The 53,052-nt window shown below is 61.9% G+C and carries 45 protein-coding genes (1 of these 45 running past the window's edge); 24 read left to right on the top strand and 21 right to left on the bottom strand.

Going from position 1 to position 53,052, the window contains the following annotated elements; genetic code table 11:
* Positions 1-152: 152 nt before the first annotated feature.
* Entirely contained in the window at positions 153-1,040 is an 888-nt protein-coding gene (locus tag PCLY_RS03560; RefSeq protein ID WP_061237863.1) for a LysR family transcriptional regulator, read from the top strand.
* Positions 1,041-1,217: 177 nt separating this feature from the next.
* On the opposite strand, the gene PCLY_RS03555 is transcribed toward PCLY_RS03560, so the two are convergent.
* The 5 genes from PCLY_RS03555 to PCLY_RS03535 form a co-directional block, all read right to left on the bottom strand.
* The gene (locus PCLY_RS03555) at positions 1,218-2,771 is read right to left on the bottom strand and encodes a sigma-54-dependent transcriptional regulator (protein ID WP_061237861.1); all 1,554 of its coding nucleotides are present in this window, start codon (positions 2,769-2,771) and stop codon (positions 1,218-1,220) included.
* Positions 2,772-2,908: 137 nt separating this feature from the next.
* Complete coding sequence (locus PCLY_RS03550) at positions 2,909-5,986, bottom strand: efflux RND transporter permease subunit (protein ID WP_061237859.1); 3,078 nt, start codon at positions 5,984-5,986, stop codon at positions 2,909-2,911.
* Complete coding sequence (locus PCLY_RS03545; protein ID WP_082768007.1) at positions 5,983-7,068, bottom strand: efflux RND transporter periplasmic adaptor subunit; 1,086 nt, start codon at positions 7,066-7,068, stop codon at positions 5,983-5,985. Before PCLY_RS03545 ends, PCLY_RS03550 begins: the two co-directional genes overlap by 4 nt.
* Positions 7,065-8,189, bottom strand: a complete 1,125-nt coding sequence (locus PCLY_RS03540) for an efflux RND transporter periplasmic adaptor subunit (protein ID WP_082768006.1) — start codon at positions 8,187-8,189, stop codon at positions 7,065-7,067. The genes PCLY_RS03545 and PCLY_RS03540 overlap by 4 nt, the downstream gene beginning before the upstream one ends.
* Before the next feature lie 22 nt (positions 8,190-8,211).
* Positions 8,212-9,072, bottom strand: a complete 861-nt coding sequence (locus PCLY_RS03535; RefSeq protein ID WP_061237855.1) for an alpha/beta fold hydrolase — start codon at positions 9,070-9,072, stop codon at positions 8,212-8,214.
* A gap of 1,056 nt (positions 9,073-10,128) precedes the next feature.
* Here PCLY_RS03535 and phhA point away from each other — a divergent pair.
* The 6 genes from phhA (at position 10,129) to ggpS (ending at position 18,092) form a co-directional block, all read left to right on the top strand.
* Complete coding sequence (phhA, locus tag PCLY_RS03530) at positions 10,129-11,031, top strand: phenylalanine 4-monooxygenase (protein ID WP_331711345.1); 903 nt, start codon at positions 10,129-10,131, stop codon at positions 11,029-11,031.
* A gap of 154 nt (positions 11,032-11,185) precedes the next feature.
* Positions 11,186-11,539 (top strand): 4a-hydroxytetrahydrobiopterin dehydratase, encoded by a 354-nt coding sequence (locus tag PCLY_RS03525; protein ID WP_024308976.1) that lies wholly within the window; start codon positions 11,186-11,188, stop codon positions 11,537-11,539.
* On the top strand, positions 11,536-12,735 hold the full coding sequence (locus tag PCLY_RS03520) for an amino acid aminotransferase (RefSeq protein WP_061237853.1): 1,200 nt from the start codon (positions 11,536-11,538) through the stop codon (positions 12,733-12,735). Before PCLY_RS03525 ends, PCLY_RS03520 begins: the two co-directional genes overlap by 4 nt.
* A gap of 85 nt (positions 12,736-12,820) precedes the next feature.
* Complete coding sequence (locus tag PCLY_RS03515; RefSeq protein WP_061237852.1) at positions 12,821-14,164, top strand: DUF2254 domain-containing protein; 1,344 nt, start codon at positions 12,821-12,823, stop codon at positions 14,162-14,164.
* Positions 14,165-14,309: 145 nt separating this feature from the next.
* Entirely contained in the window at positions 14,310-15,560 is a 1,251-nt protein-coding gene (locus PCLY_RS03510) for an MFS transporter (protein WP_061237851.1), read from the top strand.
* 273 nt (positions 15,561-15,833) lie between these two features.
* The gene (ggpS, locus tag PCLY_RS03505; RefSeq protein ID WP_061237850.1) at positions 15,834-18,092 is read left to right on the top strand and encodes a glucosylglycerol-phosphate synthase; all 2,259 of its coding nucleotides are present in this window, start codon (positions 15,834-15,836) and stop codon (positions 18,090-18,092) included.
* Positions 18,093-18,240: 148 nt separating this feature from the next.
* Here the strand turns inward: ggpS and PCLY_RS03500 are convergent, their stop codons facing one another.
* The 7 genes from PCLY_RS03500 to zwf all read right to left on the bottom strand — a co-directional run bounded on the left by PCLY_RS03500 (position 18,241) and on the right by zwf (position 24,839).
* Positions 18,241-18,660 (bottom strand): VOC family protein, encoded by a 420-nt coding sequence (locus tag PCLY_RS03500; RefSeq protein ID WP_061237849.1) that lies wholly within the window; start codon positions 18,658-18,660, stop codon positions 18,241-18,243.
* Between the two features lie 2 nt (positions 18,661-18,662).
* A complete protein-coding gene (locus PCLY_RS03495; RefSeq protein WP_061237848.1) occupies positions 18,663-19,097 on the bottom strand; it encodes a YciI family protein in 435 nt (144 codons plus the stop codon).
* Positions 19,098-19,250: 153 nt separating this feature from the next.
* Positions 19,251-19,784, bottom strand: coding sequence for an REP-associated tyrosine transposase (locus PCLY_RS03490; RefSeq protein WP_061237847.1), 534 nt, complete (start codon positions 19,782-19,784; stop codon positions 19,251-19,253).
* A 122-nt stretch (positions 19,785-19,906) separates the two neighbouring features.
* Positions 19,907-21,829, bottom strand: coding sequence for a methyl-accepting chemotaxis protein (locus PCLY_RS03485; RefSeq protein ID WP_061237846.1), 1,923 nt, complete (start codon positions 21,827-21,829; stop codon positions 19,907-19,909).
* A gap of 167 nt (positions 21,830-21,996) precedes the next feature.
* Positions 21,997-22,668 carry a bifunctional 4-hydroxy-2-oxoglutarate aldolase/2-dehydro-3-deoxy-phosphogluconate aldolase gene (locus PCLY_RS03480; protein WP_061237845.1) on the bottom strand — a complete coding sequence of 224 codons (672 nt, stop codon included), beginning with the start codon at positions 22,666-22,668 and terminating at the stop codon, positions 21,997-21,999.
* Position 22,669: 1 nt separating this feature from the next.
* Positions 22,670-23,383: a 6-phosphogluconolactonase gene (pgl, locus tag PCLY_RS03475; RefSeq protein WP_061237844.1), complete on the bottom strand. Its 714-nt coding sequence runs from the start codon at positions 23,381-23,383 to the stop codon at positions 22,670-22,672.
* Positions 23,370-24,839, bottom strand: coding sequence for a glucose-6-phosphate dehydrogenase (gene zwf, locus PCLY_RS03470; protein WP_061237843.1), 1,470 nt, complete (start codon positions 24,837-24,839; stop codon positions 23,370-23,372). Before zwf ends, pgl begins: the two co-directional genes overlap by 14 nt.
* A 202-nt stretch (positions 24,840-25,041) precedes the next feature.
* Here zwf and PCLY_RS03465 point away from each other — a divergent pair, with 202 nt between their 5' ends.
* From PCLY_RS03465 to sugE, 3 genes are all read left to right on the top strand, one after another.
* Positions 25,042-25,911 (top strand): MurR/RpiR family transcriptional regulator, encoded by an 870-nt coding sequence (locus PCLY_RS03465; RefSeq protein ID WP_037000233.1) that lies wholly within the window; start codon positions 25,042-25,044, stop codon positions 25,909-25,911.
* Between the two features lie 202 nt (positions 25,912-26,113).
* Positions 26,114-27,061 carry a bile acid:sodium symporter family protein gene (locus PCLY_RS03460; protein WP_061237842.1) on the top strand — a complete coding sequence of 316 codons (948 nt, stop codon included), beginning with the start codon at positions 26,114-26,116 and terminating at the stop codon, positions 27,059-27,061.
* A gap of 141 nt (positions 27,062-27,202) precedes the next feature.
* The gene (gene sugE / locus PCLY_RS03455) at positions 27,203-27,517 is read left to right on the top strand and encodes a quaternary ammonium compound efflux SMR transporter SugE (protein WP_061237841.1); all 315 of its coding nucleotides are present in this window, start codon (positions 27,203-27,205) and stop codon (positions 27,515-27,517) included.
* A 123-nt stretch (positions 27,518-27,640) separates the two neighbouring features.
* Here the strand turns inward: sugE and PCLY_RS03450 are convergent, their stop codons facing one another.
* A complete protein-coding gene (locus PCLY_RS03450; protein WP_061237840.1) occupies positions 27,641-29,515 on the bottom strand; it encodes an MFS transporter in 1,875 nt (624 codons plus the stop codon).
* A gap of 411 nt (positions 29,516-29,926) precedes the next feature.
* On the opposite strand from PCLY_RS03450, the gene PCLY_RS03445 reads away from it, so the two are divergent.
* Positions 29,927-30,631 (top strand): 4'-phosphopantetheinyl transferase family protein, encoded by a 705-nt coding sequence (locus PCLY_RS03445; RefSeq protein ID WP_061237839.1) that lies wholly within the window; start codon positions 29,927-29,929, stop codon positions 30,629-30,631.
* A 254-nt stretch (positions 30,632-30,885) separates the two neighbouring features.
* Here the strand turns inward: PCLY_RS03445 and PCLY_RS03440 are convergent, their stop codons facing one another.
* Positions 30,886-32,493: an ATP-binding protein gene (locus tag PCLY_RS03440; protein ID WP_061237838.1), complete on the bottom strand. Its 1,608-nt coding sequence runs from the start codon at positions 32,491-32,493 to the stop codon at positions 30,886-30,888.
* A 10-nt stretch (positions 32,494-32,503) separates the two neighbouring features.
* Positions 32,504-33,259, bottom strand: coding sequence for a response regulator (locus PCLY_RS03435; protein WP_061237837.1), 756 nt, complete (start codon positions 33,257-33,259; stop codon positions 32,504-32,506).
* A gap of 763 nt (positions 33,260-34,022) precedes the next feature.
* Between PCLY_RS03435 and PCLY_RS03430 the strand changes: the two genes are divergently transcribed.
* From PCLY_RS03430 to PCLY_RS03415, 5 genes are all read left to right on the top strand, one after another.
* The gene (locus tag PCLY_RS03430) at positions 34,023-36,932 is read left to right on the top strand and encodes a ribonucleoside-diphosphate reductase subunit alpha (protein WP_061237836.1); all 2,910 of its coding nucleotides are present in this window, start codon (positions 34,023-34,025) and stop codon (positions 36,930-36,932) included.
* 435 nt (positions 36,933-37,367) lie between these two features.
* A complete protein-coding gene (locus PCLY_RS03425; protein WP_037000242.1) occupies positions 37,368-38,618 on the top strand; it encodes a ribonucleotide-diphosphate reductase subunit beta in 1,251 nt (416 codons plus the stop codon).
* 102 nt (positions 38,619-38,720) lie between these two features.
* On the top strand, positions 38,721-39,863 hold the full coding sequence (locus PCLY_RS24310; RefSeq protein WP_082768005.1) for a GGDEF domain-containing protein: 1,143 nt from the start codon (positions 38,721-38,723) through the stop codon (positions 39,861-39,863).
* Between the two features lie 181 nt (positions 39,864-40,044).
* Positions 40,045-40,569, top strand: a complete 525-nt coding sequence (locus PCLY_RS03420) for a hypothetical protein (RefSeq protein WP_061237835.1) — start codon at positions 40,045-40,047, stop codon at positions 40,567-40,569.
* A gap of 908 nt (positions 40,570-41,477) precedes the next feature.
* Positions 41,478-41,939, top strand: a complete 462-nt coding sequence (locus tag PCLY_RS03415; protein WP_061237834.1) for a BRO-N domain-containing protein — start codon at positions 41,478-41,480, stop codon at positions 41,937-41,939.
* 456 nt (positions 41,940-42,395) lie between these two features.
* Here the strand turns inward: PCLY_RS03415 and PCLY_RS03410 are convergent, their stop codons facing one another.
* Both PCLY_RS03410 and PCLY_RS03405 read right to left on the bottom strand, forming a co-directional pair.
* Positions 42,396-42,875, bottom strand: a complete 480-nt coding sequence (locus tag PCLY_RS03410; protein WP_082768004.1) for an RDD family protein — start codon at positions 42,873-42,875, stop codon at positions 42,396-42,398.
* 208 nt (positions 42,876-43,083) lie between these two features.
* A complete protein-coding gene (locus PCLY_RS03405; RefSeq protein ID WP_061237832.1) occupies positions 43,084-43,437 on the bottom strand; it encodes a hypothetical protein in 354 nt (117 codons plus the stop codon).
* A 551-nt stretch (positions 43,438-43,988) separates the two neighbouring features.
* On the opposite strand from PCLY_RS03405, the gene PCLY_RS03400 reads away from it, so the two are divergent.
* Complete coding sequence (locus PCLY_RS03400; protein WP_156458551.1) at positions 43,989-44,735, top strand: substrate-binding periplasmic protein; 747 nt, start codon at positions 43,989-43,991, stop codon at positions 44,733-44,735.
* A 49-nt stretch (positions 44,736-44,784) separates the two neighbouring features.
* On the opposite strand, the gene PCLY_RS24300 is transcribed toward PCLY_RS03400, so the two are convergent.
* Together PCLY_RS24300 and PCLY_RS03395 are read right to left on the bottom strand one after the other, a co-directional pair.
* Positions 44,785-44,973 (bottom strand): DUF1289 domain-containing protein, encoded by a 189-nt coding sequence (locus tag PCLY_RS24300; RefSeq protein WP_082768003.1) that lies wholly within the window; start codon positions 44,971-44,973, stop codon positions 44,785-44,787.
* Positions 44,957-45,280, bottom strand: coding sequence for a hypothetical protein (locus PCLY_RS03395; protein ID WP_061237831.1), 324 nt, complete (start codon positions 45,278-45,280; stop codon positions 44,957-44,959). The genes PCLY_RS24300 and PCLY_RS03395 overlap by 17 nt, the downstream gene beginning before the upstream one ends.
* Before the next feature lie 248 nt (positions 45,281-45,528).
* Between PCLY_RS03395 and PCLY_RS03390 the strand changes: the two genes are divergently transcribed.
* A complete protein-coding gene (locus PCLY_RS03390) occupies positions 45,529-46,338 on the top strand; it encodes a hypothetical protein (RefSeq protein ID WP_156458550.1) in 810 nt (269 codons plus the stop codon).
* Between the two features lie 78 nt (positions 46,339-46,416).
* Positions 46,417-47,112, top strand: a complete 696-nt coding sequence (locus tag PCLY_RS03385) for a GNAT family N-acetyltransferase (RefSeq protein ID WP_061237829.1) — start codon at positions 46,417-46,419, stop codon at positions 47,110-47,112.
* 61 nt (positions 47,113-47,173) lie between these two features.
* Here the strand turns inward: PCLY_RS03385 and PCLY_RS03380 are convergent, their stop codons facing one another.
* Entirely contained in the window at positions 47,174-47,545 is a 372-nt protein-coding gene (locus PCLY_RS03380; RefSeq protein WP_061237828.1) for a VOC family protein, read from the bottom strand.
* Positions 47,546-47,614: 69 nt separating this feature from the next.
* Here PCLY_RS03380 and PCLY_RS03375 point away from each other — a divergent pair, with 69 nt between their 5' ends.
* The 4 genes from PCLY_RS03375 to PCLY_RS03360 all read left to right on the top strand — a co-directional run bounded on the left by PCLY_RS03375 (position 47,615) and on the right by PCLY_RS03360 (position 51,538).
* Positions 47,615-48,322: a helix-turn-helix transcriptional regulator gene (locus PCLY_RS03375; RefSeq protein ID WP_061237827.1), complete on the top strand. Its 708-nt coding sequence runs from the start codon at positions 47,615-47,617 to the stop codon at positions 48,320-48,322.
* 155 nt (positions 48,323-48,477) lie between these two features.
* Complete coding sequence (locus PCLY_RS03370) at positions 48,478-49,335, top strand: DMT family transporter (RefSeq protein WP_061237826.1); 858 nt, start codon at positions 48,478-48,480, stop codon at positions 49,333-49,335.
* A gap of 256 nt (positions 49,336-49,591) precedes the next feature.
* Positions 49,592-51,004, top strand: coding sequence for an FAD-binding oxidoreductase (locus tag PCLY_RS03365; RefSeq protein WP_061237825.1), 1,413 nt, complete (start codon positions 49,592-49,594; stop codon positions 51,002-51,004).
* A gap of 57 nt (positions 51,005-51,061) precedes the next feature.
* Entirely contained in the window at positions 51,062-51,538 is a 477-nt protein-coding gene (locus PCLY_RS03360) for a hypothetical protein (protein WP_061237824.1), read from the top strand.
* 61 nt (positions 51,539-51,599) lie between these two features.
* On the opposite strand, the gene PCLY_RS03355 is transcribed toward PCLY_RS03360, so the two are convergent.
* Positions 51,600-52,499 (bottom strand): LysR substrate-binding domain-containing protein, encoded by a 900-nt coding sequence (locus PCLY_RS03355; protein ID WP_061237823.1) that lies wholly within the window; start codon positions 52,497-52,499, stop codon positions 51,600-51,602.
* A gap of 119 nt (positions 52,500-52,618) precedes the next feature.
* Between PCLY_RS03355 and PCLY_RS03350 the strand changes: the two genes are divergently transcribed.
* On the top strand, positions 52,619-53,052 hold the 5' portion of the coding sequence (locus PCLY_RS03350) for an FMN-dependent NADH-azoreductase (protein WP_061237822.1). 268 nt of this gene lie beyond the right edge of the window; only the first 434 of its 702 coding nucleotides appear in the window; its start codon is at positions 52,619-52,621; its stop codon lies beyond the right edge, outside the window.

Below are 53,052 nucleotides of genomic sequence, written 5' to 3'. Positions count from 1 at the left end.
CCGACCGCGTTCAGAGAATCCGCATTTATTTAAACCAGCGTTCGGGTAAGCTGAACGCCATATTTCTATGTGGGAGGGGCTTTAGCCGCGATGTTTTCCGGGGAAGCCAGGGCGTCGCGGCTAAAGCCCCTCCCACAGAAGCAGAGGAACCCATGCATTTCGATCTGCCCGACTTGCGCCTATTCATCCATATCGCCGAGTCGCCCAGCCTGACCCAGGGCGCGCGCAAGGCGTTCCTTTCCCCGGCTGCCGCCAGCGCACGGATCAAGGCGCTGGAAAGCCAGCTTGGCAGCCGCCTGCTGTACCGCGACAGCCGTGGCGTCGAGCTGACCCCCGCCGGCCAGCGCCTGCTGCAGCACGCGCGGCTGATCATGCGCCAGGTGGATTACCTGAAGAGCGAGTTCACCGAATACGGCACCGACGCCGCCGGACACATCCGCATCTTCGCCAACACCACGGCGGTGACCGAATTCCTCCCTGAAGTGCTGGCCGGTTTTCTCGCCGAACGCCCTGGCGTTACCGTCGACCTGCAGGAACGGCTGAGCCGCGACATCGTCCGCGGCGTGCTCGATGGCGCGGCGGATCTGGGCATCATCGCCGGCCCGGTGCAGGCGCCCGGCCTGCAGGTGCTGCACTTCAGCACCGACCGCCTGGTACTGGCCGTTCCGCTGGGCCATGCCCTGGCGCAGCGACACTCGGTGAGCCTCGCCGACACCCTCGCCTACCAGCACATCGGCCTGCACGAGGGCAGTACCCTGCTGAGCTTCTTGCGCGAGCAGGTGGAACAGCTCGGCGGCAACCTGGCGCTGCGCATTCAGGTATCGAGCTTCGAGGCGATCTGCCGGATGATCGAAGGCGGCGTCGGCATCGGCATCATCCCCGAATCAGCCGCACGCCGGCACAGCCGCACCATGCAGTTGGCGATCCTGCAACTGGACGAAACCTGGGCGCTGCGCGAACGCAGCATGCTGGTGCGTGAGCTGGATGCGCTACCGGGCAGCGTGCGCGCGCTGATCGAGCGACTGAACCAGGGTGTGTAGCGCCAGACGAATTCTCGGGCAAAAAAAGGGCGACCAATTTGGTCGCCCGCCCATTCAAGGCATTCCCCAAGAGGAATGCGGAAACGCTTGCACCCAAATCACGCAGGATGATCGGGACGGCTTCAGTGTCGCCGCAGGTGCCTGCCCTGCCTATTGCACCAAGGTCGTAGGCCGCGGCTATTCCTTGCCCAGGCCATGCTGGCGCAACTTGTTGGCGATGGTGGTGTGCGAAACCCCGAGCCGCTTGCCCAGCTGACGGCTACTGGGGTGCTCGTGATACAGGCGCTCCAGCACCGCCTTCTCGAAACGGCCGAGAATATCGTCGAGGTTGCCCTCCACCGAAAACTCGCCCAAAGGCTGCGGCGCACCGTAGTCCGGCAGGCGGATATGCTCGGCCTTCACCATCCCGCCATCGCACAGCGAGACGGCCTGGAACAGCACGTTCTCCAGCTGCCGCACGTTGCCCGGCCAGTGGTAGTGGGCCATGCGTTCGAAGGCCTGCGGCGCCAGCCTGGGCAGGCTGCAGCCGATCTGCCGACTGGCGGAATCGAGAAAGTGCTCGACCAGAGGCGCCAGGCCATCGAGACATTCGCGAAGCGGCGGAATATGCAGACTGAGCACGTTGAGGCGGTGGTAGAGATCCTGGCGAAACTCGCCACGGGCGCAGAGTTCGGACAGGTCGACCTGGGTCGCGCAGATCACCCGCACATCCAGGTACACCTCCTCGTCGCTGCCCACACGGCGGAAACAGCCGTCCTGCAGAAAGCGCAGCAACTTGGCTTGCAGACGCGGGCTCATCTCGCCGACGCCATCGAGGAACAAGGTGCCGCCAGCCGTCAGCTCCAGCAGACCGAGCTTGCCTTCCGGGCGTGCACCTTCGAAGGCGCCGGCGCCGTAACCGAACAGCTCGGTCTCGGCCATCGACTCGGGCAAACCGGCACAGTTGAGCGCCATGAACGGCGACTGCCCGCGCGGGCTGGCCAGGTGGCAGGCACGCGCCAGCAACTCCTTGCCGGTGCCGGTCTCGCCTTCGATCAACAGTGGCGCATCCAGTGGCGCCATACGCCGCGCCTCACGCACCACGGCCGCCATCACTTTCGAGCTCTGGAAGATCGAGTCGAAGCCTCGCAGTTCCTGCTTGCGCACGTGATAGATGCGCTCGCCAACACGGTCGGCACGGTGCAGGGTCAGCACCGCACCGGCCAGCGCTTCACTCTCGTCGTGCTCACTTTGCAAGGGTGCGATATCGGCGAGGAACACATCGCCCTTGATCTGCACCCGCAGGCCATTGATGCGGGCCTTGTTGGCGCGCACCAGCTCGGGCAGGTCGAAGTCCTCGGCGTAACGCGACAGCGCAATGCCCGGCACTTCGTCCACGCGCACGCCGAGCAACTGCGCGGCGCTACGGTTGGCAGCGACGATGGAGCCGCCCATATCGATCGACAGCACCGGAAAGTCCAACGCGCCGAGCAGGGCGTTGAGTTCCAGGTGGCGCCGCTCGCTGGGCATCAGGCCGACGCGCTTGATGCCGAAAACGCCGGGAATGTCCTCGAACTTCGGCCGCAGCGACTGGAACTGCAGATTGATCAGGTTCGGGCAGTGCAGGTAGATGGCATTGCCCTGTTCGCCCCCCACTTCACCGCGGGCGACATTGATGCCGTAGTCGACCAGCAGGTTGAGCATGTCACGCAAGATGCCGACACGGTTCTGACAATGCACCTTAATACGCATGGCAGGCCTCCTGCTGATATCTCGCAAGCACGGCACGGGAAGTCACTCGTAAATCAACAACTCTCAATGGTCTTTTATCCTTGTGTGAGAGAGTGTCACGCCCGCAGGCGCAACACCCATGACCATTTTGTGCACGCTCATGCGTCATTGGTTGCAGGCACCTCATCGACCGTTCCACCCTGCCCCGCGTCATCTGCATGACAGAGCAGATAAAGGGCAGGCAGGAATATCAGCGTCAACACCGTGGCCACGGCAATGCCACCGATCATCGCGTAAGCCATCGGCCCCCAGAACGCCTCGCGGGCAATCGGGATCATCGCCAGACCGGATGCCGCAGCGGTCAGCAGGATCGGCCGGCAGCGATGTTCGGTGGCATGCACCACAGCAGCCTGCAACGCGAACCCCTGCTGACGGAAAGACTCCACCTGGCTGACCAGGATCACCGAGTTACGCACGATGATACCGATCAACGCCAGCACTCCGAGAATGGCGACGAACCCCAGCGGCGAGCCGGTCACCAACAGGGCTCCCACCACGCCGATCAGTCCCAGGGGCGCCACGCTCAGCACCAGCAAGACCTGTTTCACGCTCTGCAACTGAATCATCAACAGGGTCACCATAAGAAACAGCATCCAGGGCACCACACGCAGGATGGGTTGCTGCGAACGCGCACTGGCCTCGACCGCGCCGCCCACCGCCACCTTGTAGCCCACCGGCAACTGCGCGGCGAAATCATCGAGCGCCGGCTGCAAACCGGCGACCAGCGCATCGGGCTGCAGGGCGCCGACGATGTTCGCTTTCAGGGTGATGGTCGGCAAGCGGTCACGGCGCCATACCAGGGGCTGCTCCTGCTCATAACCGATACTAGCGAATGCCAGCAGCGGAATCGATTCACCTGTACGAGCAGAAGGTATCTGCAAGCTACCGATCAGCTCCGGTGACTGCCGTTCGGCAGCCTGCGCCCGCGCCACCACGTCGACCAGATGAATGCCATCGCGGATCTGCGTGATGCTCGAGCCGGACACCACGCTGTGCAGGATCTGTGCAGTGTCCTGGGAGGAAAGACCGAACTGTCGCGCCTTGTCCTGCTCGATGTCGATGCGCAGCACCTTGGCGGGTTCGTTCCAGTCGTACACCACCTGGCCGATGTGCGGATGGGCATCGACGATCGCCGCCAGGCGCATGGCCTGAGCCCTTACCTGCTGGATATCCGGGCCACTGACCCGGTACTGGATCGGCCAGCCCACCGGCGGCCCCATGTTCAGCGGCTGCACGTTGAAACCGATGCCGACGAAGTCCTGGTGCAGGCGTTCGCGCAAGCGCGCGAGCAGGCGATCACGCGCCGCGCCACCCTGGCTGACGATGACCACCTGACCATAGAAGGGGTTGCTCAGCTGTTGATCCAGCGGCAGGTAGAAGCGCACGGCACCCTTGCCAACGTAGGAGCTCCAGCGCAGCACGTCCGGGTCGTCGCGCAGCGCCTGCTCGAAGCGATCCATCACCGCGCGCGTGGCGTTGATCGAACCCTGCTGCGGCAGGTGGAAGTCCACCAGGATCTCCGGTCGATCCGAGTCGGGGAAGAATTGCCGCTGCAGCAGCGGGGTCGCCGCCAACGACAGGGCGAAGGCCAGCAGAGTCAGGCCCACCGTCCAGTTGCGATGACGCAGCGCCAGTGCCAACCAGGCGGAAAACAGTCGCTGCCAGCGGCTGCTGCCGTGTGTCTGAGTCGGGCGCCGCAGCAGGTAGACACCCAGCAAGGGCGCGAACACCACCGCCACCAGCCAGGACAGCAACAACGCCACGGCAATCACCGCGAACATGGTGAACACATACTCCCCGGCGGAACTGGAGTTGAGGCCGATGGGCACGAAACCGGCCACCGTCACCAGGGTGCCAGTGAGCATGGGAAAGGCCGTCGAGGTGTAGGCATGCGTCGCTGCCTTGGGCAGGGAATCTCCCAGCTCGATGCGCTTGATCATCATCTCCACGGTGATCATGGCGTCATCCACCAGCAGCCCCAGGGCGATGATCAAGGCGCCGAGGGAAATGCGCTGCAAGGTGATGCCGCTGTAGGACATGAACAGAAAGACCATGGCCAGCACCAGCGGGATGGAACAAGCCACCACCAGACCGGCACGCAGACCGAGGCTGATGAAACTGACCACCAGCACGATCAGCACGGCCTCGAACAGCGCCTTGGTGAAGGTGCCGATGGCCTTGTCCACCACCTGGGCCTGGCTGGATACCAGATGCACATCCAGGCCCAGCGGCAGGTCGGCGGTCAGCGCGTCGATGCGGTGCTGCAAGGCCGCGCCGAAATCCTGGATGTTACCTCCGGCCTGCATGGCCACGGCCAGACCGAGCGCCGCTTCACCGTCATAGCGAAACAGAGAACTCGGCGGTTGCGCATAACCACGCTCGATGCGCGCCAGATCACTCAAACGCAGCAGGCGATCACCGAAGCGCAGGCTGACGGCCGCGAGATCCTCCTCGCTGGCGAAGGCGCCACTGGCCTGCACGGCGATACGCTCCTGCTCGCCGTCGATGAGGCCCGCCGGAGTGACCGCATTCTGCGCCTGCAGGCTCTGGATCACCTGGCGCAGGTCGATGCCCAGGGCCGCCAGACGGCGAATGGAAAAGTCCAGATAGATGACCTCGGGCTGACTGCCGAGCAGCTCTACCTTGCCCAGGCCGGGCACGCCCTTGAGCCCCAGGCGCAGGCGCTCGGCGTAGTCGCGCAACTGCCGCGGCGAGAAACCTTCGCCGGTCAGGGCATAGATGTTGCCGAAGACATCGCCGAACTCGTCGTTGAAGGCCGGCCCCTGCACGCCGCCGGGCAATTCGCCGCGGATGTCCTGCATCTTCTTGCGCACCGCGTACCAGGCATCCGGGATCGCCCGCGCCGGCGTCTCACTCTTGAGAAAGACGAACAGCGTGGTCTCGCCAGCCAGGGTGTAGCTGCGCACGTAGTCCAGGGCGTCGATTTCCTCGAGTTTCTTCTCCAGGCGGTCGGTGACCTGCTGCAGGGTTTCATCCAGCGTCGCACCGGGCCAGCGCGCCTGGATCACCATGGTCTTGATGGCGAACGCGGGATCCTCTTCGCGCCCCAGTTGCAGGTAGGCGAAAGTGCCCATCAGCAAGGTAACCAGCATGGCGTACCAGACCAGTGTGCGATGACGCAGTGCCCAGCCAGACAGATTGAATCCTTCCCTCATGAACCACTACGCTCCTCGAGCCTGACCCGCTGTCCTTCGCTCAAGCGCGCCACACCCGCGCTGACCACCCGATCACCGGGCTGCAAGCCTCCCCGCACGCGCACCCGCGATCCATTGCGATCGACTACCTCGACCTCGACGGCCTGCACCTGCGAACTCTGCCTGTCGATCCGCCAGACGTAGTGCTGCCCAGCCAAGGTCCACAATGCCGAAGCAGACAGAACCGGTTCGGCTATCGCGGACTGCCTGGCAAGCTCCACGCTGACCAACGAACCCAAGTGCACCTCTGCCGGCAGCCGCTCCACCGCCAGCCTGACCCGCTGCACGCGGGTAACGGCATCCAGCTCAGGGTCGATCTGCCGCACATGCGCCCAACTGCCGACGTCCGGCTCGCTCATCGACGCGACCCAGATACGGGGCGGCCCGTTCTGCGCCGCCAGCTCGCTCACACCCTGTGCAGGCAGGTCGACCCACACTTCCAGACTGTCCAGCCGGGCCAGACTGAGCACGGCTGCACCACTGGCCAGGACCTGCCCGACCTCGGCATGCCATGCCGTGACCACGCCATCGGTATCGGCCAGCACCTGCGTCTGCCGCAAGTGCTCCTGCGCACGGTTCAAGGCGGTGCGCGCCTGGCGCAAGGTCGCCGCACGCACCCGCACCTCGCTGGACAACTGCTCGAGCCTGGCCAGACTGCCAACCCCCTGGTCATGCAAGCCCTGGTAACGCACCAGCTCGTCGCGAGCGTTACGCCATAGCACCTCGGCACGAGCCAACTCGCCCTGGCGGTTGCGTACCTCGCTCTGCTGATCACTGCTTTCCAGGCTCGCCAGCAGTTGCCCCCTGCTGACTCGCTGCCCGACCTCGACCTGCCTGCTGAGCAAACGACCGCTCTGGCGGAACGCGGCAACCAGCTGATAACGCGGCTGAACGGTGCCGGTGAAGCGTGTACTGGCCGAACCTGATGACGGAGCGATTTCATCGAATAGAACCGGACGCTCGATCTGCGCAGACGGGGCCTGTTCGCCACAGGCCATCAGCAGGACACAAAGCAGCACCAGAGCCCCCTGCATCCACCTCATGGCCGCAGCCCTGCATCTGCCGCGGCCTGCACGGCAGCCACCTCGACCCGCTGACCGGGATAGAGCAACTGACCACCCTGGGCCACGATCAGGTCGCCGTCCTGCAAACCCGCCGCCACCAGCACCCTTCCCGTTTCGTAGCGCGAGACCTCGACCGGAACCAGGCTGACATGCTGCCGGGCGTCGATGCGCCAAACGGCCGGCCTCCCCTGATCACGACTCAGGGCCGACCAGGGCAGCACTGCGACCTCGCCCTGCGGCTCGGCCAAACGCGCCACCACCACGCTTCCCAACGGCCATTGCTCAGCCTCGGCCGGCAGGCTGACACGCAGGCGCACGGTGCCCGAGCCGGCCGCCACGCGGGGCGCGATCTCTCTTACCCGTCCGCTGATCTCGTGCTCAGGCTCGCTCAGCGCATGCAGATGGACGGTGCTTCCGACCTGCAGCCCTGCAGGCAGTGCTTCATACCAGTCGAAAACCGCTTCAGACGCTTCGTCATGCGCCATCGACAGCACCACCTGCCCGGCCTGGACCACCTCCCCTGCGGTCACCCGGCGTGCGACTACCACGCCGTCGGCCAGAGCCAGCAGATCGGCATCCGCTAAGGCATCCACGGCTATCTGGCGGCGCGCCATTGCCGACATCAACTCGGCCTCGGCGCCTTTGAGCGCTGCCTGTGCTCGCTCGTATTCGTTGCGATTGGTGTACCCCTGCGGCAGCAACCGGGCCTGGCGCGCATGATCCGCACGCGCCAGTTCCAGTCGCGCCTGCTGGGCCTGCACTTGCGCTTCGCTGAGTTCCAGAGTCGTACGTAACTCCAGTGGATCCAGGCGCCCAAGGCGTTGCCCGGCAACGACCCTGTCGCCGACGTCGACCGACAACTGCGTCACCTTCCCCGCACTGGGAAAGGCGAGCTCACTGACGAAGCGGGCCTGAAGATCGCCGGTCAGGACGGTTTGCGCCAGACCAGGCATCCGCTCGACCCGCTGCGCCACGACGCGCACCGCGCTCTTGTCAGGCGCCGACTCCACGGAACACCCCAACACCAGAACCACCAACCAGCAGGTCGCAGCGAAGCGCAACAGCGTCCAGCGCGCAACGGCATCCAATCCAACCCCCATCCCCTGTCACGCCCTCTGCAAATCACACCAACGACGGTGACAGCTCCGGAAACACCCGCGTAGCGACCTCGGCACCGAAGAAAGACAGCGCCGACTCACGCGATGCAAGCCAGGCCGATTTGCTCTCCAGATCGAGAAAATGCCCTGCCCCCTGGACCACCGTGAAATGGCTGTCCGCGACATAGTGGGCGAACTGCCGCGCATCCGCTGCCGTGGTGTATTCGTCCCGCTCACCATTGACGAACAATACCGGGATTTTTATCTGGGCAAAGCGCTCCACATAATTTTTGGCACTGAGTTCACGGACCTGGGCAATATGGAACTCGATCTGCCGGTATTCGTGCTCGGCCAGACTGATCAAGTGCTTGAAGTTGTAGAGTTTGAACAGGCGCGGCAAGTATTTGCCCACCGTATCATTGAGCAGGCTGCCGATCTTTCTCTTGTCCCGGGTCGCCAGGTAAGCCTGCCCCTTGTCGAGATAGTCCCGCATCGCGTCATTGATGACCGGGGAAAACGAACTGATGATCGCCCGCTCGACGCTTGGTGGAGATTCAGCAAGCGCCAACATGGCCGATACCCCACCCCAGGATACCGACAATAAAAAATTGACCTGAAAACGTTCGATAAGATCCAGAATAATACGAACTTCATCTTCCTTGCTGACCACACGCCCGAGCGCATTGTGCTCACGTGACTTCCCGGCAAAGGGAAGATCGAACAACACAAGATTAAAATGAGGCTGCAAGTACTTTACTGTTTGCCCGAAAGATCCCGTCGTGGACAGAGCGCCATTGATGAGCAATACCGTCTTGGCCTGCTCTCCGCACCAATACATCTCCGTATAAACATTGAAACCCGCCGCCGTCAGTACCTTCGTTTCCATGCCCTGTACTCCAGAAATATAAACATAAACACGATCATTCTCATCCGTGAAAGCGGCGAATACGTCAATAAAACGTCACAATACAGAATGAAAGATTCGCGAAAGGTTCGAATCCCTGCCCCCTCCTGCAGGAATTGGAATTTTTATAGCCCAGGGCATCTGTGACCGACAAGTCAATGACGCCATGTTTCAGGCGCTCTTGATTGAAATAATGCACCCAAAACGCAGCGCCCCACCTCGATCCTGTAGGGTCACCATCGCCCCACGGGCAGGCCTCACGGGACGTCATGTCAGGGTGTAGCAATTTGCTTACGGATTAATTGACCACTATCTAGAAACATTTTGTTACACATATGCGGCACAATTAAAAACTGATCTACCCGTAATTATCCACACAGTCAGCCTGTAAACTTTTCATGACGTAAAAATATACTTACAGAACAGGGCATCGTTTCGCTGAAATTTCGAGAGCACCTGTAAGGCTACTCGTACGGCGCCAGGTGGTTACTTTATTTCCCTCACTGCTAATTCCAAGAAAACTCAATATATTAAGATCGGCCCTGGCAATTACCAGGCAACTTGAACCGCAATCGAAAGCTCACTTCATTTATCCAACCGTTATCATCCCCCGCAATCAGGCAATCACTCATAGCGCGAGTCACATCCGTTATTCCCTCAGCGGCGGCGCCGTACTACATGAGATATATCGACGTACTGAATTGGCTTATTTCACTGACATGCGTTCGCCATGCAAATCAACAACCCAGTTAAGTGGCTGAAGCCTCGGCAAATCGTCACGGAAAGTTTGAAGTTGTAATTAGGGGTTGGGGCTTTTGGCGTAGCGAACCCAACATCAAACCGGTTCATAAATGACATATGACAATCCAGTCAATCAGCTGGCACCACGACCCTCGATACGCACATGGAGCACAGGCAGGAATCAGGCAAGCGCAAGAAAGCCGAAATCACTGTCGCCAGAAAATATCGTAATGAAAAGTTTACAGGCAATCGAAAACGAACCCACATCAGCCGGACACTGGGCAAAAGAGTAAAGAAATAGTTACGAACTACCCGCATCACACCGTCCTCCTGCACTGCCGACCTCTGGCCCACAGGTGTCGCCGGCACCATGCTGGAACTCAACAAGAACAACAGCCCCAGCAGGAGGCAACGATGAAGAGCACGCAGTACCTGGCCCGGGAACCGGACGAGAGTGGCTTTATCCATTACCCGGAACGCGAGCATCAGGTGTGGAACACCCTGATCACTCGCCAACTGGAGGTGATCCAGAACCGCGCCTGCCAGGAATATCTGGATGGCATCGAGCAGCTCGGCCTGCCACTCGAGCGTATCCCGCAGCTAAGTGAAATCAATCGCGTGCTCGAAACCGCTACCGGTTGGCGGGTGGCGCGGGTACCGGCGCTGATTCCCTTCCAGACCTTCTTCGAGCTGCTGGCCAGCAAGCAGTTTCCCGTCGCCACCTTCATTCGCACGCCCGAAGAACTGGACTACCTGCAGGAGCCGGATATCTTCCATGAGATCTTCGGCCATTGCCCCATGCTGACCAATCCCTGGTTTGCCGAATTCACCCACACCTACGGCAAGCTCGGCCTCAAGGCCACCAAAGAGCAGCGCGTCTATCTGGCGCGCCTGTACTGGCTGACCATCGAGTTCGGCCTGCTCGACACTCCAGCAGGCCGGCGCATCTATGGTGGCGGTATCCTCTCATCGCCGAAGGAAACGCTCTACGCGCTGTCCGATATGCCCGAGCATCAAACCTTCGATCCACTGGAGGCAATGCGCACGCCCTATCGCATCGATATCCTGCAGCCGGTTTACTTCGTTCTGCCGCAGCTCAAGCGCCTGTTCGAGCTGGCTCAGCAAGACATCATGGCGCTGGTGCAGCAGGCCATGCAGTTAGGCCTGCACGCGCCGAAGTTTCCACCGAAAGCCGCGTAGACCGTGACGCGCTCTTGCCCACGGCTGCCGCTGCCCGCGCGCTTCGCTGCCTGGACGCGGCTGCCACACACGAGCGAGTAGCCCGGATCAAGTCCGGAGCGGCTCGCAGACATGGCCCGGTTTTCATCCGGGCCACAAAAAACAGGAGAACCCCATGAGCCTTGCCCAAGCCCAATGCGAAGCCTGCCGCGCCGATGCGCCGAAAGTGTCCGATGAGGAACTGGCCGAGCTGATCCGCGAGATCCCCGACTGGAACATCGAGGTACGCGGCGACCACATGGAGCTGGAGCGCGTGTACCTGTTCAAGAACTTCCGCCATGCCCTGGCTTTCACCAACGCCGTTGGCGCCATCGCCGAGGAAGTCGGCCACCACCCGGCCCTGCTCACCGAATGGGGCAAGGTCACCGTCACCTGGTGGAGCCACGAAATGCGCGGCCTGCACCGCAATGACTTCATCATGGCTGCGCGTACCGATGTACTGGCCGCCAGCGCCGAGGGCCGCAAGTGAGCCATTTCGCCAAGGTCGCCCGCGTGCCGGGCGACCCCATCCTGAGCCTGATGGAGGCCTATCGCCTCGACAGCAACCCGGCACGCCTCGACCTCGGTGTTGGCGTCTACAAGGACGCCCAGGGCCTGACACCGATTCCCCGTGCAGTGAAACTGGCCGAGCAGCGCCTGATCGACATCGAACAGAGCAAGACCTACATCGGCGGTCACGGCGACGCCGCGTTCGGCACACGTCTGAGTCAGCTGGTGCTGGGGGCGGACTCGGCATTGCTCGCCGGGCAACGCGCCGGCGCGACGCAAACGCCGGGCGGCACCGGCGCCCTGCGCCTGGCCGGCGATTTCATCCACCACTGCCTGCCTGGGCGTGGCATCTGGCTGAGCGATCCGACCTGGCCGATCCATGAAACCCTGTTCGCCGAGGCCGGGCTCAAGGTCGGTCACTACCCCTACGTCAGCAGCGACAACCGTCTCGACGTGGAGGCCATGATCGCCACCCTGGCCCACCTGCCCAAGGGCGACGTGGTCTTGCTGCATGCCTGCTGCCACAACCCGACCGGCTTCGACCTCGCCCCGCATGACTGGAAACGCGTGCTGGAAGTGGTCAAGGCACGCGAACTGCTGCCGCTGATCGACTTTGCCTACCAGGGCTTCGGTGACGGCCTGGAAGAGGATGCCTGGGCGGTACGTCTGTTCGCCGCCGAGCTGCCGGAACTGCTGATCACCAGTTCCTGCTCGAAGAACTTCGGGCTGTATCGCGAGCGCACCGGTGCCCTGATCGTCTGCGCTGGCGAAGCCGACAAGCTCGTCGACATCCGCAGCAAACTGGCGTCCCTCGCCCGCAACCTGTGGTCGACGCCACCTGCCCACGGCGCTGCGGTAGTCGCGCAGATCCTCGCCGACGACGACCTCAAACGCCTGTGGCAGGAGGAACTGGAAAGCATGCGCCTGCGGGTTGCCAGCCTGCGTTGCGGCCTGGTCGACGCACTGGCCCCGCACGGCTTGGGCGAGCGCTTCGCGCACATCGCCGAGCAGCGCGGCATGTTCTCTTACACCGGTCTGTCACCGCTGCAGGTGCAACGCCTGCGCGAGGAATTCAGCGTGTACATGGTCGGCAGTGGTCGCGCCAACGTCGCCGGGCTGGATGCCGGCAGGCTGGATCAACTGGCCAGCGCCATCGCCCGGGTGTGCGTGAACTGAGGCAGCAGGCGGAGGTCTTTAAGACCTGCCGCCTGCCATCTTCAGCGCTATAGTGCGGTCATCGCCATTCACGACGGATTCGCCAATGGCCGTACCCAGCAACATCCTGTTTCGCGCCTACCAGCGCATCATTCACAGCCTGGCGTTCTACCCGACGCTGATCGCCATCGGCTTCTTCGTGCTCTGCCTGCTGACCATGGCCGCGGAATACCAGCCCTGGATAATGTCGCTCAAAAGGCAGTTCGACCTTGGCCTGGTGCGCAACGCCGACAATGCCAGGCTGATTCTCGGCACCCTGGTGGCCGGCATTCTGTCGCTGATGGTATTCAGTTTCTCGATGGTCATGGTGGTGCTCAACAATGCCGCAGCCTCGCTTTCGCCTCGGGTGATTCCGGGGCTGATCAGCAGCAAGGGCCACCAGAAGACCCTGGGCATCTACCTCGGCAGCATCCTCTATGCACTGCTGCTGATCACCACCATCGAACAAGGCGACAGCGACCGCGTACCGAGCCTGGGCGTGCTGATCACCCTGGTGCTGGGCATCACCTGCCTGGGTTTGTTCGTGCACTTCATCCGCTCGATCTCGCAGTCGATTCAGGTCGAACACATCCTCAGCAACCTCTACGGCGCCAGCCTGGAGAAGCTCGACGCCTGCAGCCTTGGCGCGGCCTCGTACGACGCCGAGCCACAGTGGCCGGACGACAGCGACTGGGTCACCGTCAACGCGCAGCGCAATGGCTACTTCAAGGAACTCAACGTCAACGAGGTCAACGTGCTGCTGCAGCGCCACCAGGTACGGATGACCGTACTCGCCCACCGCGGTTTCTTCGTCAGCGAGGGGCACCCGCTGTTTCGCCTGGAACGCCCGCTGGACGAGGCCACCTGCCAGCAACTGCTCGACTGCTTCGACTTCTTCATCGAAGAGTACGCCAGCAGCCATTACTTCTTCGGCTGCCGGCAGATGTCGGAGATCGCGGTGAAGGCGCTGAGCCCCGGCATCAACGATCCGGGTACGGCAATCAAGACAGTGGATCTGCTCAGCGTGCTGCTGAGCAGACGCCTGGCGCTGCCCGAACGCGACTTCGCCAGCCTGCCCGACGAGCCGCCAAGGCTGTGCTATCGGGAACTGTCGCTGGACCAGCTGCTGCTGCAACTATTGGGGCCGATACGCGCCTACGGTGCAGCAGACCTCAGCGTCCTGGTCAGCCTGCTGCAAGCCTTCAAGAACCTGCTGCACCGCCCCGCCAGCCCCCAGCAACGCGCCGACCTGCTGCGCCATGCGCGCAGCGTGCGAGATACCGCCGAACGACATCTGAGCGAACGTCGCGAACGTGAAGAAATCAACGACTTCATCGCGCGCATCAATCGTACGTTGCAAGGCGCAGACCAGCCGCTGATGCCCCTGCAGGTCGCAAGCCAAGCCCCATGATGGGGCGAGTTTTGCCTCGAAAAAATTGCACGACCGTTTATCAGCAAAAATAATCATTAAAAATCAATAACTTGCTAACACATAACGAAATCCATGGCGTGCTTCATGCTTGCTATCAGGGGCACAGTTCCCTAGGGTAGTTCGCATGTGGTCCCTGATTGCCCCCATCAGCTCATTGCTGAGCGGGGTCGCGTTACTCCTGCTCGGCAATGGCCTGCTCAACACCCTACTGACCCTGCGTGGCGTCGCCGAAGGCTACTCCACCACGATGCTCGGACTGATCATGTCCGGGTACTTCGTCGGGTTCCTTCTCGGCACCTGGCTGGCGACTCCGCTGGTCAGACGCATCGGGCACATTCGCGCGTTCGCCTGTTGCGCAGCGCTGGCCGCAATCGCCGCCCTGCTCCACCTGCTGCTGATCGACCCGTGGGTCTGGCTGGGTTTGCGCGTGCTCTACGGCCTGGCCCTGGTGACGCTGTACATGGTCATCGAGAGCTGGCTCAACGCCCAGGCGCCCAATGAGAAACGCGGCCAGATTTTTGCCGTGTACATGGCAGTCAACCTCGGTGCCCTGGCACTGGCCCAACAACTGCTGCACCTGGCTGATCCGGTGCAGTTCACCCTGTTCGCCATCGCTGCCATCCTGATCAGCGCCGCACTGATGCCCATCACTCTCACCCGGCAGACGCAGCCGAGCCTGCCGGAAACGCAGCCGAGCAACCTGCGCCAGCTGTGGGGTATCGCGCCGCTGGCCATAGTCGCTGCTGGCTTGTCCGGCCTGGCACTCGGCGCCTTCTGGGGCATGGCGCCGGTCTACGCCAGCCTGGCCGGCTTCGATACGCCGGGCGTCGGCCTGCTGATGACCGCGACCATTCTCGGCGGCGCCCTGCTGCAGTGGCCCATCGGCATCTACTCCGACCGCCACGACCGCCGCCAGGTGCTGTTCTGGGTCGTGGTCCTGGCCGTGGTCCTGGCACTGGTCATGAGCCTGTTGCCAGCCGGGCCGCTGCTACTCGGCGCGATTTTCATCTGGGGCGGCCTGGCCTTCGCCATCTACCCCATCGCAGTGGCACAACTGATCGACCAGCTACGCAGCGACGAGATTCTTTCCGGCTCCGCCAGCCTACTGATGGTCAACGGTATCGGTTCGGTATGCGGGCCGCTGCTGGCCGGCGTACTGATGGAGCAACTGGGCGCCGGTGCATTGCCGCTGTACTTCGCCTGCACCCTCGGCCTGCTGGCTGCCTATACCCTTTACCGGCTGCGCCACGTCAGCGACCTGGTGACTGGCGACGCTGCGCACTTCGTACCGATGTTGCGCACCAGCCCTACGGTGCTGGAGCTGATGCCCGATGCACCACCCCATGATTCGACGGAGGAGACAACTCAGTCCTGAAGTCATAGAACCTGTTCAAAGACTCGCGAGCTAGAGCCAGGCAAAGCGAAGTCGAGCGAAGAAGCGATTGGAGTCGCGTTCGACTTTACGAGTTGTAAATGAGCATTCTGAGCTCGGCTACAACGCAGCACGGCATACGCGCAGCAGTCTCGGGACAGGTTCTTAAAGGCTGTTTCGGCAAGGCCTTGAGCCTACCCCAAGCAGCCAGAAACCCGGCCCGTCGGCCGCTCACAATCGAGCAGAACCGTACCGGCCACTTCTGGAGAAACAACGATGCTATTAGCTACCGACCTGGATGGAACCTTTCTCGCTGGCAATCCCGAAGATCGTCTGAGCCTCTATCAGACCATCGCCGCGCACCCGGAGATCAAGCTCGCCTATGTCACCGGGCGCAGCCTGGAGGCCGTGCTGCCACTGCTGGCGGACCCGACGCTGCCACAGCCGGACTACATCATCGCCGACGTCGGCGCGACCCTGGTGCATGGCGATAGCCTGCAACCGATCCAGCAATTGCAGAGCCTGGTCGATACCCGCTGGCCCGGTGAGACCCAGGTCGCCGGGGCCGTCGAGCCATTCGGCCTGGAACGCCAGGACGTGCCGCAGGCGCGCCGCTGCTCCTACTTCTGCACGCCCGAACAGGCGGCCAATCCACAACTGCGCCAGATCGCTGACGAGCTGGGTTGCGACCTGCTCTACTCCGCCGAGCTGTACCTGGATTTTCTGCCCAAGGGCGTGAACAAAGGCAGCAGTCTGCAGGCCCTGGCCGACTGGCTGGAGCTGAGCCACGATCAGGTGCTGGCCGCTGGCGATACGCTCAATGACCTGTCCATGCTCAGTTCCAGCTTCCACGGCGTGTGCGTCGGCCAGTCGGAAACCGCCCTGCTGGAAGCCACGCACAGCCACTCGCGCACCCTGCACGCCGAGCGCCCGGGTTGCGGCGGCATTCTCGAGGCCTTCGCCCATTTCGGTTTTCTCGGTGAACACGGTATCGCCGCCGAACGCCGCCAGGCCGCACAACCGGGCAAGGCCGAGCTGGTGATGGTCTATCACCGCCTGCCCTATGAGGAATACCGTAATGCCGCCGGCAAGCTGCAGCGTCGTCGCCCGACCTCGCCCAACGGCATCATTCCCACCCTGCTCAGCTTCTTCGGCGATGGCCGCCCCGGGTCCTGGGTTGCCTGGGCGGTGCATGAGAATGACGACGAGCCGTTCGACAGCCACACCACGGTGGACGCCGAACGCTATCCCAAGCTCACCGCCGCGCGGGTCAAGCTGAGCAAGGAAGAAGTCGACATCTTCTACAAGCGCTTTTCCAAGGAAGCCTTCTGGCCGACGCTGCACACCTTCTGGGAACGCGCCACCTTCAACGAGGACGACTGGCAGGTGTTCTGCAAGGTCAACCGCGCCTTCGCCGAACGCACCGCACTGGAAGCCGCCGAAGGCGCCATCGTCTGGCTGCACGACTACAACCTGTGGATGGTGCCGGCCTACCTGCGCGAGCTGCGCCCGGACCTGCGCATCGCCTTCTTCCACCACACCTACTTCCCCTCGGCGGACGTGTTCAACGTGCTGCCGTGGCGCCGACAGATCGTCGGCAGCCTGCTGCAGTGCGACTACATCGGCTTCCATATCCCACGCCAGGTGGAGAACTTCGTCGACGTCGCCCGTGGCGTGTTCCCGCTGAAAACCCTGGAACGGCAGAACTGCGCACCGCGCTTCATCACCTATGGCTGCGCCGTGGGTCTGGAGCGCATGACCACCGCGCTGGATACCGGCACCCGCCAGGTCAAACTCGGCGCCCACCCGGTCGGCCTGGACATCGAGCGCGTGCGCAACGCCCTGGAAGCGCCGAAGATCAAGGAACTGATGGCGCAACTGCGCGAGGAAATGAAGGGTGTGAAGCTGATTCTCTCGGTGGAGCGCCTCGACTACACCAAGGGCATCCTGGAAAAGCTCAATGCCTACGAGCGCCTGCTCGCGGACAACCCCGAGCTGATCGGCAAGGTCACCCTGGTCACCGTGTGCGTGCCGGCGGCCAAGGAAATGACCATCTACGACGAGCTGCAGACCCAGATCGAACAGGCGGTAGGTCGCATCAACGGCCGCTTCGCCCGCATCGGCTGGACGCCGCTGCAGTTCTTCTTCCGCAGTCTGCCGTTCGAGGAGGTCAGCGCCTGGTACGCCATGGCCGACGTCATGTGGATCACCCCACTGCGCGACGGCCTCAACCTGGTGGCCAAGGAGTTCGTCGCAGCGCAAGGCCTGCTCGGTGGGCGTGGTGTGCTGGTGCTATCGGAATTCGCCGGCGCCGCCGCCGAGCTCAAGGGGGCGCTGCTAACCAACCCGCATGACCCGGCTGACCTGGCGCAGACCTGCTACCTGGCCCTGAACCTGCCCAAGAGCGAGGCGCAGGCGCGCCTGCGCGAGCTGTTCGATATCGTCTGCTACAACGACATCCGCCGCTGGGGCGAGGAGTTTCTCGCAGGCGTGCAGGTGCAGCACAAACCCACGCCGCTGACGCTGGCGAGCTAGCAGCGCTCACACGCGGAGGCTGCGCCTTGTGGGAGGCGCTTTAGCGGCGAGCTTCTCGCTTGATCGCGGCTAACGCGCAATGCCGCGCAATGCCGCGCAATGCCGCGCAGGGTGCAATCACACTTTCCCGGATTGCACCCTGCCGCCGTCAACCCTCCTGACTATCGACCACGCAGTTGATCATCCAGGACACGCCGAAACGGTCGGTGAGCATGGCGAAGCGGGTCGCCCAGAAGGTTGCCTGCAGCTCCATCTGCACCGAACCGCCAACCGACAATGCCTCATACAGGCGCTCGGCCTCAGGCACGTTGTCCACCTGCAGGGAAACGGAACAGCCCTTGATCCCCTCATAGGGGTACTGCGGCAAATTATCGGAGGCCATCAGCACCTGTTCGCCGACGGTCAGGCAAACGTGCATGACACGCTGCTGGTACTCGGCCGGAACCTCCATATCCTCGGGGCTGTCAGCGTAGCGCATCATCTCCAGCTTCCCGCCGAAGACCTCGGCGTAGTGGTTGAAGGCCTCCTCGCACTGGCCGTCGAACATCAGGTAGGCATGTATCTTCATCATTACTCTCCTTGATTTTCACTGCTCATGCGCGCGCGAATACGTTCTTCCTGCTCGCGCAACTCGGGGGTGAACTCGGCGCCGAAATCCTCGGCCTCGAAAATCTGCCGAATCTCGATATCGGACTCGCCAGGCATGGGGTTGGGGCAACGCTTGACCCACTCGATGCAGGCCTGCAGCGACTCGCACTGAAAGATCCAGAAGCCGGCTACCAGCTCCTTGGTCTCCATGAAGGGGCCATCGATCACCGTGCGCTGCGCACCGGAAAATCTCACCCGCGCCCCCCTGGAGCTGGGGTGCAAGCCTTCTGCCGCCTGGATCACGCCCGCTGCAGCCAGCTCCTCGTTGTAACGGCCCATGGCCGTCAGCAACTCTTCGCTGGGCATCGCACCGGCTTCGGAATACGCGGTCGCCTTGACAATCACCATGAAACGCATCGCCTTTCTCCTTGTTCGAGTCGAAGTCGCGCGCAGGGTGTCTCCCTACGGCTGACAGTGAACCCAGGGCGGGGTTCTGTGCAGTAGTCGAATGGGCGAAGAAAGAATCGACAGACCGGCTGAAAAAAGTTGGCGCGTGCTGCGCGCACCGCGTCATTCGCCGTACTCACCGTCATTCACCTTGGTATCGCTGCCCCAATCTGCGGGATACATGCCCTCCTTCACCAAGCGATGAAAGCTGGACCACGGCCAATCTGCCACACAATCGACCAAGCCATGCTTCACCGGATTGAAATGCAGGTAATCCATATGCCGACGGTAATCCTCTTCGTCGCGAATACGCTGTTCCCAGAAGCACCGCTGCCACAGACCGGACTCACGACGCAAACTGCGGCTCAAACTGATCGAACCGAACCCCGGCAAGGCCTGAGAAGTCAGGCGCTTGATCATCGACCAGCGTGAGCCAAAATCTGCATCCCCCTCAGGCAGACGCCAGACACAATGCAGATGATCGGGCAGCAGTACCCACCCCTCGATGATGAAGGGACGGTGTAAACGGACTCGTTCGATGGCGCGGCGCAAGGCCGCGCGCAATGGCGCATCGGTCAATACGCAGAGGCGCTGGTGGCTTACCAACGTAAAGAAATGACAGGCGCCCGCTTCACGGGCGCGGCGGTAATTGGACATTCCCTGTCTCCTGAATCCATGCCGGCAGATTCAGGATAGTCGGCGGTGCGCGCAGCGCACCCTAGGGGTTGAACGGCGCAATTCCCGCAGGGTGCACCATGCGCACCTGTGCCGCCCCCCAATCAAACGCGGAAGCGGCTGACCATTGCTTGCAGCTGACCGCCCAGGCGCGCCAGCTCGGCCGAGGATTTGGCCGTTTCGTCGCTGGCGGTGGCGGTCTGTTCGGAAACGTCACGCACACTGAGAATGCTACGGCTGATTTCCTCGGCCACGGCGCTCTGCTCTTCTGCTGCAGCGGCGATCTGCTGGTTCATCGACTGAATACTGGACACCGCCTGGGTGATGCTGCCCAGCGAGTCACCAGCCTTGCGCGTCAGCTCGACGCTGCTGTCGGTCAGATCGCGACTGTTGCGCATCACCGCAGCGACCTGCTGGGTGCCGCTCTGCAGCCCGGCGATCAAGGCTTCGATCTCTTCCGTGGACTTCTGCGTGCGCTGGGCCAGGCCGCGGACTTCATCGGCGACCACGGCAAAACCGCGCCCAGCCTCACCGGCACGCGCCGCTTCGATGGCAGCGTTGAGCGCCAGCAGATTGGTCTGCTCGGCCACCGACTTGATCACGTCCATGACGCTGCCGATCTTGTCGCTTTCCTGCTGCAGGCCATTCATCGCCTCGCTGGAACGGCTGACCTCGGCGGCCAGGCGCTCGATCTGCGCAATCACCTCGGCAACCACCTGATCTCCCATGCGTGCCTGACCATCGGCCTGGTTGGCGGCCTGCGAAGCCTGCTCCGCATTGCGCGCGACTTCCTGCACCGTGGCCGACATCTCGTGCATGGCAGTGGCAACCTGATCGGTCTCGCTCTTCTGGCTGTTGGCACCGGCGCTGGTCTGCTCGGTAACCGCCGACAACTCCTCGGCAGCACTGGCGATCTGCGTCACGCTGTCACGAATGCCTGAGATCAGCTCGCGCAGGGTACTGGCCATGTACTGGATACCCTGCTGCAGCTGGCCCATCTCATCGCGACGCTCGACCTGCACGGTAGCGGTCAGATCGCCCTCAGCGATGCGCTGGACTGCGCCCAGGGTTTCCTGCAGCGGACGCGTGATCTGTCGAGTGATGATCCAGGCAGCCAGCACACCGAACAACAGCGCCAGCAACGTGGTGATGATCTGCAGACTGCGCGCAGTGGCGGTTTCTTCGTCACGACGGTCGATCTGGAGCTGTACCAGCGCCTTGTTGTCCTTGACGATCTGGTAGCCTTCCTGGGTCATTTCAGCACGAGCGGCGACGATATTGTCGTTGGCCTGACTGAAGCGCTGCACTTGCACCTGATAGGCATCGAGACCAGCGCGCACAGCGCTGATGGCGCCAGCTTGCTCGCCGGCGAAGGCCGCCGCCAGCGCGTCGATGCTCTGCACGGCACGCTCGACCTGGGTGCGCATCGCCTGTTCGGTAGTGGCGTTGGGATTTGCCGTAAAGCCGCGCACTTCATAACGGGTCAACTGCATGTGTTCACGCACATCGCGCACGGCCTGGTAACGCTGGAAACGACGCTCGTCGTCCTGCGGAATCTGCTGCACGACCTTGTACAGGTTTTCAAGCTCGGCAAATGCCTGCTTCGCCAGGCTGCCCATTTGCTCGCGGGCAGCACGTGCGGTGCGATAGCCCTCGTCCATGCGCTTGAAGGACTGCCGGTACAGCTCGATCTGCTCGGCCTGCTGCTTCAGCAGGCGAACGTTCTCGGCACTGCGAAAGCGACTGCGTACGTCGGCATGCGCGTCGCTGTAGCTGTTCAGCGATTTCTGCACCACCTCGGCCATCTTCTCGTCACCGTTATCCAGCATGTAACGCAGACGGTCGACACGCAGCTCAGTCAGCAGATTGCTAAGGTGATTGATGTCGGCAGTCCAATTGCTGCGCTGGATAAGGCTGCCCATGCTGGTCCAGGCAACGCTTGCGAGGATCAAGGTCAGGGCCAGCACCATACCGAAGCCTAGCGCCAGCTTATGGGTCACGCGGATGTTAGCGAACCAGGTATTCATAACAATTCTCCAACTGCGGGTGTTTCAGGTTTCGCTGGAGAATTGTTTTTGTTGAAGCCAGCACAGGGAGTAGCTGACGAACAGGGCGGCCGCTACGACACAGAATTTAAACCCATACGCAGTGCTGTGGCGTCGCAGCGGCCATTCTGCGACGCCGTTCAAACTATTCAGGCCAACAGCTTCAGAGCCTCGGCGCTGCATTGCTGGATCCGCGCCCAATCGCTGTTGGCCACCCACTCGCGCTGGAACATCCAGGTGCCGCCCACGCACATCACGTTGGGCTGTGCCATGTAGCGTTGCAGGTTGTCCGGAGTGATGCCGCCGGTTGGGCAAAAACGCACGCCCCCGAAAGGCCCGGACAGCGCCTTGAGCGCCGCGACACCACCGCAGACCTCCGCCGGAAACAGCTTGAAGCGGCGATAGCCGAGGGCGTAGCCGATCATCAGATCCGACGCACTGCTCACGCCTGGCAGCATGGGCAGAGGGTTGTCCAGCGCCGCCAGCAGCAGCTCACGCGTGCTGCCTGGCGTGACGATGAACTGCGCACCGGCAGCGGTTGCCGCGGCAAGCATGTCCTGATCCAGCACGGTACCGGCGCCAACGCAGAGCTCGGGACGCTCGGCACGCAGGCGGCGAATCGCCTCCAGGCCATGCTCCGAGCGCAGGGTCACTTCCAGCACCCGCAGGCCACCGGCGGCCAGGGCGTCGGCCAGCGGCAGGATATCCGCCTCACGGGCGATGGTGATCACCGGCATGATCCGCGCCTGAGCGCAGATGCGGTCGATCTCGGCGATTTTGTCGGCCATGCGCGCACGCTGGTCTTGGTCGAGGCTGGTCATGTCAGGGGCACCAGTGGATTTCAAGAGGAGAATTGAGGAACGCACGGATCGGCATCTGGGCGACCTCGCCCGGCTGCAGTGCTGCGCTCAGGGTGTTCAGTTTCGCCTGGCCCTGGATCGCCAGCAGCGGCAGACGTGCGCTGGCCAGCACCGGCAGGGTCAGGGTCAGGCGTTGTGCTGGCTCGCTCGGGGCGAGCATCGGCAACACCCGGCGCGCGCAGTCCGGCTGCAGTGCCTCGAGCAGATTGGGGCTGTGCGGGAACAGCGAGGCCGTGTGGCCATCGTCGCCCATGCCCAGCACCAGCACGTCGACAGGCGCCAGCTCGGCAACCGCAGCGTCGGCCAGCTCGGCCGCTTGCTCGAGGTTGCCAGCGACCTGGTAGAGACCGAGAAAGCGGGCTTCGGCAGCCGGCCCCCGGAGCAGATGACGACGCACCAGCGCCTCGTTGCTACCGGCATGATTGACCGGCACCCAACGCTCGTCGGCCAGGCTGACGCACACCTGCGTCCAGGGCAGCGCCTGCTGCGCCAGCGCGTCGAAGAACGGCACCGGGCTACGTCCACCGGAGACCACCAAGGTGGCCCGCCCGCGACTGGCGATGGCCTGACGCAGCGCATCGGCCACGCGTACCGCCAATGCCTGGGCCAGCTGCCCGGCATCGTCGTGCGAACAGGCCTGCACGCCTTGCGGCAGTTTCAGTTTAGAGATCGCCATACCAGCTCCTGCCGTCCCGGGTGATCAACGCGACCGAGGCCATGGGGCCCCAGCTGCCGGCGGTATAAGGTTTCGGCGCTTCGCCGAGGCGCTGCCAGCCGTCGATCAACTGATCGCACCACTGCCAGGCGTATTCGATCTCGTCCTTGCGCACGAACAGGTTCTGGTTGCCGCGCATCACTTCCAGCAGCAGACGTTCGTAGGCGTCGGGGATCCGCGCACTGCGGTAAGTGTCGGAGAAACTCAGCTGCAGCGGGCCGCTGCGCAACTGCATGCCCTTGTCCAGGCCCTGATCCTTGGTCAACACCTGCAGGGCGATGCCTTCGTCCGGCTGCAGGCGGATGATGAGCTTGTTGCCAATCAACTGGCGCTGCTCCGGGGCGAAGATGTAGTGCGGCGGCGCCTTGAAGTGAATGACGATCTGCGACAGCTTCTGCGGCATGCGCTTGCCGGTCCGCAGGTAGAACGGCACGCCCGCCCAGCGCCAGTTGCGGATGTCGGCGCGCAGGGCGACGAAGGTTTCGGTATCGCTCTGGGTGTTGGAGTTCTCCTCCTCCAGATACCCGGGCACCGGCCGCCCATCGCTGCTGCCGGCGACGTACTGGCCGCGCACCACGCGCTGGCCGAGCTGTTCGACATTGATCGGCTCCAGCGCCTTGAGCACCTTGACCTTCTCGTCGCGAATGCTGTCGGCGGACAGGTCGCTGGGCGGATCCATGGCGATCAGGCAGAGCAACTGCAACAAGTGGTTCTGGATCATGTCGCGCAGCTGCCCGGCCTGATCGAAGTAGCCCCAACGGCCCTCGATACCGACCTTCTCGGCCACGGTGATTTCCACGTGGGAGATGTGGTTCTGGTTCCACTGGGTTTCGAACAGGCTGTTGGCAAAGCGCAGGGCAATGAGATTCTGCACCGTCTCCTTGCCCAGGTAATGGTCGATGCGATAAACGCGGTTCTCCGGAAACACCTGAGCCACGGCGTCGTTGACCGCACGCGAGGAGCTCAGGTCATGGCCGATCGGCTTCTCCAGCACCACCCGCGTGCCCTCGGCCAGCCCCACCGCGGCCAGGTTGGCGCAGATGCCGCCATATACCGAAGCGGGCGTGGCGAAGTAGGCGATCAACTGATCCTGCGGGCTGACCTGCTCGAGCAACACCGAATAGTCATCGGCCTTGAGGAAGTCCATGGCCAGGTAGCTCAGGCGTGCCAGAAACCGCGCCATGTCGGTTTCCGTCAGCTCCTTGGCCGGCACGTACAGGCGCAACGCCTGTTCGATGGCAGCCAAGTGGGCGCTTGGCTCGCCGCCGTCACGCGCCAGGGCCAGGACGCGCGTGCCATCGTGCAATAAACCGGCACGATCGAGCTGGTAAAGCGCGGGAAACAACTTGCGCAACGCCAGATCGCCCAGCGCGCCGAACAAGGCAAAGGTGCAGGATTCAAGCTTCATCACGGGCATGAGATTGTTCTTTTATCAAGATGCACTAGAAATACCGGGTGATACTGCTTTTATCAAGAAAAAATGTTGTGATAGCAACAACATTTTTTGCCTTGCTTGATAAGTCAGTGGTGGGCCGGAGGCGGCATCAGTAGGATAGGCCGGTTGTTTTACCGCCCATCGCCTGTCGCCAGGCCCGTTCAAACGCCTGTTAGGAGCCCCTATGGACCGCGTGCGCAACCTGCTGGAACAGATCCAGAGCCGCCTGGACGACCTGAACAAGGCCGAACGCAAGGTCGCCGAAGTGATCCTGCACGATCCGCAGCAGGCCACTCGTTTCAGCATCGCTGCGTTGGCCCAGGCCGCCGCCGTCAGCGAGCCGACGGTCAACCGCTTCTGCCGCTCGTTCGGCGCCAACGGCTACCCGGAGCTGAAGATGCAACTGGCGCAGAGCCTGGCCAGCGGCGCCGCCTATGTCAGCCGCGCGGTATCGGCCGACGACGGCCCCGAGGCCTACACGCGCAAGATCTTCGGCAGCACCATCGCCTCGCTGGACAGCGCCTGCCAGAGCCTCGATCCGCAACACGTCAGCCGTGCCGTCGACCTGCTGATCCAGGCCAGGCAGATCCACTTCTTCGGCCTCGGCGCCTCGGCATCGGTGGCGCTGGACGCGCAGCACAAGTTCTTTCGCTTCAACCTCGCCGTCTCGGCCCACTCCGACGTGCTGATGCAGCGCATGATCGCCTCGGTGGCGCACACCGGCGACCTGTTCGTGATCATCTCCTACACCGGGCGCACCCGCGAACTGGTGGAAGTGGCGCGCCTGGCCCGTGAGAACGGCGCCTCGGTACTCGGCCTCACCGCTGCCGGCTCGCCACTGGCCAAGGCCAGCACCCTGAGCCTGGACATTCCCCTGCCGGAAGACACCGACATCTACATGCCGATGACCTCGCGCATCATTCAGCTCACCGTGCTCGACGTACTCGCCACCGGCGTCACCCTGCGCCGCGGCGTGGATTTCCAGCCGCACCTGCGCAAGATCAAGGAAAGCCTCAGCGCCAGCCGCTACCCGGCGGACGAAGAACCACTGTAAGGCTCAGCCTGCGGGCTGATTTCATGGCGCTGACGTAGCCGAACAGCGTCAACCGAATAGGCCGCAGGCTGAGCCTTACAGTGGCGAGTATCTGGGGCACAGGGCCTAATGCGCACCTTGCGCAAGAGCGCCACATGGAGGGCCAGGCTGCGGTCGCTTCTGCTAGGCTTGGCGGTTTTGCGAACCTGCCGGAACAGACTTCATGCAAGCACTGATCGCCCTCAGCCGTTTCATCGGCAACACCTTTGCCATCTGGGTGTTGCTGTTCGCCGTCATGGCCTTCTTCCAACCCAGCTGGTTCCTGCCGCTGACCGCCTGGATCGTCCCGCTGCTCGGGCTGATCATGTTCGGCATGGGCCTGACCCTCAAGGGTGCGGACTTCCAGGAAGTGGCGCGTCGCCCGATAGCGGTGCTGATCGGCGTACTGGCCCAGTTCATCATCATGCCCTGCACCGCCTGGCTGCTGTGCCAGGCCCTCGCCCTGCCGCCGCAAATCGCCGTGGGCGTGATCCTGGTGGGCTGCTGCCCGGGCGGCACCGCGTCGAACGTGATCACCTGGTTCGCCCGTGGCGACCTGGCACTATCGGTCTCGATCACCGCCGTCAGCACCCTGCTCGCCCCGCTGGTGACCCCGGCACTGATCTGGATGCTGGCTTCGGAATGGCTGCCGGTGTCGTTCAGCGCCATGTTCGTCTCCATCCTCAAGATGGTACTGCTGCCCATCGCCCTGGGCCTGATCGCCCAGCGCCTGCTGGGTGAACGCGTGAAGACCGCGGTCGAGGTGCTGCCGCTGATTTCCGTGGTCAGCATCGTCGCCATCGTCGCCGCCGTGGTCGCCGCCAGCCAGGGCAAGATCGCCGAATCCGGCCTGCTGATCATGGCCGTGGTGATCCTGCACAACGGCATCGGCCTGGGTCTGGGCTATCTGGCCGGGCGCCTGTTCGGCATGTCGCTGGCGCAACGCAAGACGTTGTCGATCGAAGTCGGCATGCAGAACTCCGGCCTCGGCGCCGCGCTGGCCAGTGCCCACTTCAGCCCGCTGGCGGCGGTCCCCAGCGCACTGTTCAGCGTCTGGCACAACCTGTCCGGCCCGCTGCTGGCGACCCTTTACCGCCGCATGGGGCAGAACGCGAAGCAAAACGCAGACTGACCCGACACCTCGCACCAATCCAGGGCGCCTTGCCCTGGACGCGCCAATATGCACAATAACGGTGCGCGCGAGGACGACCTCCACACCCTGACTCCAGGGTGGCTCATCCGGGGACGGCCCCTTCAACTGCTGGAAGTGGATATGTCCTGGATCATTCTGTTTCTCGCCGGCCTGTTCGAGGTCGGCTGGGCCATCGGCCTGAAATACACCGACGGCTTCAGCCGACCACTGCCAACGGCGCTGACCGTCTGCGCCATGCTGGTCAGCCTTGGCCTGCTCGGCCTGGCCATGAAGGAACTGCCACTGGGCACCGCCTACGCTATCTGGACCGGCGTCGGCGCGGTGGGCACGGTGATCGCCGGCATCATCCTGTTCGGCGAGTCGATGGCGCTACTGCGCCTGGCCAGCGTGGCGCTGATCGTCTGCGGCCTGATCGGGCTCAAGCTGAGCCATTGAGAAAGCCGGATTCCACCCTCGTGGGAGGCGCTTTAGCGGCGAATCGCGGCTGCGACTGCAGGAAGCAGGAGGTAGAGCGAAGCAGGATACCCGAGCCGAAAGCCCCTCCCACACGACCGTTCGCTATCGCCAATCCCCACGCAAGGCCGCCACCCGCGCCTGCAGCGCTTCGCGCTTGGCCTGCTCCGGTGCGACTGGCGCTCCCGCCACCAGGCACACCCGCGACCACAAGCGCCTGAACAGGCCCTTGTGCGGATCGCGGCTGAAGAAGCTGCCCCACAAACCCTGCAACGCCATGGGAATCACCGGTACCGGGTTCTCTTCGAGGATACGCTCGACCCCAGACCTGAACTCGTCGATCTCGCCATCGACGGTCAACTTGCCCTCGGGGAAGATGCACACCAGCTCGCCGTTACGCAGGTACTCGGCGATCTTCTTGAAGGCAGCGTCGTAGATCAGCAGGTCTTCGCTGCGCCCCGCGATCGGCACGGTGCCGGCGGTACGAAAGACGAAGTTGAGCACCGGCAGATCGTAGATCTTGTAGTACATGACGAAGCGCACCGGCCGGCGAATGGCGCCGCCGATCAGCAACGCATCGACGAACGACACATGGTTGCACACCAGCACGGCCGGCCCTTCCTCGGGAATGGCATCCAGGCCCTTGTGCTCGACGCGGTACATCGAATGCCCCAGCAGCCAGATGAGAAAACGCATGCTGAACTCGGGGACGATCTTGAAGATGTAGCTGTTGACCGCGATGTTCATCAGCGACACCACCAGAAACAGCTGCGGAATCGATAGCCCGGCGACGCTGAGGAACAGGATCGCGACGATGGCCGACACCACCATGAACAGCGCATTGAGGATGTTGTTGGCCGCGATCACCCGCGCCCGCTCATGCTCGGCGGTGCGCGACTGGATCAGCGCATACAGCGGCACGATATAGAAGCCGCCGAACAGGCCGATACCGAGAATGCAGCCAAGAATCCACCAGGCCTGGCCATGGCCCAGCAGCGCCAGCCAGTCATGCGGCGTGGCGCCCTCGGGAAAGCCACCGGAGAACCACCAGAGCAGAATGCCGAACAGGGTCAGGCCGATGGAGCCGAACGGCACCAGGCCGATCTCCACCTTGTGCCCGCTCATGCGCTCGCAGAGCATCGAACCCAGGCCGATACCCAGCGAGAACACGGTAAGAATCAGCGTCACCACGCTTTCGTCGCCGTACAGCCATTCCTTGGCGTACGCCGGAATCTGCGTCAGGTAGATCGCGCCGAGAAACCAGAACCAGGAATTACCCACCAGCGAGCGCGACACCGCCGGGCGCTGGCCCAGGCCGAGTTTCATGATCACCCAGGACTGACGGAAGATGTTCCAGTCCAGCGGCAGCTCCGGCATCGCCGCTGCCGCCTTGGGAATGCCCTGACTGGCCAGGTAGCCGAGCAGCGCCACACCGACCACCGAGCCAGCGACGAGGGACGCATAACCGCTGCTGGCCATCATCACACCGGCGCCGATGGTGCCGGCCAGAATCGCCAGGAAAGTGCCCATTTCCACCAGCGCGTTGCCGCCCACCAGCTCTTCTTCCTTCAGGTGCTGCGGCAGGATCGAATACTTCACCGGGCCGAACAGCGCCGACTGCGTACCCATGGCGAACAGCACGGCGAGCATCAGCGGCAGGTTGTCCAGCAAAACCCCGGTAGCGCCAGCGAACATGATGCCGATCTCGGCGAGCTTGATCTTGCGGATCAGCGAATCCTTGGCGAACTTCTCGCCAAACTGCCCGCCGAGGGCGGAGAACAGAAAGAACGGCAGGATGAACAGCAAGGCGCAGAGATTGACCAGCAAGTCGCGGTCGACGCCCGTGTTGAGCTTGAACAAGATGGCGAGAATCAGCGACTGCTTGAAGATGTTGTCGTTGAAGGCGCCGAGCAATTGCGTCACGAAAAACGGCAGGAAGCGCTTCTTGCCGAGCAGGGCGAATTGCGATTGTTGGGTCATCGTCCATGGTCCTCGCGGGAGTCGGTTTTTGCCCGCACAGGCATTTGACTGCAAATCCCCCCACGAAAGCCACAGGGCAAATGCGAACGCCTTGGCGGTTCGCCCCTTCGTGGGAGGGTGTTTAGCCGCGACTACAACTGCACAAAGCTCGCCGCTGAAGCGCGCCCTACAACGCGCGCGTCGCTGAACGCAGCGCAAAAAAAAACGGCAGCCCAATCGGGCTACCGTTCTCGAACTCGGAGAAAACGTCAGTGCCCTCGCACCGACTACAACCTCACCTGCATTCCTTGGGGAATGCCGACACAGTCTGACAAAGACCAGGCACGGCGTCCGTTTAGCTTTGTTAACTGCCTGCAAAGAAATGTAAACGGCGGATGACTGCATGGTCCGTCGCGCGGCACAATCGCGCCCATGAACGCTCACCACCCCGCCTGCTGCAGCCCTCTCGACACGCACAACCCGCTGCCCAACGCGCTTGCCGGCGCGCAGCTGATCAGCACCCGCTTCGACCCCAGCCTGCTCGCCGAGGACGACTTCGCCCGTTGCGCCATCGCACCGGTGCGCGGCGTGGCCAAGCGTCAGGCCGAGTACCTGGCCGGACGCCTGTGCGCCCGCGAAGCGCTGCGCCGCGTGACCGGCCAACCCGGCGTGCCGGCCGTCGGCGCAGACCGCGCGCCGCAGTGGCCGCTCGGCGTGGTCGGCTCCATCACCCACGGCGACAACTGGGCCGCTGCCCTGGTTGCCAAACGCGAGCAATGGCGTGCCCTTGGCCTGGACGTCGAGCGCCTGCTACCGGCCGAGCGCGCCCAGCGCCTGCAGGGCGAAATCCTCACTCCAGCCGAACTGCAGCGCTTGCAGGGCCTGGACGACGACACTCGCGCCACGCGCATCAGCCTGACCTTTTCGCTCAAGGAGAGCCTGTTCAAGGCGCTCTACCCGCTGACCCTGACGCGCTTCTATTTCCATGATGCCGAGCTACTGGAGATCGACCACCACAGCGCGCGTTTGCGCCTGCTGATCGACCTGCACCCGGAGTGGCGCGAAGGTGCCGAGCTGGATGGCCAGTTCGCCCTGTTCGACGGCAAGGTGCTGAGCCTGGTGGCCGTGGCGGCGTGAGCATGGGACGGCCATAGGTGAATAACCCGGTCCGCACATGCGCTACGTAGGGTGGATGACGCTTTTCTCATCCACCACCCAGGCAACCATGATGGATCGGTCGGGCCGCGCAGGTGAAACGCGACCCACCCTGCACGTCTGGCCGCCCCGCCATACTCCATTGGACACTCCCGCCGCGAGCCTTTCGCCGTTAAAGCGCCTCCCACGGTGCCGGGTGGACAAGCTCCGCAGCGGTGCACAAAGCCGCAGACGCCTTACTCCCCCTGCTGCCGTGGCCACACCAGGCTGAAGCGCGCCCCGCCGAGGCTGTCACTGCGACCGATCTGCGCCCGGCCGCCGTGCCAGTAGATGATGCGCCGCACGATGGACAGACCGAGCCCGTGCCCACCCGAGGCCCGTGTGCGGCTGTCGTCGAGGCGCAGGAAGGGGCTGAACAGGCGCTCCCAGGCTTCTTCCGGCACGCCTGGTCCGTCGTCTTCGACATCGATGCGGCAACGCCTGTAGCCGACCTGGCAGCTGATCATCACCTTGCCTTCGGCATAGCGCATGGCATTGCTCACCAGATTCTGCAGCGCCCGGTGCAGATAGCGCGGCTCGGCCTCGACCCAGCAGGCGCCCTCGGCCTGCACGCTGAGCACCGCACCGGCTTCCACGCGTACCTTGTTGCTCAGCGGCGCCAACTCGTCGATCACCTGATCGATCAGCGCCTTGAGCTCCACCTGCTGGAAATTCAGCGCCGGCGAGCCCTGCTCCAGGCGCGCGTAGGTGAGCATCTCGTCGACCAGCTTGTCGAGGTCCTGGATATCGCTGTCCATGCCATCCATGTACTTGCGCCGGGCCGCTTCACTCGGCGCGTCGGCGATCATCTCCAGGCCGAAGCGCAGCCGCGCCACTGGCGTGCGCAGCTCGTGGGACACCGCGCGCACCAGCTCGCGCTGCGTGCTCAGGGATGTCTGCAGGTGCTCGGCCATGGCGTTGAAGGCACTGGCCAGGCGCCCCACCGAATCGGCGCCACGGGTCGGCACGCGAGCATCCAGACGGCCACTGGCGATATGCGTGGCGGCGCTCTCCAGCCCGCGCAGGCGCTGTTCCAGCGAGCGCACCAGCAGGTAGACGATCAGGCCGATCAGGCTCAGCCCCAACGCACCGATCAACACCAGCAGCTGCGGCGGATAGGGGTTCATCTGGTACAGCGGGCCGATCTCCAGGACCCAGGGCGTATCGACGATGCCGGAGAACACATAGATGGAATCGCCCCCCTTGCCCAGCGCCATCACCGTATCGCCCTCGTCGATGCGCCGGCGCTGGTCGAGGTCGATGGTGGCGTCCTGCAGACGCACCAGCTGCAGGTCGAAGCCGAACTGCTTGGCCGCCTTCAGCTCGGCCAGGCGCTGCGGCTGCTCGGCCACCGGATAACGCATCAGCTCGTCGATCAGCAGGTAGTTGGTGGCCCGCGCCAGCTGCTCGCTGATCTGCTGGATCTCGCCGGTCAGCAGCAGCGGCTGCTTGCCGTCGAGCAGGCCGTAGACCTTGGCCGAGTGCGGGCCGGTCTGCTGCACCAGCACATGACCGCGCTGCAGGCGGTTACGCTCGCTGCTCTCCAGCGCCACCTCGCTCAGCGCTTGCAACTCCAGCGGAATGCCGAGCAGGCGCGACCACACCACCAGGGCGCGCTTGCGCTCCACTGCGTTCATCGGCAGCAGGTTGTCCGCCATCAGGCGAAAGGTGCCGCGCGCCAGGCCTTCGCGGTACTGGTCGCCACGTACCTCGTTGACCAGATGCAGGGTGCCGACGCCCAGCAGCGCCACCAGCACCAGCGCGGCGAGCATGCCGCCATAGATGCGCAGGAAGATCGAGTTCATGATCGCCCGATCAGTCGCGCAGCAGTGGAGGCGTATCGCCGAACGGCAGCGCTTCGGCGGCCTCGGCGACGAACAGATAGCCCTTGCTGCGCACCGTCTTGATCAACCGTGGATGCATCGGGTCGTCGCCGATCTTCGGGCGGATGCGTGAAATGCGCACATCGATGGAGCGGTCCTGGCCGTCGTATTCGATGCCACGCAACGAGTTGAAGATCTCCTCGCGCGAGAGGATGCGCCCGGCGTTGACCGCCAGCAGCCACAACAGGTCGAACTCGGCGCTGGTCAGCTCGATGCCCTGCTCGCCCAGCCAGGCCTCGCGCATGGCGCTGTCGATGGCCAGCACGCCGAACTGCAGGCGCCGCGGCTGACCTTCGTCGCGCTCGCCTTCGCCGCCCTCATGACGGCGCAGCAGCGCACGAATGCGCGCCAGCAGCACGCGCGGGCGAACCGGCTTGCACACATAGTCATCGGCGCCCATCTCCAGGCCGAGCACCTGGTCCATGTCGTCGGTGCGCGCGGTGAGCATGAGGATCGGCCCCTTGTAGCCACTGCGCACCTTGCGACAGATGCTCAGGCCGTCTTCACCCGGCAGCATCAGGTCGAGAATCACCAGGTCCGGCTGCTCGGCAAGAATGCGCGCCGCCGCACTGCCGCCATCGGCCTCGATGGCCACGCGCAAGCCGTTGCCTTCCAGATACTCGCGGGTCAACTGCGCCAGGCGCTGGTCATCCTCGACGATCAGAATCTGCCACGCTTCTTGTTCCACACCCTCTCCCCTTGGCATACCGGCAAGCGCCGCCAACACAGAGGCCATTCTAGGGGCTGAGCGCGTCTCGGCGCGAGCGGCAAACCCATGCCAAAGCCTGGTCGCTTCGTCAAGCACAGCACATGCCAAGGCCACTATATATAGTGGTAGTCTGTGCGACGCCGAACAGCTTCGCCAACTCGTGGAAATCCTCTCGCCAAGGACGACGAACGGTCATCAACAGCCAGAGCCAGAGAACACGCGGGCTACGCCGTTCACACCCACAAGGCACTCACAGCTTATCCACAGGCAGTTCCTTTCCTCGCGCCTTGCAATGCCTCAAACAGCGCACTATCTTGTATCCCCATCGCGCGCCACCCACCAGATATTGGGTTGCCGTAGGAAACCGGACACAAAAATAACGAATCGCGCAAGCCCTTTTCAGTGGGTTTTCCAGATGTTCCGGCCCAGTGTTTCGCCCTAACCCAGGCCTGGCCTGGGTTACAGCCACGCAGCAGCGCTCGACGCTGCGCGTGAGCCGGTCAGACAGCGGTCTTATCCGCCAGTCGACCACTATATGTAGTAGGCGGGGTGTGGTAATGCCCCGCTGTGACTTATGCGCCAGGACGGCACTTGAAGTCGTGCTTACCCTGCCCGCTCTTGCGACACCCGTACCCGGCCCCGCTGCTGCGTGCGGTTTAGTTGTTAATGGAATGAACGGCGGACAAGGCACGGTTTCCAATCGTGACGTCCAACCAGAAAATTACAGAACACGGAGATCTCCATGCATACCGACACTACTCGCGAGAACCCGCAGGCCGTGGCGCCGCAGGCCGCTGAATCCTCCCAGGATCTGGCTGCCACCGCGCCTGGCCAGCTGCGCGTGATCAAGCGCAACGGCACTGTCGTCCCCTACACCGATGACAAGATCACCGTCGCCATCACCAAGGCCTTCCTCGCAGTAGAAGGTGGCACCGCTGCCGCTTCGTCGCGTATCCATGACACCGTCGCGCGCCTGACCGAGCAGGTCACGGCCACCTTCAAGCGTCGCATGCCGTCCGGCGGCACCATCCACATCGAAGAAATTCAGGACCAGGTCGAACTGGCCCTGATGCGTGCCGGCGAGCAGAAGGTCGCCCGTGACTACGTGATCTACCGCGAAGCCCAGGCCAACAAGCGCAAGAGCGCCAACGCCGGCAACGACATCGCTCAGCCGCACCCGAGCATCCGCATCACCACCGCTGGCGGTGAAATGCAGCCGCTGGACATGGGCCGCCTGCAGACCATCATCCGCGAAGCCTGCGAAGGCCTGGCCGAAGTCGACGGTTCGCTGATCGAGCGCGAAACCCTGAAGAACCTGTACGACGGCGTAGCCGAGAAGGACGTCAACACCGCCCTGGTGATGACCGCCCGTACCCTGGTAGAGCGTGAGCCGAACTACAGCTACGTCACCGCCCGCCTGCTGATGGACAACATCCGCGCCGAGGCCCTGAGCTTCCTCAACATCACCAGCAGCGCCACTCACCACGAGATGGCCGAGCTGTACGCCAAGGCCCTGCCGGCCTACGTCGAAGCCGGCTCGCAGTTCGAACTGCTCGATCCGAAACTCAAAGAATACGACCTGGAGAAGCTGGGCAAGGCGCTGAACCACGAGCGTGACCAGCAGTTCACCTACCTCGGCCTGCAGACCCTGTACGACCGCTACTTCATCCACAAGGACGGCATCCGCTTCGAACTGCCGCAGGTGTTCTTCATGCGCGTGGCCATGGGCCTGGCCATCGAAGAGCCGAACAACCGCGAAGACCGCGCCATCGAGTTCTACAACCTGCTGTCTTCGTTCGACTACATGGCGTCGACCCCGACCCTGTTCAACGCCGGCACCCTGCGTCCGCAGCTGTCCTCGTGCTACCTGACCACCGTGCCGGACGACCTGTCGGGCATCTACGGCGCCATCCACGACAACGCCATGCTGAGCAAATTCGCCGGCGGTCTGGGCAACGACTGGACCCCGGTGCGCGCGCTGGGCTCCTACATCAAGGGCACCAACGGCAAATCCCAGGGCGTCGTGCCCTTCCTCAAAGTGGTCAACGACACCGCCGTCGCGGTCAACCAGGGCGGCAAGCGCAAGGGCGCCGTGTGCGCCTACCTGGAAACCTGGCACATGGACATCGAGGAATTCCTCGAGCTGCGCAAGAACACCGGTGACGACCGTCGTCGTACCCACGACATGAACACCGCCAACTGGATTCCGGACCTGTTCATGAAGCGCGTCTTCGAAGACGGCAAGTGGACCCTGTTCTCCCCGAGCGAAGTACCGGACCTGCACGACCTGACCGGCAAGGCCTTCGAAGAGCGCTACGAGTACTACGAAGCCCTGATCGAGTACGGCAAGATCAAGCTGTACAAGACCATTCAGGCCAAAGACCTGTGGCGCAAGATGCTCTCGATGCTGTTCGAGACCGGCCACCCGTGGCTGACCTTCAAGGACCCGTGCAACCTGCGCAGCCCGCAGCAGCACGTCGGCGTGGTGCACAGCTCCAACCTATGCACCGAGATCACCCTGAACACCAACAAGGACGAGATCGCCGTCTGCAACCTGGGCTCGGTCAACCTGGTCAACCACATCACCGACGGCAAGCTGGACATCGAGAAACTCGGCCGTACCGTGAAGACCGCTGTACGCATGCTCGATAACGTCATCGACATCAACTACTACAGCGTCGACCAGGCACGTAACTCCAACTTCAAGCACCGTCCGGTCGGTCTCGGCCTGATGGGCTTCCAGGACGCCCTGTACCTGCAGCACATCGCCTACGGTTCCGATGCCGCCATCGACTTCGCCGACAAGTCGATGGAAGCCATCAGCTACTACGCCATCCAGGCTTCCTGTGACCTGGCCGAAGAGCGTGGCAGCTACAGCACCTTCGAAGGTTCGCTGTGGAGCAAGGGCATCCTGCCGCTGGATTCGCAGCAGATCCTGATCGAGTCCCGTGGCCAGAAGTACATCGACGTCGACCTGTCCGAGTCGCTGGACTGGGCACCGATCCGCGAGCGCGTGAAGAAAGGTATCCGTAACTCGAACATCATGGCCATCGCGCCAACCGCGACCATCTCCAACATCATTGGCGTGTCGCAGTCCATCGAGCCGACCTACCAGAACCTGTACGTGAAATCGAACCTCTCCGGCGAATTCACCGTGATCAACCCCTACCTGGTACGCGACCTGAAAAACCGCGGCCTGTGGGATCCGGTCATGGTCAACGACCTGAAGTACTACGACGGCTCCGTGCAGCAGATCGAGCGCATCCCGCAGGACCTGAAAGACCTGTACGCCACCGCGTTCGAAGTGGAAACCAAGTGGATCGTCGACGCTGCCAGCCGTCGCCAGAAGTGGATCGACCAGGCTCAGTCGCTGAACCTGTACATCGCCGGCGCCTCGGGCAAGAAGCTGGACGTGACCTACCGCATGGCCTGGTACCGTGGTCTGAAAACCACCTACTACCTCCGTGCCCTGGCCGCCACCAGCACCGAGAAATCCACCATCAACACCGGCAAGCTCAACGCAGTTTCCGCGGGTGGTGACGACGGCTTCTCGGCCAAGGCTCAGGCCCCTGCCCAGCAGGCCGCCCCGGCCCCGGCGCCCGTACCGAAAGCGTGCGCCATCGACGAGCCCGACTGCGAGGCTTGTCAGTAAGGCTGGCGCGTGGATCTGAGCGGCGCCCGCGTCGTTGCCTGGTAGGCCGGCCCCCATCACGTACTGAAGTACGCTCAGGGGCTCCGACCTACCAGGCGCCTAGCGCTCACTCGCTCAGCTACACGCTCGAAGGTTGGATGAAAAGCTAGAGCAACACACTGATCAAACTAGGGAGAGGGCAAGGCTTTTCGTAGGAGCGGCTTCAGCCGCGAAGCTCGCGGACAAATCCGCTCCTACCGAGCCTTGCCACTGCCCACCAATTCCCGCCCCTCCTCCTCCGGGTCGAGCGGCAAAGAGTCAGCCAGCAATCCACCGCCTGCTGACCAGTGGTACCCGTTTACCCTTGCGCGCATCACGCAACGGAACATAATTCAAATTATCTGTATATCCATACAGGCCGGCATTCTCCGCCGGCCCTCACGCAGGAGCCAAGCCATGCTGAGCTGGGATGAATTCGACAAGGAAGACGGCGCAGAAGCAGCCGCCGCAAGCAATGCCAACGCACAGAGCGCCGGCACCAACTTCGACAAGCTCGACAGCGAAGCTGCCGGCTCGGTCGAGCAGGCCCGCGCTGTCGACGCCAACGACTCCGACGCCGTGGCCCGCGCCAAGAAAGCCCTGAACGACCTCGACATCCAGGAAGGCCTGGACGACCTCGAAGGCGCCTCCGCGCGCGTACAGGTTGGCGACAAGCAGATGATCAACGCCCGCGCCGACCTCAACCAGCTCGTACCCTTCAAGTACGACTGGGCCTGGCAGAAGTATCTGGATGGTTGCGCCAACCACTGGATGCCGCAGGAAGTGAACATGAACGCCGACATCGCGCTGTGGAAGAGCACCGACGGTCTCTCCGAAGACGAGCGCCGCATCGTCATGCGCAACCTCGGCTTCTTCTCCACTGCCGACAGCCTGGTTGCCAACAACCTGGTACTGGCCGTGTACCGTCTGATCACCAACCCCGAGTGCCGCCAGTACATCCTGCGCCAGGCCTTCGAGGAAGCGATCCACACCCACGCCTACCAATACTGCATCGAGTCGCTGGGCATGGATGAAGGCGAGATCTTCAACATGTACCACGAGATCCCGAGCGTCGCGAAGAAGGCCTCCTGGGGCCTGAAGTACACCCGCTCGATCTCCGATCCCAAGTTCGAAACCGGCACCCCGGAAACCGACCGCCAGTTCCTGCGCAACCTGATCGCCTACTACTGCGTACTGGAAGGCATCTTCTTCTACTGCGGCTTCACCCAGATCCTCTCCATGGGCCGCCGCAACAAGATGACCGGCACCGCCGAGCAGTTCCAGTACATCCTGCGTGACGAGTCCATGCACCTGAACTTCGGCATCGACGTGATCAACCAGATCAAGATCGAGAACCCGCACCTGTGGGATGCCCAGATGAAGGACGAAGCGACCCAGATGATCCTGCAGGGCACCCAGCTGGAGATCGAATACGCGCGTGACACCATGCCGCGCGGCGTACTGGGCATGAACGCCGCGATGATGGAGGACTACCTCAAGTTCATCGCCAACCGCCGCCTGACCCAGATCGGCCTGAAGGAAGAGTACCCAGGTACCACCAACCCCTTCCCGTGGATGAGCGAGATCATGGACCTGAAGAAGGAGAAGAACTTCTTCGAGACCCGAGTGATCGAGTATCAGACTGGTGGGGCGTTGAGCTGGGATTGATATCCGACCAAAGCATTAAATAAAGCTGTGCCTTACAGGATGTTGGGGTAGCTTAAGAAAAATAAAAGCCCCGCAGATGCGGGGCTTTTTCATGGAAAAACAATGAACACTTCAGTCCTAGGAAAAATAAAACAAGAGCTAGAACAACTACCAAGTGTTCTAAGCGCAAGAGTTGAAAACAAGAAAAAACTTTTAGACACTGAAAAAGATGCATATGAAAAACAGCAGAGTTATCTATCAGGAAATACAGGAAAACTCAGAACAAAATACATCTTCATCGAAGAGGAAGATGTATTCGCAGCAATCCACTTAAGCCAAAACAAAAACTCGCCAAACTTCCTAAAACTGAAATACACTGCCAGCCGAATAGTCGCACACCACATAAATGAATACAAAGCAAGTCATGACAAATTAACGGAGATATTTAACAGACATGGCTTAGAGAAAAAAATGAAAGAGATAACCGGATTCACACACCTAACTTACTGCATATCAGACATAGACAATTTCAAACAAATTAACGACTCACACTCCCATGACCACGGCGACAAAGTACTAAAGGAGCTAGCAAAGTCCCTAAGAAAAGAATGCAACAAACATAAAACAGCAGAAAAGCCGATCATTTACGCTCGCCTAGGTGGAGAAGAATTTGTCATAGCTATTTTTTCTAACGAAGAGGAAAATTTCATCCCTGAACTTATACGAGCCAACATTGGTGGTTCCACAGAAAAAACGAACTTCACATCGAGTCTAGGCTTTACTTCAAAAGCGATATGCGAGGCAGCGACAGCCTCAGATATTTCCCAACTATATAGAGAAGCGGATTCCGCACTATATAAATCAAAGAGAGAGGGAAAGAACAGAAGCACAAAATTCAACGAAATCAGAAAACACCTTGGAAAAGTACTCGAAACCGACCCTGAATATAAAATAATCGTAATAGATGCTGGCAAAAACGCAGGCGTTTGCCCAGAAGACCGGTTCATTGTTTATCCGAAGAAATTTTCAGGCAGGACTCAATTCATCATTGACGATGGAAGAAGTAAAAAACCAATCGGTACATATCCAAAAATAGAAATAGGCAGAATTTCTCCATTTCAAATCCAAGAAGAAATCTCATTCTGCAGAGCTCTAAAAGAAGAAGACTTCGAAAAAATAACACCCGGCTCTTGCCTAGAACTAATTATTGATGATTTTTCTGATGACTTTTTAAATACAGCGAATGCCATTGAAAATTTGGAATAGACACAATCGTAAGCATAGGGAAAAGGTGACAGATTTATTTTCTCCGTCGCCCTCTCCTAGCATTTTCGCCCTAGGTAATCGCTAGGTAATCAGGGACAGACAACGATTTACCAACACCTTACAGGTTAAGCGAATAATCTTAGATCGCATGACAGCGATGATTGCAACGAGATGAACAACCATGGAAGAGACTGCCATGCACGTTAAGATCCGGAACAGAATAAGCCTAATACTTGCCCTGCTAGGCGCCATGCTCTACTCACTGAACTGTCTTGCAGCACAAGATGAAGGAAAAGCGATGGACATTGACATTCAATGGGGCGCTTACTACCTCACGAAAGAAGATAATCAGTATCGAGTATTCCGTCTGCTGGACTTCAACCGGTACGCTTACCACGCGGCCATCTTCAAAGAGACGTTCACCACCAGGCCTACGAAAGAAGAGATTCTGCAGCTTACCCCTTTCATAGGACATGCCCCCATAGATGCTAAAGCACTTCTGCAAGAAGAGAGCATTCAACTCCTGGCTGCAGCCCCATTAAAAAAAGAAGACTTGGAAGGTTATCGCTACTACCTTGAAGAGCAAGGAATGACCAACACTGAATTGGACGAATCAATTCAAAGAATCATGGAATTCAGTACTCAACCACCCTTGCCGCTACGACTTGAAAAAGTGGATGACGAACTGGAAATTTCGCAGCGCTGAGCCAAAAAGGGACAGATTTATTTTCTTCGTCGCGCTCTTCTACTGGTTTCGCCCTTACGGCGAGTCACTTGACTCGCTTCGCTCGCCCTTAGGGCCAGCCTTCGGCTGTTACTCCGCTTCGCTTCGTTTCTCTTCACTCGCGCAGAAAGTAACCAAAGAGAAAGCGCGCCCGGCATCCGGGTTTCGCTGCGCGCCCCCCTCGCTCCGGCGCTGTTCCGAGGGTCGTCACGGAGGGCCATCCCTACCTAGGCGGCCCCGGCCATCGTTCCTCGTTTGGCATCCATGCCAAACGCCCCTCTCCACAGCACCTCCACTCGGCCTCCTGACGGGATTCGGGGATCGCGACGTTTGAACGTTTTGTGGACGGCGGAGTAAAGGCAAAGGCAGGCAAGATCATCACGGCTAACGCCGCGATGCTCTTGCTTCGTTTAGTGCTGGAACATCAATCTCGCAGGCGACGCCAAACGCCCCGTCAGGAGGCCGAGTGGAATCGTTGTGTAAGGGGTTGAGCGGCATGGATGCCGCGAGAGCCGCGATGGGCCAGGGATGGCCCTTCGCGGCGGGCCCCTGGAACAGCGATGGAGCGAGGGAACCCGACGAAGTCGGGCCGGATGGTAGGGGCAAGCCCTCTTGGTTACTTCTGGGGCGCTTGCCAGAAGTGACCCGCCGTAAGGGCGGAACCGGTATTCAAATCAACGCATCAGCGGCGGGTTCACTCCGATCCAAGCGAGCAACATGTACAACTACCGCCACGGAGGATGAAAAGAGCGTCATCTTCCCTACAAAAGCCACCGTCGTTGACCGTCTAAGCCCACATCACTAATCTGGGCCACAGCGCCTAAGAAACGCTTCACGCAGCGGCAATACTGCTCCCGAAAGCAGCGGTGTATTCCATTGAGGTAATGGATATGCCTACCCAATCCGCATCCCCAGAAATCCCCGCCCTTGCCGGCGAAATCCTGATCCCCCAGACCTTCACCCGCCACCGCCGCCAACTACGCGCGCTGCTGATCGAACAGCAATGCTGGTTCTGCTCAACGGATCTTGGTCGGCTGATCGGCCAACCGCATCTGGACGAACGCGCTACACGCACACTCGATGCCGACCAGCTAATCGATGCCGTGGTGCTCAACACCCATGGTCAAGCGGAGACGACACGGCTGATCAGCGAATCCGGCGTCTATGCCGCGCTGATCCACTACTACCACCCGGAGAACCGCTGCATCCGCCGCTGGATCACCGCCGACGTGGTACCGATGCTGCGCGAAGCCGAACAGGCTACCGAGCGACGCCCGAGGCGCGAGAACCGTCAGGGGCTGTCGCTTCTGCATTGGCAAGGCGATACCTGGATGCCTTACCGTCCTGCCTGACAATGGCCACTCAGAGGGTGGATGGACACAGGAGCATCCACCCTGCCCGCCTTGCGCCAATCTCAAGGCACGTCGGCCGGCTCAGCCTCATGGGCCTTGTGCAGCAACTCGATGAACGGCCTTGCCTCAGCGAGCGTATGAGCGGCAATGGCAGTGACCGGAATCCCCGCCCCGGTGTCCATGAATTCATCACGGCGGCACCGGAAAGCGCCTTCACCCGCTCCAGCGTGATCAGCTCAGTACGCTGCGGCGCGCCGAGGCGGGCAAATTGATTGGTGCCTTTGAGCATCTCGGCCTCAGGCCAGATCACCGTCTCACCATTCCAGAAAGCCAGGTTCCATATGGTGCCTTCACTCAGGTGCCCGCGATTTTGCAGCACTTAAACTGCGCTTCTTCGAGCAATTTCGCCTTGCCTGGCCTTCGCTCGACGACGGCTCCTACAGAGTCTAGCCAGTGTCAGCCCCTGGATTTGCCATTGCTATAAATATCAGTAATGCCGCGAACGCTCGTCAGATTTCCAGTCTGGATCACGATCGTCTTGGCGAACATGTCGCCCAAACGTGTACGTGACTCCATGAAAATCCACACCCAATCGACAATCATCAGTACGCCTGAATTTCGGGTAAAAGACTGCGAAACGCTGCAGCCCTTGAGCGTCTTTTGGTCGACCGTGGCGATGCTTAACAGGCGCTTGCCCAGGCTTTGGCCGTTGGGCAACGCATCCGCCAGCAAGAAATAAGTAAAGCCAGAAAAACATGCCAAGAGAAGAACCGTTTTAGGGGTGATTGCAGACACGACGGCAGACAATGCTCCGGCGCCGAATTTGACGGTCAAAAAGATCAGCACAGCGATTGCGCAATCAATCAGGCGTGCTGCCAACCGGCGATTGACGCTAGCCAAAATCGTTGGTTTTGCAGCGGCTTTTTTTGCTCCCACTCAACTTTCTCCAATTCCCTTGTTTAAAACTTCCCAGTATTTTGTCGCGATCCGACTGGTGATAAGGGTTCTGAAGAACTCCCACACATTTACCCCAGCGCCCGACAGTTAAACTCGTCACGTAGCAAGTAGCCCGGATAACCGCTGACGGGAGATGAAAAAAGTGCCATCCCCCCTACGAGCTACGAAACCAAATATGGATATAGGATTAGCACTCGATACCGATCAGCCACTGGGTTTTATCACCATTGACGCGATCTAGGTCCGGACGGCGAACCAGTGGCTGTGTACAGCCTCTTGGTTCGATGTAGGCCTTGGCTATGCTGACTGCTTCCGCGCTTGATAGCGGGCCAGGTGCCTCACGCTGAACGCGGATGTAGTACGGCTGCTGAAACGGCACGATAAAACTATCGAGTATGTATCGCTGAGCCCCATGCTCGACCGTGGCGTGGTTTTCCTCCACCAGCGTCAGCCCTCTGGTATCGATCTGCTGGCCAGTGGAGGCGCAGCCGAAGCTCGCCACAGCGAGAAGCGATACGCTAGCCAGTTTCAATGTACTCATCGTCAAGTCCCTTGTCGTTTAATGGTCGCCAAGCCTAACAGGGTTGCTAGGCACCTTTTGATAGCGCAATCGTAGCGCAATCGGGGACAGCCCCTGAGGAGTCCCCCACAAATCTACTCCAGCACCCGAACTTGCAGGTGAACCCCGTCACGTAGCAACAGTTCCATTCTGGCGAGTAGCGCGGACAACCGCTTCAGACTCTGGCTCCCAATCACGCCCATGGCCGCCATCGATGACCAATTAGTCACTCCACTGACGATTACCGAGCTGGAAGGTGTGATGCAAACCTCATGGCATTCATCCAACAGCTGCTACCCGCTCGCGTTTACCTAACAATGCCCGCCCAGCCGGCGCCCGCCTCGGTCGAGTGAAGGTTGCGCTAATGAGTTCTGTTGCGTGACCGCTGCATGCCTGCCGCCCATCGAACCCGACTGCGCGTGAAGAAGGCATGGCGCGCAATCCGTTCGGCCGACTTCAACCTCACGCATCAAATTGGACAGCGAACCGCAGAACGTTCGCGTCACGACAACCAAGGTCACAAGGAACTGCCCATGCTTAACAAGACGATCCGCCGCGTAGCAATCGCACTACTGCCCCTGTTCGCGGGCACCGCCCAGGCGGCCAATGTGGTTCAGATCCTGACGCAAAATTATCCGCCATTCAGCATGTCGACCAATGCCAAGAACTTCGAACGCGAGGACGGTATCGAAGGGATCGACAAGGAGGTGGTGGTCGAGATGTTCAAGCGGGCCGAGGTGCCGTACCAGATGACGCTGCGGTTCCCCTGGAGCCGCCTGCAGGAGATGGCCGAAAAGCAGCCCGACTTTGCCGTGTACTCGCTCAGCCGCTCGGCAGATCGCGAGTCGCGCTTCAAGTGGGTCGGGCCGTTGAGTGAAATCCAGCTGGTGCTGCTGAAGATACCCGGCAACCCGATCACGCTGAACAGCCTCGACGACGCCCGCACGTACCGTGTTGGTTCGGTCGCCGGCACCAGTGTCAGCCAGTATCTGACCCAGCGAAACTTTACCGTGAAGAACGTCTTGAGCAACGCGCCAGCCAAGCTGCAAGCCGGTGAATTTGACCTGTGGGCGACCACCAACCCGGCAGGCAACTACGAGGCCGGCAAGGCCGGTATCGGCAAGCTGGAAGTGGCCTTTGCCATCAGCAGCACGCAGCTCTACCTGGCGATGAACAAGGAAACCCCGGATGAAGTCGTGCAGAAACTGCAAAGCGCTCTGGATCAGATGCGCAAGGAAGGCTTCATCGATCAGGTGGCCGCCCGCTACCTGAACAACTGACCGACGCGTGATCGTTCCTCCGCACTGCGCGGGAACGGTCAACCGCTCGCTAGCCCTTGCTCTTCTTCTTGGCTATCGCTTTCATTCGCGCTGCCGCCCGCTGCACGGTCGCCATTTTTTCCGGCCGTTTCATGCCCCGCCATTTGCGGATTTCCTCGCGCGTGCGCCCACAGCTGACGCACAACTCGCTGTTGAGCTGACACAGCGATAGGCAGGGGTTTTCAATGTCCTTGGCCACGTTTGCCCCTTGCCGGTTGCTCGACGGCGAACGCGACGTGTTCGGCGATGCTGGTAACGCTGATGCCCACTTCCTCGAAGGCCGCCTGGGTCAGCGCCAGCATTCTCGCCTTGTCCGAACCGGCCTTGTGCGCCTCGCTATCGAACATCCAGATCACGCGCAGGCTCTGCGGAAAACGCTCGTAGTCCACCTCATGGGTCAGCCACTGGAAGCCGACAATTTCGCTTTTCGCCGTTTCACAGGCCTGGGTCAGCGCGCGAATCAGCTCGCGCTCGATGCCTGAGTATTTTCGTTTCGGCGATGGCATGGGGCTCCTTTGGCTCTGAATATGCTACGGCGCCATATTAACTGAGCAACCGGCTCGCTCACTCGTGACGTGTAACACCACCAGCAGCGCCGACACGGTATAGGCTCCTGCCGCGCACGATTCTCTTGCTGGCAAGTGGGTCCCATCTTGTAGAGACCACCGTGATGGGCGCTCGGATCGTCCTCCACGTCACTCAGCTTGTGCGGCCTTGTTTACATAGGCGTAAAGGGCAGGACACCCCAACTTTCATGAAAAAGCTCAGTTGCACACTATTTCTGGCAAGCTTGCTGAACAGCTCATATGGCAGTGCCAACACTGAACCGGGATTAGATCAGTACCTGGCGGCTATCAAGGTCGGCGAAAAGGTCGTAATGGCCCTGGAGCAGCTCGAAGAAACCGGCAAGAGCGAGCAAAACCGCGGAGCCACGCGTTCATCGCTGAACGAGTACGCGCCAACCTACATTGAGCAATTAAAAGCCTCATCAGACCTGGGCTTCCCACCTGGCCAGTTTCTCTATGCGCACGCCCTCATCCAGCAAGCGGCTCAGAGTAGCGACAAGCAAAACGGCATAAAACTGGAGGCCTGCAGATTACTGGCCCAGGCGGCAAAACAGAGCCTGCAAGCAGCAGCCCTCGCTCAAGCCAGTTACTGCTCAACCTTGAACAAGGAAAAAGGCTTTTCAGCCATGCTCAAGGCAGTTGAACAGGCGCATGCACAGCTGGCAGTGACCGTTGAGATGACGGACCGTTATACCTCTTTCTATCCACTGGTAGGTTTTGTATTACCCAGTTGCCCCGTGCGTGACATCGACAGCCTGTTCAACGGTCTTGAGCAGTTGACGCCACTGCAACGTATGCAAGCGCTCTCCCCTCCACTAATGACACTTGAAGAGACAAGAGCAGAGGCGTTTTTCATGCTCGCCATATACATGCGCGGCAGCGATCCAGTTAAAGCCGCAGACTATCTGGCGAGAGCTGAACAACACGGATGTCGCAATGCGGCTAACAGCAGATTGAACACGCAGCGCGCCACTGCGGCGAGCATCAGCGGCGGATGAAAACAGCGCCGTAGGGGCAGCGCAGCTGCGTGCGGTTACAATGCCCGACCACGCCTTTTTCGCGGAGCCGATCTGCCGATGTTTACCCTCTCCCACCTCAGCAGCCCGCCGCCCGAGTCCCTGAAGAGTCAGGTGCTGCAGATGGTGGTGGACTACTTCGGTGACGTCAGCGTGGTGCCACTGCAGCCGAGCAACCCGTTGTTTCAGCTGTACCAGTATGTGATCGGCTACGAGGTGCATCTGCACCTGCAGAGCATGAACGGCGAGGCCGAAGGCCCGGTGCAGTTGCTGCTGGCACTGGACGATGAAGACCCGGCCCGCGTAATGGGTTTTGCCCTGTACCTGCCCAGCCCCGATGATGCTGCCGCCTGCACCCTTGCCTATCTGGCGGTAGATGCCGCACACCGCCGTCAGGGCATCGGCCGCGCGCTGCTGCAGCGCGTGCTGGCACATCGGCCGCATCTGGAACTGGCCTGTGCGGCAGACAAGGTGCCGCTGTTCGAGGCGCTGGGCCTGCAGGTGCTGGCCGCTCAAGGCGCGCAGGTGCTGATGAACAGCCGCGACTATCGCTCCAGCGGTATGGTGGCCGTGGCGGACCTGGCGCCGGTGTTCGCCTCCACCGAGGTCAGGCAGATCCACGCCTACCTGCTCAAGCAGCACGGCCAGCGCGCCATGCAGCAGGCGGAAAAACAGCGCGATGCACATCTCGATGCGCTTGCCCTGCAGGCGCAACAACTGGTCGACGAGCGCCTGCCCTCGCGCGCGCTGCATTGAGGCGATGCCCCACGCCGAGCGTGGGGCTCCATCAGGCGCCAAGCGCCATCAGCAGCGGCGATCAGCTGGCATCGCGCATGCACACGCGCAGCCGGTGGCCGTCCGGGTCGAGCGCGACGAAGGTCGGCCCGAACACCGCACGGGCCAGGGGTTGCTCAATCTCGACGCCCAACGCCTGCCAACGCTCGTAGAGCATTTCGACATCGGCCTCACGCTCGACCTGGTAACCGAACTCGCTGCGGTGGCCATTGCCGGATGACTGGAAATTGTCCGCCTGCTCCGACCACAGCCCCAGGTGCAGCTGGTCGCTCAGCGCAAAGGACACAAAGCTGGGAAACTCGCTGGTGGGCGCCTGTTGCAGCAGTTGCCGGTAGAAGGCGCTGCTGCGCAGTGGGTCGGCAACGTAGAGGATTAACAGATTGGGACGGTTCATCGTGGACCTCCTGAGAATGGAAGGCTCACGTTAGTCGACCCTACTGACAGATCCTGTCAGCATGGTGCAATGACACGCACCGAACGATTGCTGAAGCTGCTACAGATCCTGCGCAACCACCGCCTGCCCGTCAGCGGCCAGACGCTCGCCGGTGAGCTGGGCGTGAGCCTGCGCACGCTGTACCGGGACATTGCCACCTTGCAGGGCCAGGGCGCCGATATTCACGGCGAGCCGGGCATCGGCTACCTGCTGAAGCCGGGTTATCTGCTGCCAACGCTGATGTTCACCCAGGAAGAGCTGGCGGCGTTGCTGCTGGGCCTGCGCTGGGTGGAGCGCAGGACGGACCCGGCGCTGCGCCTGGCAGCGCAGAACGTGCAGGGCAAGCTGCGCGCGGTGCTTGGTGTCGAGGCGCAGACGCAGCTGGAAAAGACACCGCTGTTTGCCGGGCCCGCCCCTTCCACGAGCGATGACGGCGCCACGGCATTCGCCCTGCGTGAAGCCATCAGCGATGAATGCAAGGTGCTGATCGATTACACGGATGAAGCGGGATCGCTGACCCAGCGCACACTGCGCCCCATAGCACTGGGGTATTTCGACGGTTTTCAGGTATTGGCCGCCTGGTGCGACCTGCGTAACGACTTTCGCCACTTTCGCCTGGAGCGGATCAGCACCTGCACGCGTTCGGCCGAGCGCTTCACCGGTCAGGGAGGCTGGCTGTTGGCGCAGTGGCACGCGTACAACAAGAAACGCGGCATCGTCGTCCAGCCCGGCAAGTAGCAGGTCGCGAACCGCAGCACTCGGGGCGCTTCTGGGCAGGTCTGCAGCAAAAACCACGTCCATCATCGACACAGCGTCTGGCTGTGCACCATTTCGAGGCAGCCTCCCTCCAGCAGCAATAGGATGCCCACCAGCGGCACGTCGAGGACACACGGATGAAAGATTCAGCACGCGGTTTGCTACTCGTCACCAGCGGCATCGTGATTCTCAGCTTCGATGGTTTGCTGGTACGCCTGGCGCAGGCCGATGGCTGGAACATCGTGTTCTGGCGTGGCTTGCTGATGTTCCTAGCCCTGGGCGTGTTCTCGCTGTCGGCCAGGAGCCGTGCCAGCGTCCGCGCGCAACCATTGCTCAGTGCCTGCTCGGCCCTGCTGCTGGCGCTGATCTCGATCTTCTTCGTGCTGGCGGTGATCCATACCCAGGTCGCCAACGTGGTGGTCATTCTTTGCACGGCGCCGCTGTTCGCGGCGCTGTTCACCCGCTTCTTTCTCGGCGAACAGGTGGCGCTGCGCACCTGGCTGGCGATTGGCGTGGCGGCGCTGGGCATCATGCTGGTGTTCGCCGGCGCGTTTAACACGACCGACCTGGCTGGTAACGGCTATGCCCTGCTGTCCTCGGCGGCGGTGGGCGCCAACCTGACGCTGCTGCGCCGCCACCCGTCCCTGGAGCGCATGCCGCTGATCGCACTGGGTGGGCTGGCGGCGGCGCTGATTGCCTGGCCCAACGCGCAGCCCTTCACCCTGGGCGCCTCGAGCTACTGGGCGCTGGCCATCATGGGCCTGGTGCAGATGCCGCTGGCCACCTTGCTGATCAACAACGCGACCCGCTATCTGCCTTCCGCCGAGGTTGCGCTGTTCTACCTGCTGGAAAGCGTGCTGGGCACGCTCTGGGTCTGGTACTTCCTGCAGGAAACGCCGGCCAACGCCACGCTCTACGGTGGCGCCCTGGTGATCGCCACACTGGCAGTGCATGCCGGCGTCACCTTGCGCGTGCGCCAGCCGTTGCCGGCCTGAGTCGCGGCTGGCGGCTGCTGCGAGCACGAGCCACCGGGTAGCTGCAAGATCTGCCTGCATGCCCGGGGCGGACGTGTGGCCGCGATGGCTCACCCATGAGCCACAAACCGGCGTTTGCGGCAGCGTCGATATTTCAATTGGCACTCGCATCAGCAACTGAGGAACAATGCACGGGGGCGCTCGCCCGATGGCGCCGGCCTGGCCGTACCGGCAAGGCAAGCAATCGCCGTTTCACTACTGCGAACAAGGAAGTCCGATGCGTATCCTCCCCCTTCTGATCCTGCTGCTGTGCCAGGCCGCGCACGCCGTGGAAATCGTCAACGACGTCAGCGGCATGAATCCCATCGCAGTGACGCAGGTGCTGGCGCCTACCGAGCTCGAGCAGATCGTCGCAGCGGTGCGCGGGCACGCCGGGCCCATCGCCATTGGCGGCGGGCGCTACAGCATGGGTGGGCAGACCGCTACCGAGCAGGCCCTGCAACTGGACATGCGCCGTTTCAACCGGGTGCTGGCGTTCTCCGCGCAGCGCCGGGAGATTCGCGTGCAGGCCGGCATCACCTGGCGCGAAGTGCTGGAGTACATCGACCCACACGGTCTGTCGCCGCAGATCATGCAGTCCTACGCCAATTTCACCGTCGGCGGCGCCCTCAGCGTCAATGCCCATGGCCGTTACGTCGGCCAGGGGCCGTTGGTGCTTGGCGTGCGCTCGTTGCGCCTGGTGTTGGCCGACGGCCAGGTGGTGGACGCCAGCCCGACGCACAACAGCGAGCTGTTCCATGGCGCCATCGGCGGCTATGGCGGCCTGGGCGTCATCGTCGAAGCGACTCTGCCACTGGTGGAGAACAGCAAGCTGGTGCGCCAGACGCAACTCATGCCGCTCAGTGACTATGCGCAGTTCTTCGCCAGTCAGGTCAGCGGCAACCCGGACATGGTGATGCACAACGGCATTCTCTACACCGACGATTACGACAGCGTTCGCGCCGTGTCCTACCTGCGTACGGACGCACCACTGACCGTCACCGAGCGCCTGGTACCACTGGACCGCGACTACAAGGCCATGCGCGCGGCGCTGGCGGTGGCCAGCAGCAATGGCGGCGCGAAGGTGCGCGAAAACCTGGTCGACCCGCTGCTGCTCAAGCGACCGCAGGTGCAGTGGCGCAACCATGAGGCCAGCCTCGATGTACGTGAGCTGCAGCCCATCTCCGGCCCCGACTACAGCTATGTGCTGCAGGAATATTTCGTTCCCGAAGCGCAGCTGGAGCACTTCGTCGCGGGCATGAAGGATGTGCTCAAGGCGCACAAGGTCAAGGTCGCCAATATCTCCATTCGCCATGCCAAGGCCGACCCGGGCACGCTGCTGGCCTGGGCTCGCGAAGACACCTTCGCGCTGGTGCTCTACTACCGACAGGGCGTCTCACCCAGCGAACGCGCCGCCGTAGCCGACTGGACACGGCAGCTGATCGACCTGGCCATCGCTCATCAGGGCAGCTACTACCTGCCGTATCAAATCCACGCCAGCCGTGAGCAGTTTCTCGCCGCCTACCCCGGTGCCGAGGCCTTCTTCGCGCTGAAACGGCACGTCGACCCGACCAACAAATTCCGCAACAAGCTGTGGGATGCCTATTACCGGCAGCCCGACGCCGGGACAACCGCCGCATCAAGCCACTGATTGATAATCGCGCCGCCACGCCCGGCGCACCTCACCTTGAACCAACGGATGCCGCGTATGTATTACCCACGGGAAGAAAAAAGAGACTTCCTCACCACGCTATCCACACTGTCGTTGATAGCGATCATCCCCCTCGCCATTCTCGCCCTCATGAGCAACCACGGCGCCACCGCCCTGTTCATGCTGCTCGGCAATCAGCAGACCCAAGCCCGCATCACCGAGATACAGAACACGCCCAACCCCGCCCTGAACATCATCACCTACCGCTATGAGGCGGACGGAATATCCTTCGCCGATACCTACACGCAGAACACTCAGTACGACCCTGCTGCGTACGCCATCGACGACAAGATTCCCTTGATCCACTCCACCTGGTCACCGTCGATAAAGATGACCCAAGCCACTTACCAAGCCAGCGGCGCGGACGCCAAGGTCTTCCTGGGCTGCTCGACAGCGATTCTCCTGCTCCTGGGCTTGTCGTTCTTTGCCTTGATGCGACAGAGAAAGCATGCCGCAGAGGATATTTATTATTGAGCGCTCAGCCGGGCCGATGCCCGGCTCAGGCTCAACCCGCCAGGCCCTGGATGACTGGTCGTCAGATCGAACACAAGCCACCCGGCACCGTCAGGATCCATTCCCTCACCGCCTGAATACTCGGGTCATTGCGGCGGCTTTCCGGGTACACCAGAAAGAACGGCTTGCCCTCCAGCTCCGGGCCGAAGGGCTGCACCAGCCTGCCCTCGCGTAGCTCGTCCTCGATCAGCTGCCGGCTCATCAGCGCCACCCCCTGGGCGCCGACGGCAGCCGAAACGGCGTGGGTCTCGTCGGAGAACACCAGTCCGGCAGCGACGTCCAGCCCCGGCACCTGGGCCTTCTTCTGCCAGATGGCCCAATCGATAGGCGAGGAAATCGCCGCCTGGTTACGAAAGTGGATCAGCGAATGCCCGGGCAGCTCTGCGGCGTCGTGCAGGTTCAGCAGAGGGCTGCAGGCGGGGATGAAGGTGTTGTCGAAGAGTTTTTCCGCCACTAGCCCGGGCCAGCGGCCGTCGCCATAGCGAATGGCGATATCGGCGGTGACGCCATCGAGCGCCACCGGCTCGTGCGAGGCATGAATGCGCAGGTCGATATCCGGGTGGGAGTCGCGCAGCAGGCAGACCCAGGACAGCAGCCAGCGCACCGCCACGGCGGGCGTGGTGCTGAGGGTGACGGCCCGCCGGCGCGGTGCGGCGCTGAGCCGTTCGACCGCTGCGCCGATGCTGTCGAAGGCGCTTTCCAGCACCTGCTGCAACTCGCGTCCGGCCATGTTCAGCTCTAGCTGGCGCGGCTTGCGCACGAACAGCGGGACGCCGAGGGCATCTTCCAGCGCGCGAATCTGGTGGCTGATCGCTGTAGCGGTGACCGAGAGTTCTTCCGCGGCCTGCTTGGCGCTTTCGTGGCGAGCCGCCGCCTCGAAGGCACGCAAAGCGGAAAGCGGAGGTAGCCTGCGCCGGCTCATAGCTGAACTTTCCTCATCCGTTACGAAAAAAATTGCTCGTTTGTCGCCAGCCATTGGCGAACTTAGCCTGAGTCTGCTGCCAATCACAGATGAATTCAAATTCAATCAGGAGACTCGCCATGCCCCATATTCTGCACCTCGATGCCAGCGCCCGCCCCGGCCTCGCCGGCAAGGTTCAGCACGGCTCGCACAGCCGTAACCTCAGCCATCGCTTCGTCAGCCAGTGGCAGGCACGCCGCCCGCTGGACCTCATCACCTACCGCGACATCGGCCAGAACCCGCCGTCGATCATCAGCCACGACTGGATCGCCTCGTCCTTCACTGCCGAGCCAAAGCGCGAGGCCTGGATGCGCGACACACTGGCCGAAAGCGATCGCCTGGTCGATGAGTTGATTGCCGCCGACGTGCTGGTGATCGGCACACCGCTGTACAACTTCGGCATGCCGGCAGCGCTCAAGGCGTGGATCGACCAGGTAGTGCGCCCCGGCCGTACGGTGGAATTGGACGAGAGCAACCCGCTCGATCCCTATGTCCCCATGCTGGCCGACCGGCC

The sequence above is a fragment of the Ectopseudomonas composti genome (genome assembly GCF_001567565.1).
GTDB lineage: Bacteria > Pseudomonadota > Gammaproteobacteria > Pseudomonadales > Pseudomonadaceae > Aquipseudomonas > Aquipseudomonas composti_A.
The sequence above is the reverse complement of the archived record's forward strand: the minus strand, read 5'-3'. Positions and strand labels throughout refer to the sequence as shown.

What these genes read in the sequence shown, in the direction of transcription:
- PCLY_RS03510 (WP_061237851.1), top strand. Translation starts at nt 14,310, where the DNA reads ATGTGGTCCCTGATTGCCCCCATCAGCTCATTGCTGAGCGGGGTCGCG.
- PCLY_RS03375 (WP_061237827.1), top strand. Translation starts at nt 47,615, where the DNA reads ATGACACGCACCGAACGATTGCTGAAGCTGCTACAGATCCTGCGCAAC.
- PCLY_RS03560 (WP_061237863.1), top strand. Translation starts at nt 153, where the DNA reads ATGCATTTCGATCTGCCCGACTTGCGCCTATTCATCCATATCGCCGAG.
- PCLY_RS03540 (WP_082768006.1), bottom strand. Translation starts at nt 8,189, where the DNA reads ATGGGGGTTGGATTGGATGCCGTTGCGCGCTGGACGCTGTTGCGCTTC.
- PCLY_RS03525 (WP_024308976.1), top strand. Translation starts at nt 11,186, where the DNA reads ATGAGCCTTGCCCAAGCCCAATGCGAAGCCTGCCGCGCCGATGCGCCG.
- PCLY_RS03500 (WP_061237849.1), bottom strand. Translation starts at nt 18,660, where the DNA reads ATGAAGATACATGCCTACCTGATGTTCGACGGCCAGTGCGAGGAGGCC.
- PCLY_RS03425 (WP_037000242.1), top strand. Translation starts at nt 37,368, where the DNA reads ATGCTGAGCTGGGATGAATTCGACAAGGAAGACGGCGCAGAAGCAGCC.
- PCLY_RS03480 (WP_061237845.1), bottom strand. Translation starts at nt 22,668, where the DNA reads ATGACCAGCCTCGACCAAGACCAGCGTGCGCGCATGGCCGACAAAATC.
- PCLY_RS03380 (WP_061237828.1), bottom strand. Translation starts at nt 47,545, where the DNA reads ATGAACCGTCCCAATCTGTTAATCCTCTACGTTGCCGACCCACTGCGC.
- PCLY_RS03390 (WP_156458550.1), top strand. Translation starts at nt 45,529, where the DNA reads ATGAAAAAGCTCAGTTGCACACTATTTCTGGCAAGCTTGCTGAACAGC.
- PCLY_RS03355 (WP_061237823.1), bottom strand. Translation starts at nt 52,499, where the DNA reads ATGAGCCGGCGCAGGCTACCTCCGCTTTCCGCTTTGCGTGCCTTCGAG.
- PCLY_RS03420 (WP_061237835.1), top strand. Translation starts at nt 40,045, where the DNA reads ATGGAAGAGACTGCCATGCACGTTAAGATCCGGAACAGAATAAGCCTA.
- PCLY_RS03360 (WP_061237824.1), top strand. Translation starts at nt 51,062, where the DNA reads ATGTATTACCCACGGGAAGAAAAAAGAGACTTCCTCACCACGCTATCC.
- sugE (WP_061237841.1), top strand. Translation starts at nt 27,203, where the DNA reads ATGTCCTGGATCATTCTGTTTCTCGCCGGCCTGTTCGAGGTCGGCTGG.
- zwf (WP_061237843.1), bottom strand. Translation starts at nt 24,839, where the DNA reads ATGCCCGTGATGAAGCTTGAATCCTGCACCTTTGCCTTGTTCGGCGCG.
- PCLY_RS03365 (WP_061237825.1), top strand. Translation starts at nt 49,592, where the DNA reads ATGCGTATCCTCCCCCTTCTGATCCTGCTGCTGTGCCAGGCCGCGCAC.
- PCLY_RS03440 (WP_061237838.1), bottom strand. Translation starts at nt 32,493, where the DNA reads ATGAACTCGATCTTCCTGCGCATCTATGGCGGCATGCTCGCCGCGCTG.
- PCLY_RS03515 (WP_061237852.1), top strand. Translation starts at nt 12,821, where the DNA reads ATGGCCGTACCCAGCAACATCCTGTTTCGCGCCTACCAGCGCATCATT.
- PCLY_RS03550 (WP_061237859.1), bottom strand. Translation starts at nt 5,986, where the DNA reads ATGAGGGAAGGATTCAATCTGTCTGGCTGGGCACTGCGTCATCGCACA.
- PCLY_RS03460 (WP_061237842.1), top strand. Translation starts at nt 26,114, where the DNA reads ATGCAAGCACTGATCGCCCTCAGCCGTTTCATCGGCAACACCTTTGCC.
- PCLY_RS03415 (WP_061237834.1), top strand. Translation starts at nt 41,478, where the DNA reads ATGCCTACCCAATCCGCATCCCCAGAAATCCCCGCCCTTGCCGGCGAA.
- PCLY_RS03535 (WP_061237855.1), bottom strand. Translation starts at nt 9,072, where the DNA reads ATGGAAACGAAGGTACTGACGGCGGCGGGTTTCAATGTTTATACGGAG.
- PCLY_RS24310 (WP_082768005.1), top strand. Translation starts at nt 38,721, where the DNA reads ATGAACACTTCAGTCCTAGGAAAAATAAAACAAGAGCTAGAACAACTA.
- PCLY_RS03395 (WP_061237831.1), bottom strand. Translation starts at nt 45,280, where the DNA reads ATGCCATCGCCGAAACGAAAATACTCAGGCATCGAGCGCGAGCTGATT.
- PCLY_RS03485 (WP_061237846.1), bottom strand. Translation starts at nt 21,829, where the DNA reads ATGAATACCTGGTTCGCTAACATCCGCGTGACCCATAAGCTGGCGCTA.
- PCLY_RS03450 (WP_061237840.1), bottom strand. Translation starts at nt 29,515, where the DNA reads ATGACCCAACAATCGCAATTCGCCCTGCTCGGCAAGAAGCGCTTCCTG.
- PCLY_RS03495 (WP_061237848.1), bottom strand. Translation starts at nt 19,097, where the DNA reads ATGCGTTTCATGGTGATTGTCAAGGCGACCGCGTATTCCGAAGCCGGT.
- ggpS (WP_061237850.1), top strand. Translation starts at nt 15,834, where the DNA reads ATGCTATTAGCTACCGACCTGGATGGAACCTTTCTCGCTGGCAATCCC.
- PCLY_RS03555 (WP_061237861.1), bottom strand. Translation starts at nt 2,771, where the DNA reads ATGCGTATTAAGGTGCATTGTCAGAACCGTGTCGGCATCTTGCGTGAC.
- PCLY_RS03490 (WP_061237847.1), bottom strand. Translation starts at nt 19,784, where the DNA reads ATGTCCAATTACCGCCGCGCCCGTGAAGCGGGCGCCTGTCATTTCTTT.
- PCLY_RS03370 (WP_061237826.1), top strand. Translation starts at nt 48,478, where the DNA reads ATGAAAGATTCAGCACGCGGTTTGCTACTCGTCACCAGCGGCATCGTG.
- pgl (WP_061237844.1), bottom strand. Translation starts at nt 23,383, where the DNA reads ATGGCGATCTCTAAACTGAAACTGCCGCAAGGCGTGCAGGCCTGTTCG.
- PCLY_RS03430 (WP_061237836.1), top strand. Translation starts at nt 34,023, where the DNA reads ATGCATACCGACACTACTCGCGAGAACCCGCAGGCCGTGGCGCCGCAG.
- PCLY_RS03405 (WP_061237832.1), bottom strand. Translation starts at nt 43,437, where the DNA reads ATGAGTACATTGAAACTGGCTAGCGTATCGCTTCTCGCTGTGGCGAGC.
- PCLY_RS03400 (WP_156458551.1), top strand. Translation starts at nt 43,989, where the DNA reads ATGCTTAACAAGACGATCCGCCGCGTAGCAATCGCACTACTGCCCCTG.
- PCLY_RS03385 (WP_061237829.1), top strand. Translation starts at nt 46,417, where the DNA reads ATGTTTACCCTCTCCCACCTCAGCAGCCCGCCGCCCGAGTCCCTGAAG.
- PCLY_RS03445 (WP_061237839.1), top strand. Translation starts at nt 29,927, where the DNA reads ATGAACGCTCACCACCCCGCCTGCTGCAGCCCTCTCGACACGCACAAC.
- PCLY_RS03545 (WP_082768007.1), bottom strand. Translation starts at nt 7,068, where the DNA reads ATGAGGTGGATGCAGGGGGCTCTGGTGCTGCTTTGTGTCCTGCTGATG.
- PCLY_RS03465 (WP_037000233.1), top strand. Translation starts at nt 25,042, where the DNA reads ATGGACCGCGTGCGCAACCTGCTGGAACAGATCCAGAGCCGCCTGGAC.